Below are 57671 nucleotides of genomic sequence, written 5' to 3'. Positions count from 1 at the left end.
CATATTTTCAGGATAAATGCGTGCCTCCTCAGGTTCGCTTCCCAGTAAAAATAGTGGATGATCTACAACGTACTGATCCAGTGCTGTCGATTGTGCTACATAAATAATGAGTGCTTCGTCTTGACGACGCCCAGCACGTCCCGCTTGCTGCCATGCACTCGCAATATTTCCCGGGTAACCCGTCATAATGCATGCCTGTAATTGACCAATATCTACGCCAAGCTCGAGCGCATTCGTACTCACTACAGTTTGAATTGTTCCATTTCGAAGCCCACGTTCAATAACACGTCGCTCTGAGGGTAAATACCCCCCTCGATAGCCACGCACAGATTCGTCTTGTAATTTATTGCGAGTCAGTTCCTTTAAATAGGTAACTATCATCTCAACACGCACTCGGCTTTTTGCAAAAATAATCGTTTGAATTCCTGCTGTATAAAGCCTTTTTGCCAAATCACTTACCTCTAAAACTGCACTTCGACGTACACCAAAAGTTTTATGGATAATCGGTGGATTATAAAAAAGGAATGTTTTTTTGCCAACCGGTGCACCTGAATCTGCAATTAACGTTTGCCTCTCGTTCGTTAAATTTTCCGCTAGTTCTTTTGGATTTTTAATGGTTGCAGACGTACAAATAAAAACTGGTTTACTGCCATAAAATTCACAAATGCGTTTCAGTCTTCGAATAACATGCGCTACATGTGAACCAAATACACCCTTATATGTATGCAATTCATCAATAACGATATACTGCAAATTTTCAAAGAGCGACACCCATTTTGTATGATGTGGCAAAATACCTGAGTGCAGCATATCTGGATTCGTCATGACGATATGGCCAGCTTTTCGAACCTTTTGGCGTATACCTGGAGCTGTATCACCATCATAAGTATAGCTTAAAATGTCCTCGCCACTCTGTTCAATCAGTTCATTTAAATCATTTTTCTGATCCTGCGCTAACGCTTTTGTCGGAAAAAGATAAATTGCACGTGCATTTCGATCTTCTAAAATCTTTTGTAATACAGGTAAATGATAGCAATATGATTTACCTGAGGCGGTCGGTGTAACTGCAGTAAATGATTTGCGGCTAGTCGCCAAATCAAACGCTTCTCGCTGATGTGTATATAATTGTTCGATGCCACGTGCATGTAATGCTTTGATAAGTGAAGGATGTAGATTTTGTGGAAAAGGAGCAAGTTTGGCATCGCGTCCGTCTAATGTTTGCCAATGAAGTATCCGCTCTTTAAGTTCCTCATCATATCGCCACTCATTTAATAACGCACTAATCGTCCGTTTTTTCGATAGCATCGGTTTGCCCCTCCTTCACTATGCGATAAAAATTATTTAGCGTGTAGGAAGTAGAATGCGTCGCATCTAAAAAACGTTTTTTACTTGTTTCTTTATAAAATGATTGCACAACAAATTGCTCCATCGATTCAACCGCTGAAGCAATTTGTCCTGAATGCATATATTTCGGTTTGTTTTTTTGAATCCAAGCATTTGCTTCTTGTTGCCACTCTTTCAATAGTTGATGAATCGTATCAGCATGTGGCTTGACCTCCGCAAAAAAGTCTGGCGTACGATCCTCCTCACGCATTTGCCAAAAGCGTGCAACACATTTTTCACATTCATCTATTAATATGGAAGTTTGCTGTATTAGTAACAATTTCGCACCTCATCTCGTATCAAATGTACCTTTAGCATAATTGTCGCGAGCACTTTTCGTTTACAACAATTAACATGTATCAGAATTAAAGAAAAGTGCTGACTTTCAGGACTGTGTGCCGATCTCTCTTATATCGCTACATTTTATATCCAACTACCCTGAAAGATACTTTGCATAATTCCTGGACACCCGCTAAAGGCTTTAAATGATTGCATCAAATGAATCATTTTTATTTGTATGAGATTAGTGTACCAAAGTCTATCGTTTTTCACTACTAATAGGCGAACAAGCATTCTTTACTTGCCAGTTCTTTTCTGCTAAGCTTACTTTCTGGCTAACAGATTTGAGCTGCATAAAAAATTGCAGGTTGTGTGCATTGTTTTCCAATGACACTCTCGTTAAAAGTAATTGATTGACTAGATCCAACTGTGCAACTAATTGTCCTAATTTGTTCAATACAACGCCCCCTTTTATCTTTACTTAAGTATTCCTCGCATGTATAAAATAACCTTCATGCGTGACAAAATAAGCGTAAGTTAGCTGAAAGAAGAAGAATTTCGATAAATTTTTAATAGCGACTTCCAATGAGCACTATTAATGAAATGGCTGAAAAAGAATGATTCCCAATGGTTCTAGGAAAAAAGGGGTGTATTCATTTAACAATTTCAATGGCGAATGCAGTTGTTTTATTGGCGAAATTTCTACTTTAAACAGCGAATCATGCAAATCTATCAGCAATTGTAATCTATCTTTAGCGCAACGTACTGCCTGTGGTGAAGTTATACTGAATCATGGTAAACTATTGTGTATAATAGCAGTATTATAGAAGGTGAGCTAAGTGACAATTCGTTATCCAAATGGTAAAGTCTACACCCCTGCTCCAGCTATTCAAAAAGCTGAGAAAAAGGGGAAAACAAAGGATTTTTCCTATAGTAATCGAGGGAAGACGTTAGAGGATGAAATAAATGAAGCAAACGACTTTTATTTAGAAAGGCAACTTGCTATTATTCATAAGAAACCTGTTCCCGTACAAATCGTCAAAGTAGAGTATCCGTCGCGAAGTGCTGCTGTAATTCGTGAAGCTTATTTCCGAACGCCCTCTACAACTGACTACAATGGCGTTTGGAATGGGCATTATATTGATTTTGATGCTAAGGAAACCGCATCCAAGACGAGCTTTCCATTAAAAAATATACATGGACATCAAATGAAACATATGCAGCAAGTGAAGGAACACAATGGCGTGGCATTTATTATCGTTCGTTTTTCAGCTTTTGAACGCTATTTTTTAGTGCCATATGAAGTTTTACAAAAGGCCTGGCATGCAATGGACAATGGTGAACGAAAATCGATTCCCTTTTCAACCATCGAAAAGGAAGCTTATGAAATTCCAACAAGCTATTATCCACGTATCGATTATTTACCCGTTCTTCAGCAGTTCATTGAAGCAACAAGTCATGGCTCTGAAAGTGAGGAGATTAAAAAATGAGTGAACGTCGTCAAACACGCGGAGAGCATCAAAAGGCTCTCGCTCAAAAAAATAAAAAGAAAGCGCCGAAAGCAGCAAAATCCTCGACCAAAATGTGGTTGAAGCGTATTGTCCTAACGATACTTATTATAGGAGTTGTTGGCTTAGTCGGCGGAGCAGGTGTATTTGCTTATTATGCAAGCACTGCACCAGAGCTTAATGAAGATTTACTAAAGGACCCTGTTTCATCTGAGTTTTATGATAAAAACGGAGAAGTTTTCGCCACAATCGGTGCTGAAAACCGAAAATACGTAACATACGATGAAATTCCTGAAGATATGATTAACGCCATTCTAGCAACAGAAGACGTTCGCTTTTTTAAACATCATGGTATGGATTTTTATCGCCTTGGTGGTGCAATACTTGCCAACTTCCGTGATGGTTTCGGGGCACAAGGTGCTTCAACTTTAACACAGCAAGTTGTCAAAAACTCATTTTTACAAAATGAGAAAAAATTAAAACGTAAAGCCCAAGAAGCATGGCTTGCCTTCCAGCTTGAACGTAAATATTCAAAAGAAGAAATATTTGAAATGTACTTTAATAAAATGTTGATGTCAGGCCGTATCTATGGCTTTGGCACAGCCGCTCAATATTTCTATGGCAAAGAGTTAAAAGATTTAACATTGGATGAAGAAGCGCTACTAGCAGGTTTAGTGCAACGTCCGAATGCTTACAATCCTTTAAAAAATCCAGAACTGGCAGAAAAACGACGCAATACAGTTTTAGGTTTAATGTACCAGCATGGAAAAATTACAAAAGCTGAAATGGAAGAAGCGAAGAAAGTTGATGTGCAAGTAGGTCTTGCAGACGACGCTACACGCCAAACATTCGCTGGCTCTAAATACGATGCCTTCCTAGATATCGTTATTAATGAGCTTGAGGAAAATGGCGATGGCACAGCTATGGCAGAGGGTATTAAAGTGTACACTACACTTGATCCGAATGCTCAGCAAATTGTAGAAAACATCATGAACGATGACAGTAATTTCCCAACAGAAAACATTGAATCTGGTATTGCTGTCGTTGATACAAAAACAGGTCAAATCCAAGCAGTTGGCGGTGGACGAAACTATGGAAACCGTGGCTTTAACTATGCGGATGACTTAGTGATGAATCATCCTGGCTCAACAATGAAACCATTACTGGATTACGGTCCTGCAATTGAATATTTAAAATGGTCAACAGGTCAAACACTTGTCGATGATCCAATGAAATATACAGGTACAAATCAAACAATTACAAACTGGGATGGTAAATATTTTGGTGCTATGACAGCGCGTAAAGCTTTATACGCTTCTCGAAACGTGCCAGCCGTTAAAACATTTAAAGAAGTTGGCGCAGATAAAGCAAAAGAGTTTATTGGCCGTTTAGGCATTAAAACAGAAGATGCTTACGAGGCAGATGCCATTGGCGGTGGTGCTATTACCTTATCCCCTATTCAAATGGCAGCATCTTATGCAGCATTTGGGAATAACGGTGTTTACACTGATCCTTATGCCATTACAAAAATTGTTTATCGCGATGGCAAATCATCGAAAGATTATACGCCAAAGTCAAATGTTGCTATGGAAGAATATACAGCTTATATGGTCACAGACATGTTGCGTGATGTTGTCAGCAATAAACCAGATGCATCCGGTACTGCAGCAAATGTTTCAGGATTAGATATTGCTGGTAAAACAGGTACAACAAACTATTCAAACGACGAGTTTAACAAATATAATTTACCAAGTACAAGTGTGCCAGATTCTTGGTTTGCTGGTTACACTACCAATTATTCAATTGCTATTTGGAGTGGTTACGAAAAACGGTCTGATCCAATTACAACTTGGGATGAACGCCGATTACCACAAAATTTATTTAAAGATATTATGAAAGATCTTTCTGCGAACATTGAAACAGAACGTTTCAAAAAACCAAGCTCGGTTGTAGAAGCTACGATTGAAGTAGGCTCTAGCCCGCTTAAATTAGCAAGTGACTATACACCAAGTGAATTACGTCAAACAGAGCTATTTGTTCGTGGTACAGAACCTACAGAAGTTTCAAATGAATACAAAGCTCCTGAACTTTCTACACCTTACAATGTAAGTGCAAGTTTAGATTTGGCTGGGCAATCTATCAACATTAGTTGGGAACATGATGCAATTCTTGACCCAAAAACGGATGAACCAATGCCGACTACCTTTGAAGTATCTGCTACAAGAGAAGGTGGAGAAACGGTTGTACTTGGGACAACTGAAAGTAAAGGTTTAACCGTTAGCAATACATTAGAAGACGGTAATTACACGATTTCTGTCGTAGCGATTGTGGATGATACGCGAAGTGAACCAGGAACGACATCGTTCCAGATAACGAGTATGCCTGATGAAGATCTAGGTACTGAGGATCCAGATGAACCGGACATTGAGCAACCAACACAGCCTGATCAAGGCAATAATGGCAATCATAACGGTAACAATGGTAACAACGGGAATCACAATGGCAATAATAACGGAAATGGAAACAATGGCAATAACGGGAATGGCAGTAACAACGGCAACAATAATGGCAGCCAACCTCCTGTTACACCAACCGATCCTGTAGTGCCAAACGATGATAACGATAATGATGACGGTGAGTAACTATTTAAAAGGTACTCACTAAAATGAAACAGGTGTAGAAAACGTAATGTTTTCTACACCTGTTTTTTCACAACAAAAAGGTTGTCCTCTATATAACTTAAAGGACAACCCATTTTCTATTATTAGTATGTGATTTTTTCCTTTGCATCTTCTACTTGCTTTTTGCTTCCTTAGTTTTTGGTTGCCTGTAGACGCAAGCGTGCTGTTCGTTTTTTTGTTTCTTTAAATAATTCATCTAATTGACGATAACACGCATATTGTCCTGGTTTCGTTTTAATAAAGGCCATACGCTCAACCCCATTAATCGGCATTACCTCTTCACCTGCTTCGATAACTAAACGTTCAAACAACTTGATAGCCTCTTCCATGAGTCCCTTTGCTTCTCCGTTACGAGCATCATGGGCAGCATGTATTTGAGCTTCCAACATTGTCCATTCTGTAAACCATTCATCTATTTTTTCTTTTAATATTGCCTCAATGTTCACGCGTTCTTCACCAGCCCTTTTTTTAAACGCTTTTGCCCTTCTCGGCAATCATCGAGTAACGGACATGTTTGGCAGCCCGGATTTTGTGCCTTACAATGATAGCGTCCAAAGAAAATTAACTGATGATGGGTTTTCGACCATTTGTCCATTGGTGTTTTCTTCATTATGGTTTCTTCCACTTCAAGCACGGAATCCTTCCAGCGACATAAACCTAATCGTTTAGATACGCGTTCTACATGTGTATCAACAGCAAGTGCTGGAATATCAAAAGCTACTGATAAAACAACATTCGCCGTCTTACGACCAACGCCTGGCAATGTCACGAGCTCTTCCCGACTTGTGGGAATTTGCCCATCATATTCAGTTAAAAGTCGCTCACATAGAAGTTGAATATTTTTTGCCTTATTGCGATAAAGACCTATTGAACGAATATCCTGTTGTAGTTCTTCTAAGCTCACTGCCAAATAATCTTCTGGCTTTTTATATTTTTGAAACAACGTTTTCGTTACTTTATTGACAAGTACATCCGTACATTGTGCAGATAATAACGTGGCTATTGTCAGCTCGAACGGGTTGTCATGCACAAGTTCGCAATGCGCATTGGGAAACATGCGGTCCATTTCAGCTAGACAATGCTCCCACTGTTTTTTTGTTAACATTCCCTAAAAGCCCCCTATTCTCTTTCTTCTAACCAGTTATAAAATGGTACTCTGTTTGTCGACTGTGTTTCTTGCTGTAACGCACGTGTAGGCGGTCTATTTAAGCTTTGTTTCTCACGGAACTGTTCGCCTTGTTTATGTGCAGCTTGTGGTGTCGTAATATTTTTCTTTTTCCACTCCAATAATATCCGATCAATATAGCGAATGCTCAATTTACCAGCAAACACAGCTTCCTTTAACGCTTCTTTAATAAGCGCAGCACTGTGCTTATCCTCATCTAGCCAAAAACCGATTTTTTCTAGCTCTAAAGGAGATAAAAGACGCCCCATTTCCTCTTCAAATAAACGGAATACTTCACCCTCTTCTTGACGAAGTGTAGCTGCTGAATTTTTTTGTTCTTTCATTTCAATAATCTGCAATATACGTTCCCAAAGGGGGTACACCGAATATTTTTCATATAGCGTGCCATTTGAATCGACATCACGTGTAATCTCAAGAAAGCCCTTTTGCATTAGACGCTGTAAGCGAGAAGTAATATCATTACTAGGCATCGTAAGACGATTCATCAAATCTGTTGGTGTAGGAAAATCATTTCCTTCCACATGAAAGGCAAGTAAATGCATGACAATAAGCGCCTCATCATCCTCAATATTTAACTCCTTATAAAACTGAAAAAAGAGCTGAGGAATTTGTATCGTTCTCTGCTCGGTCCATGTACGGAGTCGATTATTTTTTGTATTCATATAGACATGACTCCTTTTTCTAGTAAGTAGAAAAGCCGCGTAGAAATTTCACTACGCGACTTTTAAATTGTTTAGTTTATTGCTAACCGATTATGGGTATAAACGGTTTAATAGACGTGGGAATGGAATAGTTTCGCGAATATGTTCTGTTCCAGAAATCCAAGCCACTGTACGTTCTAGCCCTAGACCGAAACCAGAATGTGGTACTGAGCCTTGCTTACGAAGCTCTAAGTACCATGCGTAAGCATCTAATGATAGATTATGTTCTTCAAGACGAGTTTTTAATAAATCATAGTCATGGATACGTTCCGAACCACCGATAATTTCTCCGTAGCCTTCTGGCGCAATTAAATCGGCACATAATACTACATCATCACGATCTGGATGTGGCTGCATGTAGAATGGTTTGATACCTGTAGGGTAGCACGTAATGAATACAGGTTTGTCAAATGAATTCGCAATTGCGGTTTCATGTGGCGCACCGAAGTCATCACCCCATTCAATGTCATCAAAACCTTGTTCATGCAATAGTTTAATGGCATCATCGTATGAAATACGAGGGAATGGCGCTTTAATATTTTTAAGCGTCGATGTATCACGACCAAGTCGCTCTAATTCTAAAGTACAGTTTGCCAGAACAGACTGCACAATATGCTCCACATATTGTTCTTGTACTTCTAAGTTTTCTTCGAATTCTACAAACGCCATTTCTGGCTCAATCATCCAAAACTCGATTAAGTGACGGCGTGTTTTAGATTTTTCAGCACGGAACGTTGGACCGAATGAAAAAACTTTCCCTAACGCCATCGCAGCCGCTTCCATATAAAGCTGACCAGATTGAGAAAGGTAGGCATCTTCTTCAAAATATTTTGTGTGGAATAGCTCAGAAGTACCTTCTGGTGCTGATCCAGTTAAAATTGGTGGGTCCATTTTTGTAAAGCCGTTGTTGTTGAAAAATTCGTAAGTTGCACGAATAATCTCGTTACGAATTTTCATTACCGCATGTTGTTTACGAGAACGTAACCATAAATGGCGGTTATCCATTAAAAATTCAGGGCCATGCTCTTTTGGTGTAATTGGGAAATCTGTTGCTGCGTGTAACACTTCAATTCCTGTTACTGCTAGCTCACAGCCAAAACTTGAACGTTCGTCTGCTTTCACCTCTCCAATAACATACATCGAAGTTTCTTGCGTCATACCCTTTGCAATTGCAAAAATTTCTTCGCCTACTTCTTCTTTCACAACAACGCCCTGTACAAAGCCAGAACCATCACGTAGTTGTAAGAAAGCAATTTTACCACTTGAACGTTTGTTAGCTAACCAAGCACCTAGCTTGACTGTTTCTCCGATATGCTGTGGCATATCTTGAATCATAATTTTTTTCATAGAAATCCTCCAAAGTTGGTTAGAAGGATTAGTCTTGCCATTTTGATTTTACAAATGCATCAATACGACGGACTGCCTCTTCCAATAATTCTAAAGATGTAGCATAAGATAATCGCATAGTAGTTGGTGCACCAAACCCAGAGCCTGGAATCACTGCTACGTTTGCTTCTGTTAAAATATCCGCAGCAAATGCATCGACTGAATCATAACCAGTATGTGCCATTGCTTCTGCTACATCTGGTAATAAATAAAATGCGCCTTGCGGTTTTAATACGTTGAAGCCAGGAATTGCACTAATTTGTGGATAAATTTTCTCAAGACGAGATTCGAATGCTTGGCGCATTTCTTCTACTGTGTCCTGAGGTCCATTATACGCTTCCACTGTTGCATATTGTGCAGTTGTTGTTGCGTTTGAAGTAGAGTGTGAAGCAAGGTCAGTCATTGGTTTAATAATGTCTGCATCACCTGCTGCATATCCGATACGCCAGCCTGTCATAGAGTGAGATTTAGCTACACCATTTACTACGATTGTACGTGCTTTCAATGCATCTGAAAGTTGTGCAATTGAAAAATGCTCTATACCATTGTATACAAGCTTCTCATAAATTTCATCTGACACGATTAAAATATCTTTTTCTTCTGCAACAGCAGCAAGTTCTGCTAGCTCGTCGCGAGAATAAATCATTCCAGATGGGTTGCTTGGTGAGTTAATAATGACTGCTTTTGTTTTATCGGTAACAGCTGCACGTAATTGCTCTGCAGTAATTTTATAGCCTTGTTCACGTGTTCCTTCAACATATACCGGCACACCGCCAGCTAGTTTCACTTGCTCTGGATACGATACCCAATAAGGGATAGGGATAATTACTTCATCGCCCTCATTCAAAATTACTTGGAATAAAGTGTAAAGAATATGCTTTGCCCCAACGCCTACGATAACCTCGTTCGGTTTATATGTAAGATTGTTGTCGCGTTGAAGTTTATCAATAATAGCTTTCTTCAACACTGGCAGACCACCAGCAGGGGTATATTTAGTTAAACCTTTTTCCATAGAATCAATAGCCGCATCTAGAATATTGCGCGGTGTGTTAAAGTCAGGTTCACCAGCACCTAGTCCTATTACGTCAATACCTTGCTCTTTTAATTCTTTTGCTTTTGCAGTAATTGCTAATGTTGAAGATGGTGTTAAAGTTTTCACTCGGTTTGCTAATAATTTTTTCATTCGGGATCTACTCCTCTTATAAATTCTTAATGCGCTTCCACCAGTCGCCGTCCTTAAATAAAATATAGACATAGTTGAGTTTATCGTGATTATTTAGGTAAGAAATTTCCCAAACAGCCCCTACCTCCTCATAGCCTAACTTCATATGAAGAACCTTTTGGACATTTCCTTCATTTTTAAAAACCGATAATGCTTGCTTTTCCGTAATACCATCTTTCAAAAATACTTCCTGAATGGAATCCTCTTCTAGATTCGTTGGAACAAAGACAGCCTTTTTGTCACCGTATTCGTCTACCCCGAACACAGTAACATACGAATGTTTGCCATTATATGTGTATGACTCCGTGACAATTGCTAGGGCTTTGGCATCAAGCGCCAACTGTTCAGCCTGTTCTTCAATTGAACTAAATGGAGCCTCGGCTTTCCAGAGTACTAAAATACTAATGACAAGTGACAAGGAAACCATAAAGACAGAAATGAAAATCAACCAGTTTTTCATATATTCACCTTATGTTTCACACCTAGCTTTTTTTTCGCTAAGAATGCCTGATATTTTTGCGTGTCTATAACTGCGCACACTTTCATTTTGCTTACCATTTTTGTCAACCTGCTTTCTTTCCTCATACCACAACATTATACACCAAAATTCTCTTGTCGTGTTTGCTAATTTCATTTATTGTACGTTGATAAACCAGCGTTTTCAAATGATTCGAGGAGTGATTTTCATTTTTTGCTCTTCCACTAAAAAAGACTGTACTTTATCATCAAAAGTTCCTATTTTTTTCACACTATAGAAAGATGTATATTTGTGAAAAAATCCCTTTTTCACTATACCAAAAAGGATAAAAGTCATACATAAATAGATTCCCACTGCCTTTTGTTAACAGTGGGAACGATGCTATTTCATTTGATAGACTTATTTATAGTGAGCTGATGACATAGTTTGCACGACCATTATTTTTCGCTTTGTATAAGTTGCGGTCTGCCTGCTTAAAAAGCTGAATGTATTCATAATTTTCTTGGTCATTCATACAGGCGCCTAAACTAATCTTTAACGGATAACTATCCAAGTCTTGTTCTACTTTTAAAGTTAAAATATAGGCATGTAGTTCCTTAATAAAGTCATTGATAAACAGCTTATTGTCATGACGAAGACAAACGATAAATTCATCTCCACCATAACGTATAATGACCGCATCTTCATTACGTAAAAAATCCCTTAATCCAGTAGCAAGGAGCTGTAGCACCATGTCACCCAACAAGTGACCATACTTATCATTGTATGCTTTAAAATAGTCGATATCGAGGACAATTACGCAAACATATTGCTGAGAAATTTGTGCTTCCTTCAACCAATCATTTAGCTCACTATCAAGAAAATGGCGATTAAGGACACCTGTTAAAGGATCATAGAGTGCCCTTTTTTCCAGTTTCTCTTTCTGTCTATTAAAATCTAAGTTCATAACTTGTTGAAGCAAATTGTCAGCACTCATTTTTTCTGTAAGCTCTATATAAACTCGTTGCACATCAAAAATCTCATTTCGGTAATCCAATTGATAAAGAACGTTTAACAGCATACGCATGACCCTTTTTGTAATTGGATTATCACCATATGATTGCGCTAAATCTATCGCTTGCTTATAATATTTCACCGCTTCTTCTAGCTTTTGTTGATGTTCATATAAAAAGCCATAGCCAAACAAGGCGGCTACCTTTTCTCGTTTATGATTTTGAATAATATCCGAATTCAATGTATGATCCAATAATGCTTGACCAGTGACAAAATCGCCCTCCAGAATATACACATCAGCCATATTATTATTAATGCGAATTTCTTGTAGCTTCGCCAATTCAGGCTGTGTTTTCGCAAGCTCCTTATTATAATTCCTTGCAATAAATGCAGCATGAAGAGCTTCCCGATAACAGCCATTTTCGACTTCAAGATAACACAGATTGCTATAGCAACGTACAAGCATTTTAATATCTTTTAGCTGTGTAGCAAATTCAATCGATTTTTTGGTCATTTCCACTGTTTTTTCTCTGACACCAACTAAATCGTATATTAAAGACATAACAAGATAGTAATTCATAAAATCCTTTGTCGTTCCGTACTTTTGGCAGCACGCCTCATAGTCATGGATGTGGCTCACCATGCTTAATGTATCGCCTAGAGCATGATGAATTAATATTTTTTGGAAGAATAAATCTAGTCCATGCTTATGATTATCATTTTCTAATGCTACTAAAAGTCCCTGTTCAGCAAGATTTAGAGCTTCTGTTAAACGCCCTTTCGTCCGCATTTCCATGATTGTTTTATTTAATTCTTCTAATGTTAACTCCAAATAATCACCACTTCTCTATGCTCGGAATTTTCCTTATCCTTAATACGTTAATGTAGCAGTTAGCCTATACATCAATTATAAGCGAAGTCCATGTCCTCGTCCGTCATTTCAAGCATATCCCATAAATTACTAAATATATCGAATGATATTTTTTTAGAATAGAGGATGCACACCATGTTCTATAGTCAAAAAAAACTAAGCAAATGTATTTGATCGAGATGACATTTCACCTGTCTTCACGATTACCTATACTCCATCAACTTACTTCCGTTTACGTGTAATTAAAACAGGGCTAGAATAATAGCATATTTACAGGAATTTTTGACATTCATTATTTTTTTATATATATTAGCACAAATAATTCCATTATTGTCCTCGTTTCTCATTGTTTTTACCCATATAATGTAGTTGATTGAGTATTTTTTTGTAAAAACGTGAGGGACGTGATGTTGTGAATAAAAATATTAATCCATCAGATCCAGCAACAATTCCTAAATTTGTAGATGAACTACCGAAGCCTGTTACTGCAAAACCAAAATACAGTAGCGGCCAGCCGAAGAAAGAATATTATGAGTTGCAGATGATGGAAGCGGAACATTGTTTTCATAAAAACTTTCCGAAATCCACTATTTGGGGATATAACGGACTTTACCCAGGACCAACCATTGAGGCCTCAAAAGACAAAACGATTTATGTCAAATACAAAAATCAATTACCTTTAAAGCATTTTTTACCTGTAGATTTTACTCTCCATGCAGCCAATGATTCACAAGAGGTTAGAACGGTAACACATCTTCACGGAGCCAACGTTGATTGGGAAAGTGATGGCCATCCTGAGGCTTGGTATACAAGAGACTTTATGTATACTGGTCCCAAATTCAATAAAGAAATCCATGAATATACGAATCATCAGCCAGGTACAACGTTGTGGTATCATGACCACGCAATGGCATTAACGCGCTTAAATGTTTATGCAGGTCTTGCTGGTTTCTACTTGCTTCGAGATACAATTGAGGAGCGCTCTAACTTACCGTGCGGTGATTATGAATATCCAATATTAATTGCGGATAGATCCTTTAATGAAGACGGTTCTCTCTTCTATCCTAATGAACCACCTTTCCCCGTGCCAGTTCATCCATCGATTACACCAGGCTTTGTGGGAAATACAATTGTTGTGAACGGTAAAGTATGGCCTTATTTAAATGTTGAGCCTCGCAAATATCGTTTCCGTTTTCTAAATGGCTCGAATAGAAGAGGCTATATCATTAGCCTTTCTAATGAGCAGCCTATGATCCAGCTTGGAACAGATGGTGGTTTTTTAACAACCCCTAACGAAATTCACTCTGTGGAATTATTGCCTGCTGAAAGAACGGATGTCATCATTGACTTTTCAAAGTGTGAAGGTCAGGAAATAACATTAATTAATGGGGATACAGATTTTATTAACGAGCATACGAGCGTAATTATGCAATTTAAAGTGAATTGCCCACTGCGCTGTGAAGATACGAGCGAAATTCCTGAAAGACTCGCCGTTTCAATGGATTTACATTCGCATCATGCACATATCGAACGCAACTTACCATTAAGTGCATCGACAGATGATTTTGGAAGACCAATGCTATTATTAAATGACCGTATGTACCATGATCCCGCAACTGAAAAGCCGGCTCTTAATAGTATAGAAGTCTGGAATTTCATTAATGCCACTCCATTTATACACCCTATTCATCTACATTTAATCCAATTTAAAATACTTGAACGACGGCCATTCGATGTGGAGCTCTATCAAAATGAAGGAAGGATGGAATTTACTGGTCCAGCTGAAGAACCACGTGACTTTGAGAGAGGCTGGAAAGATACTGTAAAAGCTGATGCAGGGAAAGTTACAAAGATTATTATGCATTGGAAAGACCATATCGGAAATTACATGTGGCATTGCCATTTTCTTGAGCACGAGGATCATGATATGATGCGACCAATTTTAGTGATGAAAGATGTTCATCCCGTATCGGAGCCACATGTCGAAATAGAGCATACTCCAGCAAACCATAGTGCCACAGTAACAACAATTCCAAATAATAATGAGAACACTGCCCCCTTATTGAATAGTTCACATAGCATTGCACCGACAACTGGGCCAGCACAGCACGCACCAATAGCAGTTGACACGCAAGTATTGTTAGTTAGTAAGGATACATTGCCACATAATGCTACTCATACACAGAATGTCTCACAGTTTGTACCTCGACCAATTTATCCTTCAGAAAGAAGCCAAACTCAACCGAATAGGGCAAGTAGCTGGCGGAGAAGACGCTCGTAGTAATCTGCATCTTGCCTGTATATTGCCAAATAGAAAACCGAGGTATTTGACGTTCACACTCTCGAATACCTCGGTTTGTAAAATACATAGGATTAGCTATCTCACTCCTCATTGCTCACTCCTCTCCAATTGAATGACAGGCAATAATAAATCTAATTGCGTATAATCTTCCCCTCGATACCACTCGAGAATTGATCGGGTTGGCACCCAACTATGTTCGATGGCATATTGTAGTAATTTTTGATACCCCTCTTTTATTTCCGTCAAATGCTCTTTGAATGGTAGTGCTAGACAGATACAAGCAGGCATATGCTCGATAAAATCAACGTCCGTTAATCCATTTATATTAGAATGTTGTGTTACACCAAAACCGATTTGTACTTTTATCAAATCTTGTCCTGATAAATAATTTACATAATAGCTGTTAATTTGAATATTATTTTGCTTTAATTCATTGGCTCTTTTCGCAAAATGCTCTCCAAACTTCCCCATTGTGGATTGCTCAATGAACCAAATTATTTTTTCTTCGTTTTTATCGATTAGATAGATCTCCTCTCGAATGGAATCACTTTCTAAAAACCTTAAGCTAACATCGATGAGCTCCCGTTTTTTCTTTAAAGAACGAATCCAATTATCCATCATTGTTTGACGAGCTACTTCGTCAGGTTCTAGTAAGTAATGTTGTATGTCCTTAATAGGTACGTCTGCTATACGCAAAGTAGTAATCAACTTCACTATTGCAATTTGATGCGTTGCATATACGCGATATCCATTTCCTTTCCGTTCTACTGGCAATAATAAATTTTTCGATTCATAAAAACGCAACGTACTTTTTGAAATTCCTGTTCTATTAGAAAATTCCTGAATGGTCATATAGTTATGCAACAGCGACACACCTTTCAATTTCCATAATAAACCTTCAAGTTACTTGATGGTCAAGTAACTTTTCTATTAATTAGACAAGTATATGGAAAAGACCTTCTAATAAATGAATGTACGATAACGCACAACACTTGTTAGAAGGTGATGGATATTCAGCACTTACTATTAAACTAGTTCATCATGTCTCCATATTTTCTTCGTTGCTACTGTCATTAGCAGCATCGCACAACAAATAAAGAGGATTGGAACATAAACTTTTAAACTAAATGCTTCAAATAATAAACCATACAATATTTGCCCTATTGGTGCCATGCATTGTGAAACAGCCATAATAATCGCCATGACTTTGCCCAAATTTTCATTTGGCGTTTTCTTTTGCACAATGGTGATGACAAAAATTGAAATGATTGTCATCACCATCGCAATCAACACAGCGCTGAAAATAAATAGAATGAAAGATGGATAGTATCCCATATCTAAGACAAAGGGCATAACAGACATAGCCATCGGCACGACCAATAATGCGGTAATGAAAACCCAACGATATAAATTGTGTATCCCCATTTTTTTCGCAAAGATTCCAATAGACAGTGCCCCTAGAATTGTTGCAAAATCAATAAGCCCCATTCCAATACCATACAGTGAATCACTACTTCGCATAGTGACTCGCAAAATAATCGGACTCCCTACAACAAACACAGGCGTCAAAATTAAATTTAGTAATGCGGCTAATATCATACATTTTAAAATAAAAGATTGCTTTACTACATACATAAACCCTACTTTCATATCTTTAACTAATGTAGGAAGTATATGTTCACTTTGCTCCCTTTTTACAAATGGCATGTTAATAAACATTTCTAAAAGAGCCGATAAGAAAAATAAAATTGCGCTTAGCACAACCAGCATTTTTAACCCAATTACCCCGTAAAGTACTCCTCCTAGAACAGGGGCAGCTACGTTTGACAATGCTTGAATACCGTTTACAATGCCATTGGCCTGCTCCAATTTGTTGTCCTCAACAAGTACTGGAATACTCGCCATTACCGTAGGCGCATACATAGCACTAATCGTTGCAAGCAGCACCATTACAATTCCAATTATTAGCACTGATGTATTACCACCAACTAACAATAAAAAAAAGCTAAAAACGATTACGCTACTAATAAAATCAAAAATGACCATTAAATTACGTCGATTAAATCTGTCAGCAATCGCACCACCAAGTGGTGACAACAAAAAAGGGATATTTGATATGGCAAACAAAATAGCAAAAAGATCAGCCCGCCCTGTAATGTCTAATACATAAAGGGATAAAGCAAAACGTAATAGTGCAGAGCCTAAAATCGATATAATTTGCCCCACTACCATTAAGTTAAAGTCTTTCGAAAAACCTTTACGATGAACTTGTGGTTGCATCTGAGAGACACCTTCCTGTCTGTTAATCTACTAATTAGAAAAAGAAATAACATGCACAAATTACAATAACAATAATATCCATATTAATTAAAAAAATCTATATTTTTGTCATATTATCATTAGTGTACACAAACCCATTCTGAGTAAAGCCAAGTAAATAGCTGTTAAATTCATTTTTTATTGCGCCACTTAACGAAAAGTAATACGGTGTGATGAAAGCAGATTTTTATTAGCTTTTCATTTCATATTCAGTTCATAAATGCATGCTATAGTAAAGTCACACAAACAATGATTCTATTGTTTACCGTATTCAAGGAGGATAATTATTAATGAATAATACAACAACTAAAGAAGTACCAATAAAAAATTGGCGGCGCTTTGTGGGGCTTGTAAAACAGGCGCAGCCACCAATGCTTTTATTAATAATCGCTTTATGTATGAGTATAGCGACCACTGGCGTAGGATTTATCGTGCCACTGTTCACAAAAAAATTAGTAGATGGCTTTTCGTTACAATCTCTTAATTATTGGCAAATTATTTTACTAGGAATTGCTTTTATAGTGCAAGCCATCGCGAGCGGACTTTCCATTTATTTTTTAAATCGCGTTGGTCATCAGGTTGTGGCAAAATTGAGAGATCAATTATGGCGCAAATTGCTCCATTTACCAATCCCTTATTATGATGATAACGATACTGGTGAGACGTTAAGTCGTGTAACAAATGACACAGCTGTAGTAAAAGAGCTAATAACTGAACATCTTGCAAATTGTTTAACAGGTGTTATTTCAATTGTCGGTTCTGTAATCATTCTATTATTTTTAGATTGGAAAATGACATTAGTTATGCTCATTGCTGTTCCTCTCGCGATGATTATTTTAATGTTATTAGGAAAGCGTATGTTTGTCATTTCAAAAGGTATGCAAGACGAAACTGCTAAATTTACCGCTATTCTCAATCAAGTTTTACCTGAAACACGTTTAGTAAAAGCTTCAAATGCTGAGAATATCGAATATGAACGTGGCAAAAAAGGCATTACTAATCTATTTAATTTCGGTCTGAAAGAAGCAAAAATCCATGCACTTATTTCACCTTTAATTTCATTCGTACTAATGAGCGTGCTTGTAGCAATCATTGGCTATGGCGGTGTTCGTGTTTCATCTGGTGAACTTACAGCTGGTGATATGGTTGCCTTTATTTTATATTTAATTCAAATCATTATGCCGATGACGCAATTAACGATGTTCTTTACCCAGCTACAAAAAGCTATGGGCGCAACAGAACGTATCAGTGCATTACTTGAGCATGAAGAAGAAAACATTTATGAAGGACGACAATTAGATGCAGTACATGAACCAATCCATGTCCAAAATGTAGATTTTGCTTATGGAGAGGAACCAATTTTATCAAACATCAACTTTACAATTGAGCCAGGTAAAGTCACAGCCATTGTCGGGCCAAGTGGCGGAGGAAAGACGACGACTTTTGCGCTGCTAGAACGCTACTATCAACCAACAAATGGCTTGATTACACTTGGCGATACACCGATTGATACATTTTCTCTTCATTCATGGAGAAATCAAATTGGCTATGTCGCACAAGAAAGTGCCCTTCTATCAGGAACGATTCGTGAAAATATTTGTTATGGCATTGCCAGAGATGTTTCAGACGAGGAACTTGAACGAGTGGCAAAAATGGCCTACGCCGATCAATTTATCAATGAACTGCCAGATAAATTTAACACCGAGGTCGGCGAACGAGGAATAAAGCTTTCAGGTGGACAACGACAACGAATTTCGATTGCCAGAGCCTTGTTACGTAATCCTCAAATTTTAATGCTAGATGAAGCGACTTCTAGCCTTGATAGTAATTCAGAAATTTACGTACAAAAAGCACTGGATAATTTAATGCAAGGACGAACAACACTCGTAATCGCCCACCGTCTTTCTACTGTCGTAGATGCCGACCAAATATTATTTATAGAGAAAGGCCATATTACAGGCTGTGGGACACATGATACATTATTTGAAACACACGATATGTATAGAGAGTTTGCTAAACAACAATTGCGCATTAAAGATTAAAGACGAAAGGATTTGTTAGCATGACAAAACTATTAGTTGTGGATGATGATGACCATATTAGAGAATTAGTAAAAGTATTTTTACAAAATGAAGGTTTTGACGTAATTGAAGCATTGGACGGTGTAGATGCACTGTCCAAATTGGATACAGAAAAAATCGACATGGTGATTATGGACATTATGATGCCTAAAATGGACGGTTGGCAATTATGCAAGGAAATCCGGACATTCAACAGTGATTTACCGATTTTGATGCTAACCGCTAAAGGTGAAACAGCACAGAAGGTAAAAGGATTTAACCTAGGGACAGACGATTATTTAGTCAAACCATTTGAGCCTGTCGAATTAATTGTTCGCGTTAAATCCATTTTAAAACGGTATCGTATTGCGCTCTCTCAAACGATTGAAATCGGAAATGTTAAAATGAATCGCCATACATATGAACTATTGTATGACGGTGAAAGCACTACGTTACGTCTAAAAGAATTCGACCTATTATTTACATTAGCAAGTTATGCGGGAAAGACATTTTCCCGTGAACAGCTTATTGAAGAAATTTGGGGATTTGACTATGAAGGCGATGAACGTACCGTAGATGTGCATATTAAAAGGTTGCGTGAACGATTCCCAGAAGAAAAAAGTGGTTTCTCAATCCGTACGATTCGTGGACTTGGCTATCGTTTGGAATTAGCACTATGAAATATTGGAAATTTTTCTTTAAGCTCCTGATGATTTTTATCATGTTTCTGTTCGCGAATATATTATTTGCCTTTATTTCCTTCCACGTAACTTCCTGGCTATTTCAGCGGGTGGACATACATCTTCAAGGTTTTTGGCGACAATTAACTACAGTTCTTGGTGTATTTGTACTATTTGCTTGCACTGCCGCCTGCATTTTTTTAATTGGTTTAAAAAGACAGCACAATTATTGGGATACGATTGTTGATGCCATTGGACGAATGGCTAAAGGAGATTTCAATGTACAGTTAGATAAAATGTCTGATGATGAAAATGATCATTTCGGCCAACTAATTAGTGGGATTAATCATATGGCTGTTGAATTAGGTGAATTAGAACGTATGCGTCAAGAATTTATTTCAAATGTTTCTCATGAAATTCAATCGCCTCTCACATCAATTAATGGTTTTGCAAAGGCATTACAAAATATGGATTTAACTGAAGAGAAACGTCAGCACTATTTAGCCATTATCGAAATGGAAAGTCATCGTCTATCAAAAATCAGTGATAATTTGTTAAAGCTAACGTCATTAGAATCACAGCACCATCCATTTGAACCGAAGTACTATCGACTAGATAAACAGTTGCGTAATGTTGTTTTAGCTCTTGAGCCTAATTGGTTAGAAAAGCAGATTGATATTGATATTCAATTACAAAACATAACGATTATGGCTGATGAGGACTTAATGAACCAAGTGTGGATGAATGTACTCAGTAACAGCATCAAATTTACTCATAATAATGGCCAAATCCGTATTTTGATGACCGCCCAAAATGACACAGTGATGGTGAGCATTCGTGATAACGGCATCGGCTTAACAGATGAGCAACAAAAGCATATTTTTGAACGTTTTTATAAAGCAGATCAATCAAGAATCGCTGCAAACGGAGGTAGCGGACTAGGATTATCCATTGTAAAAAAAATTATTAATATGCATAAAGGTACTATTACTGTCCAAAGCAAACTTGCTGAACATACAAAATTTTTGATAACACTCCCTATAGATAGTGTTGCTACAGCGAAAGAGCATAGGATGTGAAAGTTGTTCACCCCTATGCTCTTGCGCTTCTTCTAATACGCTACTTGTCTAAAATACTGATAAACTTTTGCTAACTTTTTTTGTTGTCCTCCCTTTTTACTTTCCATATTCCCAAATTCAAAAAACTTCACTTGCTTAATTCCAACAAAATTAAACAATGCTTTTCGCATCAATACTTTGTGAGCATTATTCAACCATAATAGCGGATATTTAGTAGGGCCTTTCATTGTCGAAACACAAACGACTGACTTCCCTTTTAAGAGACCATCAGGAAACAATCCCTTTTTATCTCTATAGGCAAAATTGGATGCAAATAATTGATCAATATAACCTAAAAGCATTGCTGGTGGTCTTCCCCACCAAATTGGATAAACAAAAACAATCTTATCTGCCCAAGTTATTTGTTCTCTATATTTCTCTAGTTTTTGATCACGATACATATCACGACGTCGTCTATGTTCATTAAAGTGTAAAATCGGATCAAATTTTTCTTCATATAAATCAACCACTTGTAATTCATTTATGTACGGATTTTCATTGCAACCTTTAACAACTTCCTGCAAAAAAGAATAATTCAAACTTTGATGATTTGGATACGTATAAATAATTAATGTTTTCATAAAGGCCTCCATTGCTTATCATTTGATAAGTAAATAATACGCAATACTTATTTAGTTGTCAAATGATAGTTGTTTTAAGATAAGTTATTTGTTATCTTGTCAATAAGAGGTGAGATATTTGGACAAGAATGCATTATTCAATCAATTTGTTACATTTACAGCAAGCGTCCATCAAGTAACAAATGATTTAACACAAAACATCATTACAGATGCGATTACGCCTGTTCAATATAAAATTTTAGAATATTTAAAAGTAAGCCAACCTGTTACGATTACCGAAATTAGTGATTGTCACCATATGTCGCTACCCAATACAAGCCGCGAGCTAAAAAAACTACAAGAAAAAAAATTTATTGAAAAAATAAGTGATAAAGACGATCGTCGTAAATATTTTGTACGTCTATCAGAGGACGGCGAACAAATGATGAATGAAGCGTTTGCCTGTATTGAAACACGCTTTCAACAGCTCATTCACGATGTTTCTGATGAAGATTTAGAGGAAATAAAGCACGCTTTAAATATTTTGCAGCAGAAGGTTTTTAAACTAGATGATAGGCTTTAATATGCATGAACTTTCCGTTACTAGTTGGGCTAGAATATAAGTGTGACCTCAAATGCAAACTGATTTGAGGTCACCTTTTTTCAAGATTTTTAATAAGTTTAGCTATGTAGATTAATAAACCAATAATTGTTAGTGGAATCGAAATTGCAACTAATGTAGCAAAAAATGCAAATATATCTCCAACAAGTATTTTTGGCATTATTAAAATTCTCTCCTTTTTTAACTTTTGTATATCAAAGAATAAAGAAGCGATGAACTATTTCTCCGTAAAATAATTTTAATTCCCAGTTAATTACTTTGTGCTCTTTGTGATTATTAAAGTATAACTAATCATACTGAAATCGTTAATAAATCTTAATTTAATTGTAGGAAGGCTTGTAATCCATTGCTGACGATTTTAAAAATGACAACCTATTTAACAGAGGAAAAGCCTTCCTTTTTATTGACGATAAATGTATATACCATCTCTTTCATTAAAAAAAGATTTTAGTATATAAATTTACTTAACATTAATAATACGAATTCCATCCCCAGCCAGTTCTATTATTACCCACGTAGAAAGAGAGACTTCTATTAAAGGAGCCTATTTCAAAAATCATGTTAAACTGTGCTGATAATCGAGCTTCATCGTCCCAAGAAGTATTTACTGGTTTAAGTATTCGAAGTGATGGATTAGCATAACTACCCGTTACTGTCCAAACATTGAAGTTTCCAACCCAAGTAATAGAATCATTTCCAAAACGATTTAGGTAGTAGTTAACATAATAGGACATCCCATAAAAAGGTGTACTATTACTAACCTTTACTGACTTACACTCTGTTCCAACTGTTGTTGTTTGGCACCGCCCTTCGCTAATACTTCCAAATGGAGTTATTCTTCCTAATAGCTTTAATTCAGTAATTTGCATTTGGGCTCTAGAACCATCAGGAAATTCATAAGTTGTTGTAGTAGTGTCACCTTCAACCGTTGTATTTGACCTTACAGCATCCTCTAAATTCATTAAATCTGCATCAGCCAATTCACCTTTTTTATACTTTTCAATCAATTGGTCAGCTGTTTTTTCATCGCTTCCCATTTTTAATTGGTTAGCTTTTATTGTCTTTAGTTCATGCTCCGAAAGGGCTGGTTCTCTCGTTTGATTTGAATCTAATGATGCTGCTTTTGCATTATCAGTAACAAATCCAATCCCTGAAAGACCAAGAATAACTACTGATATTAAAAGAATTGAACGAAACTTCATAGTACAGACCTCCCGTATATTTTTATGTTATCTATTACTTTTATCTTATCAAATCATTAAAATTAACAAAAGTTAAAAATAAATAATAATTAAATAATTCAGAAATTGTTCATATTATTTAAATATAGAAACCAGTTTATTTACAATGTAATTCAACAATTGGTTTACATACTTTAAATTTTAAAAAAGATATCACCAATATTCACCTGCCCATGCACTAAAGTTCATTGTTTCACAACGTCTTATCGTTATGCTGCTTGTACAGGAAAGAGTTTGCTTGGATTTATCACATTTATGTAAATGGCAATATACCGTGCTAAGGCGACTAGTTAGAAATAATCCCTAATAATTCGTCACCGATTAGCCCCTCCTTTAATAGTCTAATGATGTATAAAGGAGGTGACTAATGTGGGAGTAGTATTTGAAAAAAATTGGCTTGATCAACATTTACCATCCCTTCCTTTATGGCAACAGAACGCCTTTAAAGACTTTTCTTTAATGATTGCAGATGAAGCAAATACGTTCCCCTGTATTCCTGCTAGAACAGGTTTTTTATCGAATCAATTACGCTTCAGCTTTATCGGAGATCCCCGAGAGCTACAATCAGCGAAAGCGTTAGCTACTTGCTTAAAGGAATATGGATACTGCGCACGATCTGCTGGAAAATATACTTCTCATGCTATTTTTTTCGAAACGCCAAAGGATATGCTTGAAAATTATGAGGTAGAGGATTATAGAGCCCTATTTTGGACATTGCTAAACAACGTTACTACATTTGATGAAAAAGAATGGCCTAGAGAAATTCCCTCCGACCCTTCTGTTCATACATGGGAATTTTGTTTTGATGGGGAGCCTTATTTTGTATTTTGTGCAACACCTGCCCACCAACTTCGAAAAAGTCGACATTTTTCAACATTGCTTATAGCCTTTCAGCCACGCTGGGTGTTTGAAGACATTAATGATACAACTGAGCTTGGCCAAAAATTAAAAAGGCTAATAAGAAAGCGCATCGATCTGTATGACGCAATTCCAGGACATCCAGACTTAAAATGGTATGGGCAAAAGGACAATTATGAATGGAAACAATATTTTTTAAGCGACGATGAGGAGCATAGTCCCTTAACATGTCCATTTTTAAAGGGAAATCTTCAATTAACCTTTCCAAAAGAGAGAAATAATTAAGCGGAGCTATTATTGCTCCGTTTTTTCATAACAATAAATGTCGCTACAGCAATGATGACGATGAAAAGCAGGCTTATGTAAAAACCGAGTCTGCTTGTTTTGTCACCTAATGTACCCGAAACCGTTACAGCTATTAGTAGCATCCCAACAACATTTTTTACATGTTGCCACTTCGTTAATGTCATTAGCTTTGCATACGTCACTAATATAAAAAGCCAATTATAGATTAACATTAACCCAGCTGCCGTTATTAAATATTCAAAAATCTTTTCTGGAATAAGAAAGCCTATCACAATGGTGACGGTTAAACTAACTGTTAGAAAAAGAAATGCAGGTAACGGCACTTTCATTTTCCCTTTTTTCGCTAATATTGATGGCGCATCATGATCTTCTGCTAAAGCCGTTAAAATCGTTACCACTGCGTACAAAGAAGCAACCATTGTGGAAAATCCAGCAATAATTAAAATGCCTGTTATTATATCTGCTACATATGGTAAGTGAAAATCTGCAAGAGCTGTAATGAACGGGCTTTCATTTATTATGAATGTTTCCCATCCCACTAATGCAAGCGCACATACGAGGGCACTTACGTAAATCGTTGTCAGTATGATAATCATCACTTTTCCAGCTTTCGGTGCTTGCTGTGGATCTTTTAAATCAATGACTAAGAGGCCCATCACTTCTATACCGCCAAAAGCAAAAAATGCATACAGTAGACCAAGCCATATCCCATTTATCCCTTCAGAAAAGAAGCCTTGAAAGTTCGCTATTAAAGCATCTACTTGCTTAGGTTCACTATTTATCCCTTTTATTAGTAGGATAACAGCCACTACGATAAACATCACGACAGCAGCTGCCTTCATCGCCCCGAATATATTTTGAAACTTTTCAAAGCCTTTCATTCCAGTAAGTATAATGAGCAAACCAAGTACACCGAAACCAGATGCGGTCATCCATAGCGGTAAGGCAGGAAACCAAAACTGGGTAAAAATCCCCAATGCCATTAATTGACTACCCATTATCAATATTTCCGAAATCAAATATACCCATCCATTACTAAAGCCAGCCCAATTGCCAAATGCTTGTTTAGCATAAGTACGGAAAGATCCTTTATCTGGATTGGCAACAGACATTTTCACAAGTGCATCATAGACAAGGTACGTTCCAATGGCTGCTAATAAAAATGGAATTAAAACAGCAGGCCCGCTTTTAGCAATTGCCATGCTTGTACCTAGAAAAAAACCTGTCCCTAATGTACAACCTACACCTAATAGAGACAACTGCCACCAAGACATTTGGCCTTTGCTTGTTTTTGACTCCATTTCGATCACTCCTCTTACAATTTACGCACCAACGGTAACGTCATACAGCGAATACCACCACCGCCTTTTTCAAGTTCGGTCACTTCAATTTCTACTATATTTTTCTTTTGTAATTTTGGATGGTTTTTAAATTGCTGTTTTGTCGCTTTTTTACTCACTAACAATGTCTCAGGATTTAAATTTAAAAAATTGATATCAGGAATCGTATTATATTTTTCTAGCCAGTAGACATCGAAACCATGTCGATTAAAAAATTGTTCCGTCATATCAAAGCGAGTTGTACTTGCAGTCAAAACATATACAGGAAAATATCGCATAAAGCTTTTCGCAATTACAACATCTTCGTTCGCAACATTACAATTCATATCTAAGTGGAGTGTGTCTGAGCTCCTAGGCAAGTCGATAATGCCAATTTCAGAAAATCCTGCTTCAAATATTCTTTGCTTTGCACGTTCCACACCCTGTTTCGTTGTCCGAACGCCAATATTGATCAGCACTGCATCCTTATTCAGCACCATCACATCCCCAAATTCTAATACATCGCCAGTTTCCTTCGATGCCTGAAAGTTTTTAGGAAACCACTTTTCAAGTAATGCATGAGCATGTCCATATTCAGGGCGTCTAATAGAACTACCTGCTTCACCTGGCAGCATTTGATTGCCAAATACACATGCAAGATCTCGCACAAAATAACGATTAAGAAGTTGTTCGCTTAGCTGCTGTGCTTCTGCTAATAGTTCCGTTGAGTAATCTATTACTTGCACGCCTGCATGCTGTAAAGTGCCCTTCAGCTCCATAAAATTCTCCATTGCGCGTGCATGTAAAACAGGTGCGCTCCATTGCACATTTTCTGCTGTTTTTAAATTCGGCACATCTAAAATAGAAGGTGCACAAAGCATTACAGCCGTAAGCTCTCCATGTTCTGACCAACAACTTGGTTGAAATGAATACATGGTGTTATCTCCCCCTTTTCTTTACTATCACTGTTAGCGTTACCATCAACATTAAGATTATACGAAGCAACATTAACTTAAAAAACACACCATAAACAATGGTGTGTCGAGATTAGACAAACTCATAGAAATAAACTACTGCTGCAGTTGATCTCCGCTACGTGCGGACCCTTTCCGTGGGCATCCCGTTAGCCGCCCTCCGCTCCAATCAACTAATAACGCCTACTAATTAGAATAATTGTGCACCTAGCCATTCTCTAGCGGGATAAGCGATTGAGCGAGCAGTGACGATGAGCCTGAAGCCAAGCCTGCAGAACACGGGCACTCTGATCGATAATCACCGTTTATTGATAAGCCTTAATCTAATCTCTATCTTCAGTCTCAGCACATCATATTCGGTTTGTCTTTACGTAAAATATTCTAATTTAGCATTAGGGAAAAATTTCTTCATGTAACCGTAAAGATGTTCTTTAATGTCTTCCTCTTCCTCTTTTTGATAAATATATTTGCCAATCCCATATTTGCCCCACTTGTACCTTCTAGCTGTTTCATCCAATTCTAATTTCGTCATTGGATAATTTTTTTCAATGACTCTTTTCGCTGGCTTTGTAAAGCGGTGCTGAATAAATTCAAAGGTAATATCATCCCGTACATCTTGTGGTAATTCAGCATCAAGACGCTCAAACATATGATAATAGCCTTCCTCCCAACCTTCATGAAGATAAATCGGTGCGACAATAAAGCCAAGTGGATATCCCGCCCTTGCTACTTTTCCAGCCGCTTCAATGCGCAAGTCTAAAGGAGATGTACCGGGTTCAAAGTTCTTTATGACATAATCCGCATTAACACTAAAACGAAACCTCGTCCTACCATTATGCTTGGCATCTAATAAATGATCGACATAATGGAATTTTGTTACGAATCGCAACAACCCATGTTCACTTTGTCCAAAATGCTCAATGGCTTTCTTTAACGTATGTGTTAAATGATCAATTCCTACAATATCTGAAGTACAAGATGCTTCAAATCGGGTTATTTCAGGAGCTCTTTCTGCCATATAGTGATCTGCAGCCTCAAGAATTTCATCGACATTCACATATGTGCGAATATACGGCTTGCTGCCCATCGTTGTTTGCAAATAACAATAATGACAATGCCCCATACATCCAGTGGCAAACGGAATGGCATATTCTGCTGACGGTTTAGATGTATCAAATTTCAGTGTTTTTCGTATACCAACGACGAGCGTTGACTTGGCTATACGATACTTTTGCAAATCGTTATCACCTGGCAGATTCCGCACCTGATTATGAGATGTCGTATAACGGATTTCCACACCCAGCTTCTCAAATTTCTCTTTCAACTCTTGCCCTAGTGGATAATCGAGCGCATTAGGCTCAAAATAGACCAACTGAGGTGTAAATGGTTTTCTCATCCTCTACCTCCTAATGAAAATACTGATTATACGCTTGCTCAGCATCCATTTCACTACTAAAAATAACAAAGTCATTTGTTAACGGATAGTACGTTTCAAATAGAAAGAGCGCTAATTCATTTGGATTTTCTGGATTATTCACGACTGCCGCCTCCTGTATATTCGCTACATCTTGAATATGCGGATTGCGATAAAAAATATAAACAATATCCCCTGCATTATAAGTTTGCATGTACGTTACCCTCCTAAAGCATTTCAATTAGTTTGGCTTAAGAGGGCGGAAATTATGTTAGAGTTTTGTTAGATTGTGTTCTAATCTCACCACAAAACGAAAAGAATTTTTATCTAATTTGTTTAACAATCCTTCTATAATAGCTAATAGATGAAGCTTAATAAATTCAAGAATTAGTAAATTAAGTATCCATTGTTTATACGGAATCCATATTGTTAAGAGAATACTAGTGGATGATATGACAAAGAGTAATGATCTCAGTTGATAGCCTTTCTATTTCCACTGCAGCAAAGCTGCAAGTCCTGTTAATAGTGCATATGTCTCAATTAATACATACGTAATAATAATCATTGGATCACCCCATTCTTTTTGTCCTTTCACTTTAAAAGATGGAGTTTACTCCATGTCAACAATTATTATTTGAATTTTCATAAAAACTGACCACTATTTTTTTTGCAAAATTGATACTTTTAAATAGGCCAAGCCTTTGCTAAGGTTATCCTAGCATGCAACATTGATTTACAAAGTAAGGTTTTGCGCAACTATACTTTGATATCTATAAAGCAAAATAAGGAAGGTTTTCAACTATGCAAAAAACAATAAGCTATTCACATTCACGAACTTTTGATCTTATTCTATCGGCAATGTTAATTGCACTTGTCTTCGTGGCAACACTCACTTTAAATATTAAACTACCGATTAAAGCCAATGGTGGATTAGTACATCTTGGAACAGGCATGCTTTTTACAGCATCTATTCTTTTTGGTTCTAAAAAAGGAGCCATTGCTGGTGCAATTGGCATGGGTTTATTCGACGTCGTTTCCGGTTGGATGTTGTGGGCACCTATTACATTTGTTGCTCGTGGCTTACAAGGCTATATCGTAGGAAAAATCGCTTGGTCGAACGGACGTAAAGGAAACAGCATTCCCTTCAATCTTTTTGCAATGATTATTTCAGTTCCATTCATGATCGCTGTTTATTACGTTGGTGAAGCTATTTTATATGCTAACTGGATTGCACCATTAACATCTATCCCTGGAGATTTAGTTCAAAATATTCTCGGGATGATTGTAGCCATACCAGTTTGTGTTTTATTGAAAAAAACACCGATTTTTAAATAAATCGTTACCGTAGTTACCGGCTATTCGCTCTGTTCTATCGGCGGTTTCTTCAGTCTTATCGGCTATTCGCGGGCTCCTATCGGCAGTTTCTACTATCCTATCGGCGATTACTATCGCATCACGAAAAAAACACAGTCGCTTTCGCGACTGTGTTTTTTTATTTTGATAGATCTATTTTTTTATTTAATAAGTGAATCGTCACTCCGCCGACAGTCATTGATAATAACTCTCCGACCCCAACCGTAAACCAAGTCGCCCAAAACGGCAAATCATATAGAATGGTTAACTGACCTGCAACGGTAAACATCGATAGTGCAAAAATCAATGCTGTGATGACCATTTTCCGACTATCACTCTTAATATTTTTCGTTACTGATCGACAAAGAATTAATACTAGAAATGTTGCTATACCACCGATAGGTACATCGAGAATCCAAGTCGGTGACATAAAATTCGCTAATATTACGCCTAGTGTTACTGCTACTACATACCTTTTATTGTACAGTGCCAAATAGTTGAACATCTCTGATAGACGTAATTGGACAGCTCCAAAACTAATAACTGACAATACTACAGTGACAGCCACATACAAGGCTGCGACCAGTGCTACCTTTGTAAGTTCCCTTACAGAAGTTCGCGATGAATCTTTAACAATAGATGTATTCAATTTACATTCTCCTTTGTAAAATAGCAATCTGCTATTTTAGTACTAACTACGACCAAAGGAAGAGAGCATGATGCCCTAACTGAAGTGCCGTAGTGTAAGCTATTTTTTGCTTACTTGCGTATTATAGCAGAAGAATGATACATTGAACAACTCTATTTCGCTATCCATCCACCATCAATCGGGATAACAGCTCCGTGCATATAATCAGCTGAATGACTTGCCAAAAAAAGCGTTAAATTCGCAACTTCACTTGGTTGTGCCCAACGACCTGCAGGTGTTTCATCGGCAACCCATTTTGCCATTGCACCATCGCCTTCAAAATCAGCTTTGGTCATCGGAGTTTGAATAGCACCTGGCGCAATGGCATTGGCACGTATTCCCTCACGGCAATAGTCTAAATCTAATTGTTTCGTATAGCCAACAATTGCATGTTTAGATGCTGTATATGCCGCACCACCGCCACCTGCAATTAGCCCTGCAATAGACGCCATATTAACAATGATACCAGCTTTGCGTTTTAACATATGAGGTAATATCGTATTCGTTACAAAAAAAGTTCCTTTTACATTCGTATTCATAATTTTGTCCCAAAGTGCCTCATCAGTATCAAGCGTTTTTGCAAAACCATCTAAAACGCCAGCAGTATTTAGTAAAATATCCACTTCTTTAAACATCGCCAGTACTTTTTCAAATGCTTGCTCTACATCACTTTTCCGATCTACACCACCTACCATAAAAGCAAAGCGTTCTGGGTATTGCTTTTGTAAATTCAATAACCCCTGCTCATCTATATCGAAACCGAAAACATTGGCCCCATTTTCTAAAAATGCAACGGCTTGCGCTTGCCCAATACCTGAGGCAGCACCCGTTATAAAAACTGTCTTGCCAATATATTCTTCAAACTTCATAACATCTCTCCTCTATAAAAAAGCAATCTACTAATAGTAAAAAATCCTGTTACTATGCTTATCCTTTGTTCTATTAGAAGGTTACTTTGACATCAAAAAAATAGCATACTAAGTAACACCTAGCATACTATTTTCATCTTAAACAACGGTCATTTAGTTTACGATTTTCCAATCTTCCGCTAATAAGTCACAGACAGTTGGTGTGAACATCGTATAGCCCTCACCGCGTACATTGATTAAAAAATAGGGATTTAAATTTACTCCGTCATGCTCGCTTTGTCCAACAAGCTTCACATATAATTCAGCACCGCCCCATCCTTCACGGATTACTTTCTCGCCTGCTTTTAAACGCGGTAATACTTCTTCAAATGTCATATATACTCATCCTTTTTCACAATCTTTTCAAACTTTCCTTCCAAAAAAGTATACTGGATAATTATTTTGTTTACAACTATAGCTAGTTCATTTATACTTTTCATTCTAACTACTTTTTTTGCCTTTAATGTGAGTCTCTTGCTATATAAAATAAAATTGTCACAAAAACCAAGGGTGCTAACCCCATTTTAATTCACAATGCTAGATCTTTCTAACGAAAAAAGAACCTTCAATCCAAAATGGATCAAAGGTTCATATTTTTTAATGACTAGTTTTCGTTTAGACGAAGTGCCTGCGCTGTTGAAGCATGGACTTCTTCAAGAAGCTCAGGGTTTTGTAGTAATGAGATACCGTAAGAAGGGATCATTTCTTTTAATTTCGGCTCCCACTCGTTTGCTTGTTGTGGGAAGCATTTTTTGATAACTTCCAGCATAACGTGAACGGCAGTAGACGCACCTGGTGATGCACCTAATAATGCAGCGATTGAACCGTCAGCAGCACTTACTACCTCAGTACCAAATTGCAGTGTTCCTTTACCGCCTGCTTCAGTATCTTTAATAACTTGTACACGTTGACCAGCAACTACAATATCCCAATCCTCACTCTTAGCAGTTGGGATAAACTCACGTAACTCTTCCATACGTTGATCTTTTGATAATAGAAGTTGTTGGATTAGGTATTTTGTTAATGACATTTCTTTAACTCCTGCCGCTAATAAAGTAGTAATATTATGCGGTTTTACAGAAGCAATTAAATCCATGTTTGAACCTGTTTTCAAGAACTTTGGTGAGAAACCAGCGAATGGTCCAAATAATAATGATTTTTTGTTATCGATAAAGCGAGTGTCTAAATGTGGAACAGACATTGGTGGCGCACCAACCGCAGCTTTACCGTATACTTTAGCATGATGTTGTTCAACAATTTCTTGATTTTTACATACCATAAATAATCCACTGATAGGGAATCCACCAATGTGTTTTCCTTCAGGAATGCCTGTTTTTTGTAGTAACTCTAAGCTTCCTCCGCCAGCACCAAGGAAGACGAATTTTGCTGTATGGTACTCCATTTTACAACCATCTTTGTCATGCACTTTTAATTCCCATAAACCGTCTTTCGTACGTTTAATACTTTCGACACTATGGTTGTAGTTGATATCTACATCTTTTTGTTTTAGGTGGTCAAATAAAATACGTGTTAGAGCACCGAAGTTTACGTCTGTACCAGTATCAATTTTTGTTGCAGCAATGGCCTCATTTGCTGGACGGTCTTGCATAATAAGAGGAATCCATTCCATTAGTTTTTCTGGGTCATCAGAAAATTCCATACCTTTGAAAAGAGGATTATTTGACATTGTTTCATAACGTTTTTTCAAATACTCAACATTTTTTTCGCCTCTTACCATACTCATATGTGGTAAAGGCATAATAAAGTCTTGCGGATTTTGGATAAGCTTGTTTTTTACAAGATAAGACCAAAACTGCATCGAAACCTGGAACTGTTCATTAACATTAATTGCTTTGCTAATATCGATAGTACCGTCTGGTTTTTCAGAAGTGTAGTTAAGCTCGCACAGTGCTGCGTGCCCTGTTCCTGCATTATTCCATTCATTAGAGCTTTCCTCACCGGCGTTTGAAAGTTTTTCAAACACAGTAATATTCCAGTCCGGTGCTAATTCTTTGAGCATCGTCCCCAAAGTCGCACTCATAATTCCGGCACCAATTAAGATGACGTCTGATTTAGTTACTCTGTTACTCATTTTTACCATCCTTATATTTTAAGATTTGCAGAAATGATGTAGGTGTCAACTAGTCACACACCTTTTCTGTATCAACTATAAACTTACAATAGTCTATCACAACTAATTAAAGAATAAAATATCTACTACAATATTATAGTAATAAACTAATCAAAAAGTAGTAAAAAATGCGAAGTCAGTCCATAAAGTCATTTGTATATACTAAAACCAAGGCTTTGCCCCCATTGCCAGGGTATTGCTGTGGTTTGCCATTACATATACCAACTCTGCTAAGAGCATTGCGTTTAAAATAAACTCAACTGAATAAATTTTAGTATGCTACTACTAAAATAATTTATCCATCGCTTATTTAAAAAGCCCTAGAACTTTTAGTCTAATAGCCCGTAATCGACTCTATTTTACATGATTCACTAACATTCACAAGGTACCTTTAAACTAATTTTCACTTTTTCGGCAGAATGTTTCATACGGTAAAGTATGTATAGTACGCAAAGGCACATAATTTTTAACCAAAACAATTCCGTTTAATTAATTCTTACAGATCAAAAGGTTTTCAGTCACCTTCCTCCTTAGCTACTGTATACGCTTTCATCAAATCTATCAAGAGTTAAAGCTTCGATTTAATATTTTCCCTCCTTTTTTATAAGCGATTTTTTGTACATTAAAACTATTTGATTTATCTTCATGTTGTTATATAACACCATCTGTACCAAATAAATTTTAACATACAACAATTGAAATTATTAGAATATTTTATTTTTCAGAAAATAAGAGCAGTTTCTTTCTTAGACGTATATTCCCTAAAAAATTCTACTTAAATCAACCTATCATCTTTTTTGTTACCAGATGTGCTTATAATTACGAAAAGGTAGCTCACCAAGATATTAGGTGAACTACCCTTTTAATTTCAGAAATAATGTTTTGAAGCGAATTTTTCAGGCCAATATAATTTAGTTAACACAATGTAATACAGATACAAAACTTATAGCAAAAAGGCAACAGTTTGTTTTACTAATTTTATTTCATTAGTCTGATAGGATTTCAACATTTTCTGCAACTTGCTTTTGATCAGTAGAATGTGGCTGCTCAATTAAATCAAAGGACACTTTTTGACCTTGTTTAAGAAATCTATAGCCATCTGGAAATTTTTCATTATTCGGTAAAATGGAGCTAAAATGGACAAAAACGTAATTCCCATCCTCACCGTTTAGCATAATACGACCATAGCCCTTTTCTTCTTTATACCATTTAACAATTCCCTCTCGTTTCATATTATCAACCACCTATTTATAAATTTTCTATTCTACAATAAATAATGAGCTAGTAAAACATTTTTTCAAAAATCGGAAAGCTCATTAGAGGGATGGAAATAAGAGCTTTGAATACACATAAATTTCACCACCTATTTATAAAGAGAATTCCCTAAAGTCGCTAAATCGGTTAATGGTAGCTGTTTTACAATTTCATAACCGTTACCTTCACCTTTAGGCTTCACAATGACCGTTCCCATATTAGGAATTTTGCCTAAACCTATCCCATTTGGAAAACTATGCGCTATAATCACTTGATTTGTCCCAAAAGGCGGTGTCTTTTCTAATTGAGATTGGACATTTTTTAGAATTTGCTGTTGTTCTCTAGCTGATATGTCCCCTCCTAGTTTATTAATTTCAAACCAAAAAGGGTCGATTTGAATATACATTGTTGGAAATGCTAACTGCGCTGTCTCAATTGTTCTACACAATGGGCTTGCAATAATAGGTGAATTAATCGGGATTTGCCAATAACGAAGCATTTGTCCATAGTAAACAGCTTCTCTCCGACCGTAGTCAGACAAATTACGTTGGGTATAGCAATATTGAAAATTAAAATATGGCTGATCTTCACCGACTATTGCTTCCCCATGTCTAACATATAAAATGAAGCCACCAGCTCGCAGTAAATCAAGAATTGACTGTTCCATATCTTTCTTTGCCCCCTTATCCTACCTTAAAGATTTACTGTTAATGTATGACTTACATTGTGCATAAAATGATGATGCGCATAACACGTGAACTTACTCCAAAACCAAAAGCCCCCTACATTATATAGGGAGCTGTCTGCTTATTTTTATAAAAACCTTATCACGATTTTAAATCCTGTAAACACAAATCGAGTTGCTTAAACGAACAATTACACTAAGACTCTGATGTTCATGGTGCTTTCTTATTGCAGTGCATACATGCACTTATCGCCCCGCACTATTTCACTTTAGAGGAATGATTACAGTCGCTGTCGTTTCTAGTTCGGCTGTCGTTTGAATAGAGATGTTTCCATTATATTTTTTGACAACCTCTTTTACGATAAATAATCCTTGCCCTCTTATTTTATCGAATTCAGGTTTTTTTGTTGTAAACCCTTGTTTAAATATTTGATCTGGCTCAGATATTGTCGGTCCTGTATTAATAATTTCAAAGACATATTTCGTTTCATCCGCATGACAACAAATTGACATTTTACGTTCACTCTCTGGCAATTCAGTTGTGGCATCAATAGCGTTATCAATTAAATTTGATAATAACTTAATTAAATCTGTTGTTTTAATATTAATAAAAGCATCCTGTGAGACAGATATATCCATCTCAATATTATGATTTTGAGCTGCAAGTTTTTTCGTTTGCAACAAGATTGAAAGCCCAGGATGATTTATATTTAATTTTAGTGATTTAATTGCCTGCACATCTTTAGATAATGATAATAAATATTGTTGTGCTTGTTCTTGCTCCCCTAGTTGCAGTAGCCCATGTAACACTTGTATATGGTTGGTAAAATCATGTCTTAATGAAGATACAGAGGTAATTAACGCTTTAATTTCAGCTTGATATGTATCTTCAGTTACCCCCACTTCTTTTGTCACTTCTTTTTGATACCATCTCTGTAAAAAGAAGAAAGAAGCAATAACGATTAAAATAAATAGTCCATTATAAATAAACATGAGTAAATTATTTTCTAGAACTTTTCCTTTAATGCCATTAACTTTGTCAGCACCAATATCAATACCAAGGTAGCCAATAATTTGTCCATTTTCATTCTTAATAGGTGCTCCCACAGAAAGATAATCACCATGGTCAGGATCCTCAATTACATTCGTAACATAAGTTAACCCTCGATAAGCTAGTTTGATTTGCTTCTCAGGCACAGTACAAATTTGTCCTATTTCAAACCCTTCTGTGTAGCTATCAGGTACACCAGCAATCAACGCTTTTGATATTTGAGGATTATCAATTTCTAATGTATACACAAATAAGGCGCCCAGTTTTTCTCTTGCATCATTTAAATAGGTTCTTAATTCCCAATAATCTTCACTTTCCACAGGATTATTTAAAAATTGCTGATACTGTTTGACATCAAGTGATGATGCAATGGATATAGCCGCTTCCAGACTTTGGTTAGCGATTGACTCTTCTACAGTTTTTTTCATCTTCACATAAGAAGTGACAACATTTAAACTTGTGAACAATGACAATAATACTGTCGCTAATACTAATATTAGTTTAATTTTACGTTTTTTCATACAAACTGGTACTTCCTCATCTATTGTATTAAATATTTAAAATATGTCTATTTACTATTGTAACAATTAATTTTTATGATAACCGCAATAATATTATACTATAGTAATTTTCATTTTTTCATGTTTGTTTTAAAAAAAACCCTTTGAAATATAACTTATATCCAAAGTTTATTTTGTATAACAATTTTAAATTGTTATATAAAATAAAATAATTTCATTTTCTTTCGAAAAGCGAAATAGCAACAAAAGGAAAGGAGAACAGCCCAACAAAAGTTATGCCATTCTCCCTATTATCTATTAAATTATAAACCAAGCATGACGAATTAGATAGCCTGAAGTATTTTTCCTTTTATAGTTGTCGGAAGAATAAGCTCACCTCTTATAAATTGATGCATGGAAAACGTAAGTGGCTCACTATTCTCCCCTATACCCACAATGACTTCTAATTGATTTGGTGAGTATACCACAGTGTGTAATGTGCCAAAGTATTCTTTATATTGTTTAAAAAATAGTGGTGAATCTCCATCATTAAAATACTGAAAAGCAGACATAGCAGTCGTACATGCGTTTGCAACAAAATGATTTATATAACGCTTGCGTTGTATTGAATTATCAATAGATGCTTTATTTTTCTCTTTCAATTCTTGTGATTCAAAATGATTAGTACACATAAATGAATGTTTTTCAAAAACAATTTGCTCCGTTGGTGTAGCCTCTACCACAACTACTTTTCCACTTTGATCAATCATCGAGTAGTTGTAGCAATAACGATGTGGGATTTTTTTTAATTGTAAAACGGCTTCTTCAATATTTTTACACCGCTCCAGTAATATTCGGACAATCGTTGACGCAAGAAAGCCATCTCCTTCCCATTCATTATTAACGAAATGAAGTCCTACAACTAATCCTTTTTCATTCATTCCATCTAGCCTGCCAATTATTTGCTGGCTAAAGCCAATACTTGCATACCCTTCTGATGGATTAGAAAAAACGAGTCTTGCATCATATAAAGCAGGGCTAAAATCATAATTTCTCACATAATGCCCATCATGCACAAACGACGTACATCCCATATCTGGAAATGTCATATTATAACCACTATACATTTTTATAACGGATTCATATGACTGTTCTAAACCAGAAGCTAACCCTTTTATCTCTTGTAAAAGATTCGGCGAAACATACTGTAATGCTTCTTGAGCCTCTTGAGCATTACAAGTAGCTGATAAGGCAAGGAGCAGTTCATCTTGTACTAAATGAGCAGATGATTGTATTTCCTTACTTTGTTGAAAACCCACGTCATAAGCATCTCCCATTAATGAAACAACGCTCACTACTAAATCTTCGTATTTTTTCATTTCCATTCCTCCTATACTCCAATCGAATGTTACTATTATCGTAATCCTTCAAGTAACTGGAAGGTCAAGGAGCATCTCTACAAAAAAAAATGCTAAAAAAAGAAGTCATCTTCCATATAGGAAGACGACTTTCAAAGTGACCAAATCATTAATTATAAGGTAAAGATAAATTATTTAAATATTGACCTTAATTCTCTATTTGCAATTATTTAAACAACCTATACCTTTCATCTAAAGTTTTTCTTTTTCTTTAGATTTGAATGTTTTACAACACGTATCTGATGATTGACTTGCCGCCTCTTTAGACATATGCATTTCAAAATCAGAAGCAAACTCTGCATCATGTTTCTTATCGATACGTTTATCCATATCGATTGCTATCTTTTCAGCACCACAAAAATTACCTTTGGCATGGAAAACACAATTTGATACAGCACAGCTTACTTGAACATTCGGCATAACTATCCACCCCTTGTGATTGGTCTAGAAAAATATAGATAAGCAATCTAATCCATACTCTTCATTAAGTATTTTGTCCAATACAAGCGTTTTTACAAGCAAAGCATGAAAATAACTTTATTATTTATTTAAAATAGCTATCGTTAATTTTTACTTGAAGACCGAGTTTTATCTTGAGGCTTTAAAAATTTTGGGCGTTTATTATATCCACTTGGAGCTGCACGTATTAAAGATTTTTTGATATCAGTCCAATTCAAATCTGCGCCAAGACTTAAGTACGGTACACCTAACACACGTATATTCGCAACATAAATAAGTATAAAGAATAGGGACAAGAAGAAACCAAATAAGCCAAAAAAAGCAGCCATTAAGACGACAAATAAACGGAAAACACTCATGGCCGTTACAAATGATTGATTTACAAGTGTATATGCAGCAATACTTGAAATAGCAATTACTACTATCATTGAAGGACTCGTTATGCCCGCCTTGATCGCCGCATCGCCGACAATTAACCCCCCAACAACACTTATGGTTCCGCTCAAAAGAGATGGTAAGCGGAGACTTGCCTCGCGAAATAATTCAAACATAAATAACATCAGCAATATTTCCAGTAAGGTAGGAAAAGGCAAGCCCGTTCTTGATTGTACAACTGTTGCTAAAAGTAGTATTGGCATTTGTTCTTGATGATAGGTCGATAAGGCAAGCCAAAAACCTGGTGCGAGCATACTTATTAATATTCCTACGATTCGTAGCAGTCGTTCTATAGAACCTACAATAGCTGGATAATCATTATCTTCACCTGATTTAAATAGTAAAAAGATATTCGGTGGTGTAATGATTACATAGGACACTCCATCGACTAAAATAAGAATGCGTCCTCTACTTAACGTTTGTACCGCAAAATCTGGGCGACCTGTATAATCGTGTAGGGGAAGAATTTTAGAGGTTTTGCCCATCGTATCCATCAATATATCGCCATTAATCACGACATCTGTATCAACTTTACGTAATTGCGTTTTAACTTCATCCACCATCGTTTTATTGGCTATATCCTCCATATAAAGAACGGCTACTGTCGTTTTAGAACGCCTACCAACTTCCACCGTTTCTACACTCAGTGAATTAGTTGGTAGTCGCTTGCGAATTAAAGCAATATTAATAAAAACATCTTCTATAAAATCATCTCTCGGTCCTTTAATTACCAATTCATTTTTTGTTTCTTCAGGATTTCGATTCGGCTTATTAGAAATTTTACTTGAGAATAAAATTTTCTCCTTTTCAAAGTAAAGTAAAGCATATCCTGTATAGACACGCGTAATAGCATCTTCTAAATCCGTTATTTTTTGAAGATTTGGAATGTGTAATTCATTTGTTATTTGCTCTGCTAATAATGTTGTTGAAGCATCTTCACACAAAGATTGGACTCGATTTATAATGACCTTATTCAATAAAAACTGATCAAACATTGATTCACATGTAATAAAATGAACACTATGTTGTTGAAAGGTATAAGATTGAAATATCACGTCAGCAGAGCGTTGAAATAGTTCTTTCAACGTTTTCAATTCGATATTTAGATTCATTGATTGAATATTCCTCATCTCCTACTGAACTCGATTCAAACAAAGTATTGTAAAATACACATACAATATTTTTCCCAATGTCCAACAAATTATGCAGTTATTCTTGTAACCATTATGTTATTTAAATTTAGCCAATCATTTTCTGTAAATTCGCCATTTCAATAGCTGATATTGCTGCGTCATAGCCTTTATTACCAGATTTTGTCCCAGCGCGTTCAATTGCCTGCTCAATATTTTCAGTTGTGACAACACCAAAAATAACTGGTATGTTTGTAGCAAGAGCAACGTTAGCTATGCCTTTTGCTGATTCGTTGCAAACATAATCATAATGTGTTGTAGAGCCACGAATAACTGTGCCAAGACCAATAATGGCATCATATTTTTTTGTTTCCGCTAGGTTTTTAGCAATAAATGGAATTTCAAATACACCTGGTACCCACGCAACATCAATTAAATCCTCGTCTACACCATGCCGTTTTAGCCCATCCAATGCACCGCTTAATAATTTACTAGTAATAAATTCATTAAATCGACCAACTACTACCGCTATTTTTAGATCATTGCCAATTAATTGTGCTTCAAATGTTTTTCCCATAAATTGATTCTCCTCTTTTACACTGTAAGTGAATTTTTTCCTTGTATTTGTTGACGACGATAGGCTGCTAATGCATCAATCGAAATCATTTTTAATTTGTGTTTTTTCGCATATTTGACTAAATCATCAAAGCGTAGCATTTCACCATCATCCCCCATAATTTCACAAATAACACCAGCTTGTATGCTTTGGCAAAGCTTTGCTAAATCGATAGTAGCCTCCGTATGCCCTCTACGTTCTAAAACACCATTTTCCTTTGCTATAAGTGGAAATACATGCCCAGGTCTACGAAAATCAGTTGCTTGCGCTTGTGACTCTAGCATTTTTCGAATTGTCAACGCACGTTCAAAGGCGCTAATGCCTGTTTTTGTATCTTTGTAATCAATACTTACGGTAAATGCCGTTTGGTGATGGTCCGTATTATTTACGACCATTGGATGCAACGCTAATTGTTGTGCAAGCTGCTGTGAAATCGGCGTACAAACAAGCCCTCTTCCATATGTAGCCATAAAGTTTATCGTTTCTGGTGACATGAACTCTGCAAGGGCAAGTAAATCCCCTTCATTTTCACGGTCTTCATCATCCACGACAACAATCATTTTGCCTTGTTTTAAATCTACAATTGCTTCTTCAATTGAATATAGCAAAATTGCCACCTCCTAATAAACTTTAATTTTTACTGTACTTCTATACTTTCAAAGACAGATTAAAACCCATGCTTCGCTAAGTAATCTTTTGTAATGGTTGGTGATTGCTGACCACGCTGTAGCTGGTGCATAATGTATTTACCAACTAAATCGGTTTCAATATTGACTGGTGATCCTACATTTTTTGTTCCTAATACAGTTTCCTTGTATGTGTGCGGAATAAGCGATACGGTGACGCTGTTTTTTGCCACATGGAAGAGCGTTAAACTCGTTCCATCAATTGTGATTGAACCTTTAGGAATACAATAGCTAGTTAACTCCTCTGAAAGTTCTATATCAATGTATACAGCATTGGCCATTGGACGTTTGCGTAATATTTTCCCCACTCCATCAACATGCCCTGAAACAAAATGACCACCAAAACGTCCATTCGCAGGCATTGCACGCTCTAAATTCACTGCATTACCAACCGTGAGTTGCTGCAAATTTGTCGCTTTCACTGTTTCAGGCATCACGTCCATTGTCAGTTCCTGCTCATTATAATGTGTTACTGTCAAACACACGCCATTGACAGCTATACTATCGCCTAGCTTCACGTCCGATACTATCTTTGGCGTAATAACAGTTATTTTCATACTTAGTCTATCGTTTTGCAAGGTTTTTACTGTGCCAACATCCTCAATAATACCTGTAAACATTTTTCCACCTACTTTCTACTTTTTAAATTTTGACCTGTAATTGCTTAAACGAGACAAACAAAAAACCCCATATAAAAATGGGGTTTGGGAGTTCTAATTCATAAGACGTCACTAAATAAACCTAATGGAAATAAATTTTCCACAGGCTACCATCTCATCGTTCTTCTCCCATCCAGACTATAACTGTCGGTTTTGGATTTGCACCAAATCAGCTTGCGCTCACGGACTTTGAATTGCTTCATCACCGCCGATTGGGAATTTCACCCTACCCCGAAGAACAGAAACCTATTAAATTTTTAACTAAATAAAAAAACTCCCCAACTAAGGCGATGGGAAGTAGTTTTGTATATACGCGTAATCAAATAGACCTTTTAAAGTCATACTAATTTAAAAAGCTTATACATCTACCCTTCTCCCATCCAGACTGTAACTGTCGGTTTTGGATTTGCACCAAATCAGCTTGCGCTCACGGACTTTGAATTACTTCATCACCGCCGATTGGGAATTTCACCCTACCCTGAAGGATATGTTTATTTAGTTACTTCATACGATAACATTATTTTAATACATTATCCACTTAAAATTTTCAAGTGAATTTTGATACAGGAAATTTCCTTAACTTAAAAGTGCTATAAATAGTAAAACTCCTTAGCTTATTGAAGGTAATTCAGTAACCTTCAAGCTAAGGAGCATTTGCTTTATTATTCTTACATATAAATGGTTATAATTTAAGAATATGAAATCAATTCCTTTTTAGATGATTTACTTTCCTTAAACTTCTTGTTCGTCTTTGTTATCCGGTATAACTACACGAGAATTCCCCATCATGAATACGAAAATTGCTGCAATAACAATTGGAATAAGCGCAAGTAGGAATACATGTGTAACGGAGCTAGACATTGCATTCACAATGATATCAAGAATGTTAGCTGGAATTTTCTCACGTACACTCGGTTCAAAAATTTCTCTCATATCCCCAGCATCAAACATTGCGGAATTGGAGCCTTGCCCCAAACTTTTGAATCCTTCAGTTAGTTTACTAGTAAAGACATTGTTTTGAATCGTTCCAAAAATCGTAATCCCCATCGTCATCCCAAGTGTTCGAAGAAACGAATTGGTTGAATTTGCAGTACCACGATAGCGAGCATCTAGATTATGCTGCGAAGCTGTCGGTAGTAATGAGAACGAGAAGCCCATACCAAAGCCTACGAGAATCATATACAGTGTAAGAAGTATTCGAGCCGTATCTGGCGTAAGTGTGCTTAGTAAAAACATACCTGCAAAATAAGATATTACTGAAATAACCATTAAGTTTCGATAGCTTATTTTCGTTAAGAAAATACCACCAAAAGCACTTCCTGCAACGGACCCCAACATCATTGGCATCAAAATTAGCCCTGCATTTGTTGCGGATGCACCATATACAGCTTGCACATAAATCGGTATATATACTGTTAAAATAATAAAAGTACCACCATATAAGAACGCTAACATTTGCGAAGAGGCAAATAAGCGACGTTTAAATAAGAAGAAAGGAAGTATTGGTTCTTCTGCTTTCAGCTCTACAAAAAAGAACACGATAAAGAACACAGCAAAACTGATAAATAATGAAATTATCGGCGCTGAATTCCAATCGAACTGTTTACCACCTAGCTCCAATGCAAACATTAGACTGATAACAGCTAAAACAAGTGTAGCAGCTCCCCACCAATCTATCTTCTGCTTTGTAAGAACAGGCGATTCTTTATAATTTTTAATTATAAGAAATAATGACACGATACCAATTGGAAGGTTAATGTAAAATACCCACTCCCATCCGAAATTATCTGTAATATAAGCGCCTAGAAGTGGACCTACAACACTTGCGATACCGAATACTGCGCCAAGTAACCCTACCATTTTCCCACGTCTTTCTGGTGGGAAAATATCAAATACAATTGTAAAAGCGATTGGCATTAACGCACCTGCACCAATCCCTTGAATCGCGCGAAAAATACTGAGTTGCTCAATCGTATGAGCGAAACCGCAAAGGGCCGAACCAAGTAAAAACACGCCTAAACCAAAAATAAAAAATCGCTTTCTTCCATACATATCGGATAACTTACCGAAAATAGGCATACCCGCCATTGTTGTTACCATATAAGCAGAAGTAACCCAAACAAATTTGTCCATGCCGCCAAGTTGCGAAACGATTGTTCCCATTGCAGTCGCAACAATTGTATTGTCAATTGCTGACATAAAAATGGCAAGAAGTAAACCTGCCACTACGAACTTTGTATTACTATTACTTTTCGATGCTTCCATTTAGAAACCCCTTTGCAAATTATTAATACCCTCGCGAAAATTCACATGTAAACAATCACATATCAGTAAAACATTTCATAAACTCTTCAAGCAAGATGTTAACAGTCTAAAAGGAGGTATATTCTTTGTCAAGCACCCGATACAATATAGCCTTCTAAGGAACCTCTTCCATTTATACCTCATCGCCTATCCATCACACTCCTCTATACCCAGTTTCAGGTAATAAATAAAAAAACCTTTAACTGAATGTTTTTACTTATTCAGCGGAAAGACTATTTATGAAAGATGAGAGAAACCTTAATCTAAAAAGAGCGTTACTTCATACGTGACTACTTTTGTTCAGCTTGACATAGAAAAATAGGAATGTTAATGTGAGTCATTGTTCAACGCAGCTTCAGTACAACGGACACTTCACTTGCTACGAACATAGTCAAATTCCCCTCATTGGAGGTTTTTTATTGTTTACTACTATTTCTAATAAAAAACGGATTTTATTCTATATCCTATTAGCACTGTGCTTTGTGGCTTCCCTTTTATTTGTTTTTCACAATGAATCCTTTTATGAGCGGCCAATTGCAGAAGTTGTAAAAACAGAGTTGGAAGATTCAACACCTATATCGGATATGTATAGTAATGACGATCAATTATTTACGCAGCAAATAACTGCATTCGTGAAAAATGGCGAAGCTAAAGGACAACTTATTTATTTAACAAATGAGTATTCTTCCTCTGGCGCTTTTGATCACGAATACAAGGTCGGAAACAAACTTTTTGTTTCCATAAAGGCGGATAAAACTAAAAAAGGGCAATTAACAGGCTCGATTTTAGACGTAAAGCGCGATCAATACGTGTTAATAGTTGCGTGGATTTTTATTTTCGCCCTATTAATTGTTGGCAAAAGACAGGGGCTATTTTCAATAATCAGTTTAATTGTTAATGCACTTATATTATCATTTGCATTGGATTTATATGTAAAGCACCCAAACGTCAGCTTGTTATTCGTTAGCGGTGTATGTGTTCTGCTATTTACTGGTGTTTCGTTGATACTCATAAATGGATTAAATGAAAAAACCTATGCGGCAATGCTGGCAACACTTTTAGGAACTTTCATTTCATTACTTATTAGCTTTTTCGTATTGTGGATTACAAATGAAAACGGTCTTCGTTATGAGGAAATGCAATTTCTAACACGACCTTATCGCATGGTTTTTATGGCTGGTTTATTTATAGGGGCGCTAGGAGCTGTAATGGATGTTTCGATTACTATGGCTTCTTCCATGTTTGCTCTATATGAACAAAATCCAACGATTTCTGACAAAGCGTTAAAAGTTTCAGGACTTGATATCGGGAAAGATATTATGGGCACAATTACAAGTATTTTATTTTTTGTTTATATATGTGGTTCCATTCCAATGCTTATTTTATATTTAAAAAATTCCTCTACACTAGGGCTAACACTTTCCATGAATCTTTCACTAGAATTAGCTCGCGCTCTAGCAGGTGGTATCGGTGTTGTTTTAACAATTCCCATCAGTCTTTACACTTCTATTTTTTTCATTAAACGAAAGAGGGTAAATTGATGAATGTACTAGTATGGCTAACGGCCATTTTATTTATATTGATGATTGTTATTGGTGGAAAAAAAGGGGTACGCTCTTTTCTTTCTTTATTTTTAAACTTCGGGGTACTCTTTATCACAATCTTTTTAATGACCAATCCAAAAAATAGCCCCATTATGTTAACGTTCATTGCTTGCACAATCATCAGTTGGATTAGCCTTTTTTATATTAATGAAAAGAACAGCAAAACAATGACCGCATTTATTTCGACAATGATTACCATTGTGATCTTGCTATTTTTTATTGTGATTGTCACAGAGAAGTCTATGATCCAAGGTTTTGGAGAGGAATCCACAGAAGAAATTAGCATATTTTCACTTTATATTGGTGTGAACTTTGTTCAAATTGGTGCTTCAGTTATTATCATGAGTACAATTGGCGCCATTTTAGACGTCGCCATTTCCATTGCCTCGTCCATGCATGAAATCTTTCACCACAACCCGCTCATTAGTAGAAAAAAACTATTCACATCCGGGTTAAGCATTGGGAAAGATATTTTAGGTACAGATACAAATACACTATTTTTCGCTTTCTTTGGCGGGTATTTAGGTCTGTTAATATGGTTTAAAGATTTAAACTACTCGATTGGCGAAATCATCAATTCTAAAATTTTTAGCACGGAGCTCATCACAATATTTTGCGCGGGCATAGGCATTGCAGCCATTATTCCCATCGCGTCATCTGTCAATGCCTATTATTTAATCAAAACTCGAGAAAAAGTACGTGCACAAGAAAGTGCCAGTCACTCAAAGTGACTGGCACTATTTGTTCGAAATTTCCCACTTCGCATATTAATCTTTATGATATTTCTTTTCAGAAATCCAATAGTGCGAAATCATTACAGTTAAAGAAATCCAAATGATAGAAATGAGGATATTTCCGTAGACATGCGAATCGACTGAACCCGTTATTAATACCATCATTGCATGTTGACTCATTCCTGCGGGATTTAATAAATCAATTATTGGATGTAAGCCACTAATCATTTTAAAAATAAGCAAGCAAACGATACTAATTAAAGCGATAACGCCTTGTCCATTAAAAATAGTACTCACCATCGAAGTAAATGAAATCATAAAAAGAACCCATAATTGATAAAAAACAATGGCTAGTATCATATCTAGAAATGAAATATTATTAAACAAAAAATTTACATAAGCGTAAGATACAACATATCCAAATGTCACACTAATAGCTACAAATGAGAAATTAGAAAAGAGCTTTCCACCGATGTATGATCCTACTTTTACAGGTCTTGTTAGAATAAAATCAAGCATCCCATTTGCTTTATCTGACTGAATGATGCCCATCATAGAAATGACAACAATCATAATGCCCAACTGATCGAATTGCGAACCAAGAGTTGCGGCCATTACCTGCGCTCCATCCTGCTGAATTATTGAAGGGTCAATCATAATGCCTTGATTTCCACCAAGCGAGGCTAAAATTGATGGTAAATAATATGTAACAACCGGTTGCGTTGCGCCTAAAAACATAAAAGCAAGGGGTAACCAAATAACTTTAAAGTCACGAAACATTTGTACATATTCTTTTTTAGTTAAAATATAAAAAGGCGTCATACACTCACCACCATTTTTAAAAAGATTTCTTCTAACGTCTCACTACTTCCAACTTCAAATCGAACAATATCTATTTTGTGTTCCAAAGTATCACGAATTAACCTATCTTTATTTTCAAGAACATTATCGAGAGTAATCTTCATTTTTTTTCCGATTACTTCTACATTTTTTACATACGAAAGTTTTTCAATGATTTGTACCCAAAGTATATTTTCCGATGCAATTTCAAGATGCACAACCGATTCACTGTTGTGAGTTAATAATTTTTCTATTGTCGTATCCTCGATTTTCATGCCTTGTTTCATGATGACAAATCGTTCACAGATTTCTTCTGCATCACCTAAAATGTGAGTTGATAATAAAATAGTCGTTTCATGTTTAATTTCTTGAATTAAATTTAAAACCTCTCTCCTACCTATTGGATCTAATGCCGAAACAGGCTCATCCATGACAATAAAAGATGGCTTATGTAAAAGCGTTTGGGCAATGCCCAATCTCTGCTTCATTCCCCCAGAAAATGTTTGGACTTTCTCATCTTGTTCGTTAAATAATCCAACTTTTGTTAATATTGCTGGTACTTCCTCAATAAGTGTTTCTTTTGCTATACCTGATAACTGTCCCATAAAGAAGAGTGTTTCTTTGGCTGTCATCCAATGGAAAAAGTCAGGGTATTGTGGAAGATACCCTATCTCTCTTTTCATATTTGAAATTTTTTTCCCATCTAGAAGTACTTCGCCTTTCTCTGCATATAAAATGCTTGCAATGATTTTAATTAACGTAGACTTTCCCGCACCGTTTGGCCCTATGAGTCCCACACACTGACCAGTTTCAACTTCCATAGTAAAGTTATTGACTGCTGTCTTGGATTTAAAGTTTTTTGTGACATCTTTAATTTCTAACTTCATAAGCTTTTTCTCCTTTTCGTCCAATAGTGAAATATAAAATGGGTCCAATTGTATTGAAAAATAAGATAACTATTGTCCATAAAAGAACATTTGTCCTTGTCTTACGATGCCGATACAAATCAAACAGTGCAATAAGAATAAGAATGAGTCCAACAACCATAAACGGTAATGCAATCTGTAGTACTGCTAACCAATCGATATCCTTCAATTCATTTAACCCATAGTGAAGTTTCATTAAAAATTCTCCTTTTCAAATACATTATCATTACTGATAATGATAACAATAACACACATTTTTTGGAATTGCACCTTTTTATTGCTTTCATTTTATGTTACCATTCATTATTATCTATTATGATAATATTATCAAAATGGAGAATACATTTACTTTCAACACACAGTTAACTACTTTTCTTCATCGAATCTAAACGAAGTCCAAACATGTTATTATTTCAAGTGGTTCTTCTCATAGGGGGTTACTATGTTACAAATAAAGATAGATACGAGCAGCCAATTGCAAATTTATAAACAAGTCGTAAATCAAATTATTGAACTTATTGCAAAAGGCCAAATTCAATACAATGATAGTCTTCCATCTGTTCGAAATATGGCGAAAGATATAGGAATAAACATACATACAGTTTCTAAAAGCTATCATGAACTTGAGAAAAAAGGCATAATAAAGATGGAGAATCGAGTAAAAGCAAAAGTTATCGCTAGCTCAAATCATGTAGTAGAAGATTTACAATTACACAATCTTGAACTTTCTGTAAAAACCATTATTATGGAGGCTTATGTAATGGGATTTAATAAGAAGAAAATTAGTCAATCTATCAAAAAAATTTTAGATGAATTGGATTAAATATAAAGAGAGAAAACTTGTATGATATATTGCAAATTTTTTAGTGTTTGCATTTCTCTCTTACAGGTTTTTTATTTGCAAATATCCATTTTCCACCGCATCTTGTATCCACAAGGTCCTCTACACTAAAAACTCGTTATCTGTTTCTTTTTTTCTGCATTCATGTCATTATGAACGAATGATTCTATGTATTTAAAACATACATCTAGATAATAATGATAATTCCAATCACAACCTAAAGGAGAAAAAATACAATGAAACATATAATATTTGATTTTGATGGTACACTTGCAGATTCTACAGCGGTGCTCGCCTCTGTATGGAACATAATCGCGAAAAAATATGAATTTAAGGAAGTGCAGTTAGAGGATATTGATTCACTAAAAAAAATATCAATTGCTGAACGAAGTAAATTATTTAACTTCCCCCTACACAAGCTTCCTATTATACTTCCTCAATTTTACCGATTATATCAACAGTCATTAAAAGAAGTTCATCTATTTCATGGTATGAAAGATGTTTTAAAGGAAATTGAAAGCAAAGGTTATACTATCGCGATTATCTCCTCTAATTCAAAAGACAATATTGTGGAATTTTTAAACACGAACGGCATCGACTATGTCTCTGAAGTACTGTGCTCTAGCCGTATTTTTGGAAAGGATAAAGTAATAAAAAAATATTTAAAAGAATCGAACATCAAAAGATCAGACGTGATATATGTTGGTGATGAGCAACGTGATATCATCGCATGCAAAAAAGTTGGTATTCCAATTATTTGGGTTGATTGGGGATATGACGCAATCGAGGTTATTCAATCAGAAGAGCCCGATTACAAAGTATTTTCTCCAGCCGAAATATTAAATATCATTTAAAGCAAGTAACAAATTTCAGATTTCCTTGCGCTCGCAAAAGAGACACTTCTTCAAAAGTGTCTACATACTTTTATCATTTAATTGTGTTTATTTCCGCCATGGGCTAGCGCTTTCCGCTCGGCATACGGTACGATGCAACTTGATTGCGCAAAGTTGCGTAAAGGAGTCGCCGCCCTCTACTCCTATAACTATAAAACAGGCAGCAAGATTAAATTTCTTGCTGCCTGTTGTCGTCAAAGCTAACCACGTGATTAGCTTTCTATTGAGTTGTAAGCTTTTTTAAAACCGCTTGGTATTTTTCTGATGTTCGCACTTCTACTGTTAAAAAATCTTTTCCATAGGTCGCCTTTATCAAAAATGGTACATCACTCGTGTTTTGAAACCTAAAATCTAACCCACCGTAGGACACCGTTGCATCTCTACCCTTTGGGACGTAGCCAACATCTAATGAATGATGGTGTCGCTCGACGAATTTTATAGGTAATTGATCGACTGCATTAAACAACGTTGAGGAAGTTTGGCATATCCCCCCACCGATGCCCATTACGAGTTCTTTATTAATAATTTCGGGTGCAGGCTGATAGCCGTTTTCTTCATCTCTAGGTCCAACGACAGTATTAAAAGAAAAAGTATCCCCGCTCCCTACAATAACATTATTAATGGCCTTTGCTGAAAGTTCAATATTTTTGTTTCTTCCTGCATCTGATGAATTGAAGTATGTTGAATAAGAAGCCACAACAACATCCTCTAAATACGGAATGTCTTCAAGATAATAGCCACTTTCTGTAATATACAATGGCATTTCTACCTTGCCCCCCGTTGCAGATGCAGCTAGCACCCTTTCAACCAACTCACTTTCTTTTAAAATCATCAAAGGGCTGCCTTTAATAATCCCACCTTTATCATCCAATTTGTCGAGTACCATTCGCTTATCTAAACCAACTACTGTACCTGTTCCTCTTGCTAACTGCTGTGCAAATTGTTCAATTTTCTTTTTATACGATTCAGAGTCTGTTTCATAACCTAGTTCCTGTGGTGATATGATGTGTATGATTTCCAAAGATTGCGGATCAACAATTTCAACCACTACAGGTCCAGCTTCCTGCTCCTTGTCCTCAGTGTACGTCACTGGCTGCTTGTCATCGTCAATTTCAATTTGTTCGTTCTCTAATTTTTCTTGACAACCAGCCAAAGCAATAGTACATCCTAAACAAAGTACAGCCATCCATCTCTTCAAGTTCAAACACCTACCTCTAACTTACTTACAGCAACATCTTATTCGACTAGTAAGGATAGTGTGTTTCTTTTCATGCATTTTTATTGGTATTTGCTTAAATAATTGTATATAAACTATGGAGAACTAGGATACTAACCAATCAATAGTGGTATAATTTTTATTCATTTTACATAATTTAACCAATTATAAAACTCTTCATAAAAAATTTAGTAGATGCTCACTTTTGTGGAGTGGTGAATTGTTCAAAATTAAGTGTTCGTCATATACTGTGTTTACAAACACCATCTACAGCAATTTCCTCTAATTAAAATCTTCCTCTCTTTCTTTGACCTTTTGCCTTTCGACAATTCATTTTTAAACTTAAAACCACTTATATAAAACTATGAACTTGCATAAAGTCCCATGTTTCTACTATATATATAGAAAAAGTCAACGAACAAAGTTATGGCTAGGACTATTAACATTCGAAAAAATGCTGAAGCTTGTAGTAAAATAAATTACATCATTATCCTAAATTTTGAAAAGGAGGTAGAAAAGATGCCTACTACACTATTATCTTCTAAATTAACGATTCCTCTCAATGCACCTGATTTAATTGAGCGAAAACAATTATTTGATCTTTTACGACTTCATACTTATAAAAAAGTAACGATTTTACGTGCTCCAGCAGGCTATGGGAAAACAACTGTCCTAAGCAGCTGGTTTGAAAATAGTAAGGAAGCTGTGGCTTGGGTTTCACTTGATGCTGCTGAAAATGATCCGATTCGTTATTGGACTTACGCTGTGCATGCCGTTGCCAAAGCTTATCAGTGCAATATAGACCAAATACTTGCTCCACTATTACATGCTCAAGACCTAGCAACACTTGAATTTTTTATCAATTCATTTTTGGAAGAACTCAATGCTTTAGCAAAACCAATACATATTGTATTAGATGATTATCATGTAATTGATAATCCCGCAATTCATCAACTTATGACTCAATTTATAGAGTACTTACCTTGTGAGGTACATATATATATTGCGACTCGGACAGCCCTTGCACTTCCTACCGCTAAGTGGCGTGTTAAACAATGGCTACAAGAATTCAATGCGGATCATTTACGCTTTACGTTGCAAGAAACTAAGCAATTTTTTTCCTGCAAACATGCGACTCCACTAAATCAACAACATTTACAAAATGTTTTAGACAAAACGGAAGGATGGGTAGCTGGATTATTGTTAACGCGCTTAGCGAATGAACAACAGGTGAACCCAATCGATAATATCGCGCAGCCGTTTATTTCTGAGTTTCTATGGCAAGAAATTATTCAAAACCTTCCGTCAACAACACAAAAGTTTCTCATACAGACATCTCTACTGCACGAACTAGAACCTGCTATATGTGACCAACTCACAAAGCAATCAAATAGCCTTGAATTGTTAGAAAGTTTAGAAGCAAAAGGTCTATTTATCATTCGTCTGCAATCAAAAAAGCCTGTTTTCCGCTACCATCATTTATTTGCTGAGGCTTTACAATTAGAACTAAACAAACAATATTCAGTTCAGCAAGTACGATTGATTGTCCAAGAAGTTGCTCATTCTATTTACAAACAGGGAAATTATAATTCTGCCATTGAGCTAGCGCTTAAATATGAACAATATGAACAAGCAACTTCATGGATAACAGAACATCTTGTACAGCTCTACGCTTCTGGGCAAACTACAACATTTATGCGCTGGCTACAACAACTTCGGGGTGCTCACTATGTCGTTCCATATGAGATGCTTGTTATCGGCTTCCTAACTTCTATTACAACAATGGACACCAAAATAGCTACTTCCGTTATGGAGGAGCTTGAAATGCGACAACATGTAGAACATTGGATGGAGCAAGAAGAGCATGCTGCGATGGCATATATTTATGAAAGTGCTAAGGCATATGCTATCGTCGCTTCTGGTGGAAATTTACAGTTAGTTGAAGAAATTATGCGCAATCTGCTTGCTAAAGGGCCTGCGCCCTCACGCTGGGATAACGTTCCGATTCCTTATAATATTTTCGAATACAAGCTTTCTCGCACTAGTATCGGCTCAAAAGGGAAACTTCAAATAATGGAAGATGGCGAAGCAGTTGGCAAACTTTTTCGAGAGACATCGTTACAAACTGCAAATGTTACAGCATTTAGCTATGGGGTCGCTGCTGAATCTTTATACGAACGAAGTTTAATAGAATATGCTCAAAAGGAGCTTGAAATCGCCATTGGTTTAGGTCATCATCATCAAGATGCTGGTTTATTTATTCCTATGTATTTATTAAAAGCGAAAATTTACACACATCAACAACAAGCAACTACAGCTCGTGCGATGCTAGCACAAGTATTAGAAGATGTTTCGGAAAAACATTGGCGAACTTCCATTCAAATTATGCAAGCTTATTGTTTTATAGTTGATGGAGATAGTCAAAATGCAGAGATGCTATTGCAGGCGACAAAAACGAAGCAACCATTTTGGCAGCTCGTTTATGCTCGTTTACTGTTATTAAAGGGCGAGCTAAACGATGCATTATCTTTTGTCATTCAAGTGAAAACGAAGGCTCAGCAAGATGAGCAAATCGCAACGATTATAGAAGCCACCGTGTTAGAGGCTATTTGCCAGCATCGTTTAGGAAACACTTCTATCGCATTAGATATTTTACATGAAGTGTTACAATTAGCAGCAAAATATTATTATGTTCGGACGTTAATAGATGAGAAGGAGCTACTCCCCATTCTAGAGCAATATTTTCAATTAGAATCGTATGCATTAAAATGGAATCCTTACCCAGATTATTATTTCAATTATCTTCAAAGTTGCACAACAAGTGTCGCTCGTAATGAAATATTGACACCACGTGAAATGGAATTGCTCGATCTTTTAGCCAATGGTGTCACCAATCGAGAAATTGCGAAGCTACTTAATTTATCAGATGGAACCGTACGCGTTTATTTATCTACTATTTATCAAAAACTAGGTGTCAAATCCCGCACGCAAGCAATACTCCACTCGAAAAAGTAAATATGAGAATGAGCATCTGACAGCGATTGTTGTTAGTTGCTCTTTTTAGTTTTATTTAAGGATATTTGGCAAAACAATGAATATTCCCTTAAAATTGTTTTATTTTTCTAATAATTTTATAATGTAATTAGAACAATCGTTCAATTTTTAAAAAGGAGATCTTTCTTGAATACAAGACGTTATGACAGCGAAATCGCTAAAAATGAAATTATGAAACATGCGTCCATCTTATTTGCACAAAAGGGTTATAACCAAACATCCGTCGGAGATATTTCCAAGGCTGCAGGTTACAGTAAAGGTCATATTTATTATCATTTTGAAAATAAAGAAAAGCTTTTTGTCCTTTTAGCACAAAACACAATGCAAGATTGGTATAGTAAATGGCAGCAAAAAGAACAAAGCTACTTAACAGCAACAGATAAATTGTACGGCATGGCAATTCATGTTCTTTATAACTATCAGACACCTTTATTAAAATCAGGTCAGGAATTAGCTGCAAATCCAACAATTAGTGCGCAATCTCTACAAAAGCTAGCCGATTTAGCAATCGTCCCTATGGGAGCATATCGTGCCATTTTTCAAGAAGGCGTAGATAAAGGCGAATTTATCGCTGGTAATATAGATGAATGGTCTGTTCTTCTCGGTACATGGTTGGGAGGGTTATGTCAACTTACCGATGCACAAGAATTACAATTACTTGAACCACTTTTTAAACAAGCAATTGCCATCTTTTTAGTATCAATCCGAATTGGAGGAAATTAAAATGAGAGTTGCATTAATTGGTGATAGTTTAACGGAAGGTCGTCCAGGAGTATCTTTCTCGAATCTTTTGCAAGAAAAGTATCCAGACATTACTTTTACCAATCTCGGCAAATCCGGCGAGACGGTGAAAAGTTTGCATTCGCGCTTAATAAAAGAACCATTAGCTACTGATTATGATTTTGCTTTTCTCTGGATTGGGGTCAATGATGTTTATTCTAAATTGCTAAAAGTTCAAGCAAAGCCCGTTGTTAAAGATCACGAGGAATTTCGCACATATTTCACAAAAGTAGTAGAGCTAATACTCTCTTCATCTAAGCAAATTATAATCGTATCACCAGCCATTGTAGGTGAAAACATGTTAAATGAGCCTAATCAAGAATTGAAAGATTTATCAGCTATAATGCAATCTGCTTCGCTCAAATATCAAAATTTTTGTTTCTTAAACTTGCAATCCGTCTTTGAACAACAGTTGTCTAATGTAACTAGCTCAGACTATATCGGCACGAGTATTTTAAGCGTTATGAAGGATGTGCTATTTTATAAAAAGGCTTCTCGCATTAATCAACTTTCTAAAAAGCGAGGACTCCATTTAACACTAGATGGAATTCATTTTAATAGTAAAGGTGCTAAAATTGTAGCAGATGAATATGCAACAAAGATTGACCAACTTTTATTTACTAATAATAGTGAGTTAACTAGTTAATGTACAAAAAAAGAACTGTTCCTATTACGTTGGAACAGTTCTTTTAGCTTGTCGACAAAAGGGATTAAGAATAGAAATCTTAATCCCTTTTGTTATTTTTATTGTAAAAAAGGGGCTCTTACTTTCGTCTTGCCATACTCTTAAGTAGACTGCTAGCAATACATATAAAGTTGATTGGAGTGGAGGGCGGACGACTCATGCGGGAATGCACAATACGAAAGACGCAACAGACCGCGCGTTAGCGAGGGTTGGGGCTGACGATGTGCCCGCGGAAAGCGCCAGCCCGTAGCGGAAATCAACGGCAGTAGTCATCCTCTATATTAATTTTAAACAAAAAAGGACTAAAGACAAATTTGAAAAACTCCGAGTTTGTCTTTAGTCCTAAAGAACTATTCCTATTACGTTAGAACAGTTCTTTTATATTATTTTTGTATAAACATTTGAGACCAGTAATTACCATCTTTCACAAAGCCTACACCGATATGTGTATAGTTTTTGTTTAGAATATTTGCTCGGTGTCCTTCACTATTCATCCAAGCATTTACGACTTCAGTAGCTGATTTTTGACCTTTGGCAATATTTTCTCCAGCTGATTTATACGTAATACCGAAGTTTTTCATCATTGTAAATGGTGTGCCATATGTTGGACTTGTATGATCGAAGTAGTTTTTATCATGCATGTCTTGAGATTTATATTTTGCTACTCTTGAAAGCTCCCAATCTTCTTTTAATGCTGGAAGACCTGCTTTTGCTCGTTCTGCATTGACAAGTTTAACTACTTCTTGCTCTACAGATGCTTGCTCATTTGTTGGAATATTAATTTTTTGTCCAATGTTAATTTGATCAGGATTTGCTAGTTGAGGATTGGCATCAATTAGCTCCTGCACGCCTGTTTGAGTGTTTACGGCAATTTTCCAAAGAGAATCACCTGCTACTACTGTATATGAATCAGCTGCCATTGCGCTGATTGGTACTAATAATGATACGGATAATACGGATGCCATCGCGACTTTTTTTACTTTTTTAAACATGTAATTCATTCCTTCCTGTTTTGCTCTATATTCATGGTAAATAGTTTTGCAACATAATTCATCACTAAATATTTGGAAGGATTTTTACAGTTGTATTACATTTGAAATAATTGACGAATAGATTGCCAGATTAACGGTCTTTTTTCTCAACTTTTTAGTAATAAATTTGAAATATAGTTGTAACAGGAATATATTACTACAAGATTTTTAGTAGAAATGATACCTTTTCATTTATTTAATACCCAATAAATAGAAAATAAATTGTTTTAATGCCTAATTGTTTGAGTGCCTGACACTCTCCTAGGTATGCACCTAGCATCATATCAGCTTGTTAAAGCGTAAAAATCCACTTCGCTTTCCGCGGGCAG

At 36.2% G+C, this 57671-nt stretch carries 53 protein-coding genes, 1 pseudogene and 2 riboswitches (1 of these 56 only partly in view); of the genes and pseudogenes, 16 read left to right on the top strand and 38 right to left on the bottom strand.

Going from position 1 to position 57671, the window contains the following annotated elements:
- The 3 genes from ACQKNX_RS02080 to ACQKNX_RS02070 form a co-directional block, all read right to left on the bottom strand.
- Positions 1-1305, bottom strand: the 5' portion of a protein-coding gene (locus ACQKNX_RS02080) for a DEAD/DEAH box helicase (RefSeq protein WP_427427343.1). Its footprint begins 963 nt before the window's first position; only the first 1305 of its 2268 coding nucleotides appear in the window; the start codon lies at positions 1303-1305; its stop codon lies beyond the left edge, outside the window.
- Positions 1280-1663, bottom strand: a complete 384-nt coding sequence (locus tag ACQKNX_RS02075; RefSeq protein WP_427427342.1) for a YppE family protein — start codon at positions 1661-1663, stop codon at positions 1280-1282. Before ACQKNX_RS02075 ends, ACQKNX_RS02080 begins: the two co-directional genes overlap by 26 nt.
- A 258-nt stretch (positions 1664-1921) precedes the next feature.
- Positions 1922-2119, bottom strand: a complete 198-nt coding sequence (locus ACQKNX_RS02070; RefSeq protein WP_427427341.1) for an endonuclease — start codon at positions 2117-2119, stop codon at positions 1922-1924.
- A gap of 382 nt (positions 2120-2501) precedes the next feature.
- Between ACQKNX_RS02070 and recU the strand changes: the two genes are divergently transcribed.
- Both recU and ACQKNX_RS02060 read left to right on the top strand, forming a co-directional pair.
- Entirely contained in the window at positions 2502-3152 is a 651-nt protein-coding gene (recU, locus tag ACQKNX_RS02065) for a Holliday junction resolvase RecU (RefSeq protein WP_427427340.1), read from the top strand.
- Positions 3149-5812: a PBP1A family penicillin-binding protein gene (locus ACQKNX_RS02060; RefSeq protein ID WP_427427339.1), complete on the top strand. Its 2664-nt coding sequence runs from the start codon at positions 3149-3151 to the stop codon at positions 5810-5812. The genes recU and ACQKNX_RS02060 overlap by 4 nt, the downstream gene beginning before the upstream one ends.
- A gap of 170 nt (positions 5813-5982) precedes the next feature.
- Here ACQKNX_RS02060 and ACQKNX_RS02055 read toward each other — a convergent pair whose 3' ends face one another.
- The 7 genes from ACQKNX_RS02055 to ACQKNX_RS02025 all read right to left on the bottom strand — a co-directional run bounded on the left by ACQKNX_RS02055 (position 5983) and on the right by ACQKNX_RS02025 (position 12649).
- Complete coding sequence (locus ACQKNX_RS02055; protein WP_427427338.1) at positions 5983-6297, bottom strand: YpoC family protein; 315 nt, start codon at positions 6295-6297, stop codon at positions 5983-5985.
- A complete protein-coding gene (gene nth, locus ACQKNX_RS02050) occupies positions 6294-6956 on the bottom strand; it encodes an endonuclease III (RefSeq protein ID WP_427427337.1) in 663 nt (220 codons plus the stop codon). The genes ACQKNX_RS02055 and nth overlap by 4 nt, the downstream gene beginning before the upstream one ends.
- A 14-nt stretch (positions 6957-6970) precedes the next feature.
- Positions 6971-7699: a DnaD domain-containing protein gene (locus tag ACQKNX_RS02045; protein WP_427427336.1), complete on the bottom strand. Its 729-nt coding sequence runs from the start codon at positions 7697-7699 to the stop codon at positions 6971-6973.
- A gap of 90 nt (positions 7700-7789) precedes the next feature.
- A complete protein-coding gene (gene asnS, locus ACQKNX_RS02040) occupies positions 7790-9085 on the bottom strand; it encodes an asparagine--tRNA ligase (protein ID WP_401008115.1) in 1296 nt (431 codons plus the stop codon).
- A gap of 28 nt (positions 9086-9113) precedes the next feature.
- Positions 9114-10307 carry a pyridoxal phosphate-dependent aminotransferase gene (locus tag ACQKNX_RS02035; RefSeq protein WP_427427335.1) on the bottom strand — a complete coding sequence of 398 codons (1194 nt, stop codon included), beginning with the start codon at positions 10305-10307 and terminating at the stop codon, positions 9114-9116.
- A gap of 16 nt (positions 10308-10323) precedes the next feature.
- Positions 10324-10806: a DUF5590 domain-containing protein gene (locus ACQKNX_RS02030; protein WP_340825084.1), complete on the bottom strand. Its 483-nt coding sequence runs from the start codon at positions 10804-10806 to the stop codon at positions 10324-10326.
- 421 nt (positions 10807-11227) lie between these two features.
- Positions 11228-12649 carry a tetratricopeptide repeat-containing diguanylate cyclase gene (locus tag ACQKNX_RS02025; protein WP_427427334.1) on the bottom strand — a complete coding sequence of 474 codons (1422 nt, stop codon included), beginning with the start codon at positions 12647-12649 and terminating at the stop codon, positions 11228-11230.
- Between the two features lie 451 nt (positions 12650-13100).
- Between ACQKNX_RS02025 and ACQKNX_RS02020 the strand changes: the two genes are divergently transcribed.
- A complete protein-coding gene (locus ACQKNX_RS02020) occupies positions 13101-14969 on the top strand; it encodes a multicopper oxidase family protein (RefSeq protein WP_427427333.1) in 1869 nt (622 codons plus the stop codon).
- Between the two features lie 108 nt (positions 14970-15077).
- Here the strand turns inward: ACQKNX_RS02020 and ACQKNX_RS02015 are convergent, their stop codons facing one another.
- Both ACQKNX_RS02015 and ACQKNX_RS02010 read right to left on the bottom strand, forming a co-directional pair.
- Positions 15078-15854 (bottom strand): MerR family transcriptional regulator, encoded by a 777-nt coding sequence (locus tag ACQKNX_RS02015; protein ID WP_427427332.1) that lies wholly within the window; start codon positions 15852-15854, stop codon positions 15078-15080.
- Positions 15855-16016: 162 nt separating this feature from the next.
- Positions 16017-17270, bottom strand: a complete 1254-nt coding sequence (locus ACQKNX_RS02010) for an MFS transporter (RefSeq protein WP_427427331.1) — start codon at positions 17268-17270, stop codon at positions 16017-16019.
- Between the two features lie 329 nt (positions 17271-17599).
- On the opposite strand from ACQKNX_RS02010, the gene ACQKNX_RS02005 reads away from it, so the two are divergent.
- From ACQKNX_RS02005 to ACQKNX_RS01995, 3 genes are read left to right on the top strand one after another with little or no spacing between them, the layout of a single operon-like run.
- Positions 17600-19351, top strand: coding sequence for an ABC transporter ATP-binding protein (locus ACQKNX_RS02005; RefSeq protein WP_427427330.1), 1752 nt, complete (start codon positions 17600-17602; stop codon positions 19349-19351).
- Positions 19352-19371: 20 nt separating this feature from the next.
- Positions 19372-20049 carry a response regulator transcription factor gene (locus ACQKNX_RS02000; protein WP_427427329.1) on the top strand — a complete coding sequence of 226 codons (678 nt, stop codon included), beginning with the start codon at positions 19372-19374 and terminating at the stop codon, positions 20047-20049.
- Complete coding sequence (locus tag ACQKNX_RS01995; RefSeq protein WP_427427328.1) at positions 20046-21128, top strand: HAMP domain-containing sensor histidine kinase; 1083 nt, start codon at positions 20046-20048, stop codon at positions 21126-21128. Before ACQKNX_RS02000 ends, ACQKNX_RS01995 begins: the two co-directional genes overlap by 4 nt.
- A 32-nt stretch (positions 21129-21160) precedes the next feature.
- On the opposite strand, the gene ACQKNX_RS01990 is transcribed toward ACQKNX_RS01995, so the two are convergent.
- Positions 21161-21748: an NAD(P)H-dependent oxidoreductase gene (locus tag ACQKNX_RS01990; protein ID WP_427427327.1), complete on the bottom strand. Its 588-nt coding sequence runs from the start codon at positions 21746-21748 to the stop codon at positions 21161-21163.
- Positions 21749-21866: 118 nt separating this feature from the next.
- Between ACQKNX_RS01990 and ACQKNX_RS01985 the strand changes: the two genes are divergently transcribed.
- Positions 21867-22310 carry a MarR family winged helix-turn-helix transcriptional regulator gene (locus ACQKNX_RS01985; RefSeq protein ID WP_427427326.1) on the top strand — a complete coding sequence of 148 codons (444 nt, stop codon included), beginning with the start codon at positions 21867-21869 and terminating at the stop codon, positions 22308-22310.
- A 70-nt stretch (positions 22311-22380) separates the two neighbouring features.
- Here ACQKNX_RS01985 and ACQKNX_RS01980 read toward each other — a convergent pair whose 3' ends face one another.
- Positions 22381-22509, bottom strand: a complete 129-nt coding sequence (locus ACQKNX_RS01980) for a hypothetical protein (protein WP_427427325.1) — start codon at positions 22507-22509, stop codon at positions 22381-22383.
- A gap of 310 nt (positions 22510-22819) precedes the next feature.
- Positions 22820-23551: a hypothetical protein gene (locus ACQKNX_RS01975; RefSeq protein WP_427427324.1), complete on the bottom strand. Its 732-nt coding sequence runs from the start codon at positions 23549-23551 to the stop codon at positions 22820-22822.
- A 408-nt stretch (positions 23552-23959) separates the two neighbouring features.
- Between ACQKNX_RS01975 and ACQKNX_RS01970 the strand changes: the two genes are divergently transcribed.
- Positions 23960-24733: a YqcI/YcgG family protein gene (locus ACQKNX_RS01970; RefSeq protein WP_427427323.1), complete on the top strand. Its 774-nt coding sequence runs from the start codon at positions 23960-23962 to the stop codon at positions 24731-24733.
- On the opposite strand, the gene ACQKNX_RS01965 is transcribed toward ACQKNX_RS01970, so the two are convergent.
- The 4 genes from ACQKNX_RS01965 to ACQKNX_RS01950 form a co-directional block, all read right to left on the bottom strand.
- Complete coding sequence (locus ACQKNX_RS01965; RefSeq protein WP_427427322.1) at positions 24730-26055, bottom strand: amino acid permease; 1326 nt, start codon at positions 26053-26055, stop codon at positions 24730-24732. The two genes, ACQKNX_RS01970 and ACQKNX_RS01965, sit on opposite strands and share 4 nt — an antisense overlap.
- 14 nt (positions 26056-26069) lie before the next feature.
- The gene (locus ACQKNX_RS01960) at positions 26070-27008 is read right to left on the bottom strand and encodes an arginine deiminase family protein (RefSeq protein ID WP_427427321.1); all 939 of its coding nucleotides are present in this window, start codon (positions 27006-27008) and stop codon (positions 26070-26072) included.
- 406 nt (positions 27009-27414) lie between these two features.
- The gene (splB, locus tag ACQKNX_RS01955; protein ID WP_340825103.1) at positions 27415-28443 is read right to left on the bottom strand and encodes a spore photoproduct lyase; all 1029 of its coding nucleotides are present in this window, start codon (positions 28441-28443) and stop codon (positions 27415-27417) included.
- 10 nt (positions 28444-28453) lie between these two features.
- Positions 28454-28675, bottom strand: coding sequence for a transcriptional regulator SplA domain-containing protein (locus ACQKNX_RS01950; RefSeq protein WP_427427320.1), 222 nt, complete (start codon positions 28673-28675; stop codon positions 28454-28456).
- A 587-nt stretch (positions 28676-29262) separates the two neighbouring features.
- On the opposite strand from ACQKNX_RS01950, the gene ACQKNX_RS01945 reads away from it, so the two are divergent.
- On the top strand, positions 29263-29796 hold the full coding sequence (locus tag ACQKNX_RS01945) for an ECF transporter S component (protein WP_427427319.1): 534 nt from the start codon (positions 29263-29265) through the stop codon (positions 29794-29796).
- Positions 29797-29953: 157 nt separating this feature from the next.
- Here ACQKNX_RS01945 and ACQKNX_RS01940 read toward each other — a convergent pair whose 3' ends face one another.
- The 14 genes and pseudogenes from ACQKNX_RS01940 to ACQKNX_RS01875 form a co-directional block, all read right to left on the bottom strand.
- Entirely contained in the window at positions 29954-30463 is a 510-nt protein-coding gene (locus ACQKNX_RS01940; RefSeq protein WP_427427318.1) for a QueT transporter family protein, read from the bottom strand.
- Between the two features lie 152 nt (positions 30464-30615).
- A complete protein-coding gene (locus tag ACQKNX_RS01935) occupies positions 30616-31371 on the bottom strand; it encodes a 3-oxoacyl-ACP reductase (RefSeq protein WP_427427317.1) in 756 nt (251 codons plus the stop codon).
- Positions 31372-31524: 153 nt separating this feature from the next.
- A complete protein-coding gene (locus ACQKNX_RS01930; RefSeq protein WP_340825109.1) occupies positions 31525-31746 on the bottom strand; it encodes a DUF2829 domain-containing protein in 222 nt (73 codons plus the stop codon).
- Between the two features lie 268 nt (positions 31747-32014).
- Positions 32015-33502 carry a malate:quinone oxidoreductase gene (locus ACQKNX_RS01925; RefSeq protein WP_427427316.1) on the bottom strand — a complete coding sequence of 496 codons (1488 nt, stop codon included), beginning with the start codon at positions 33500-33502 and terminating at the stop codon, positions 32015-32017.
- A gap of 1025 nt (positions 33503-34527) precedes the next feature.
- Positions 34528-34773 (bottom strand): cold-shock protein, encoded by a 246-nt coding sequence (locus tag ACQKNX_RS01920; protein WP_427427315.1) that lies wholly within the window; start codon positions 34771-34773, stop codon positions 34528-34530.
- Positions 34774-34904: 131 nt separating this feature from the next.
- On the bottom strand, positions 34905-35462 hold the full coding sequence (locus tag ACQKNX_RS01915; protein ID WP_427427314.1) for a histidine phosphatase family protein: 558 nt from the start codon (positions 35460-35462) through the stop codon (positions 34905-34907).
- 282 nt (positions 35463-35744) lie between these two features.
- Positions 35745-37052 carry a GHKL domain-containing protein gene (locus ACQKNX_RS01910; RefSeq protein WP_427427313.1) on the bottom strand — a complete coding sequence of 436 codons (1308 nt, stop codon included), beginning with the start codon at positions 37050-37052 and terminating at the stop codon, positions 35745-35747.
- Positions 37053-37375: 323 nt separating this feature from the next.
- On the bottom strand, positions 37376-38410 hold the full coding sequence (locus ACQKNX_RS01905) for a C45 family autoproteolytic acyltransferase/hydolase (RefSeq protein ID WP_427427312.1): 1035 nt from the start codon (positions 38408-38410) through the stop codon (positions 37376-37378).
- 231 nt (positions 38411-38641) lie between these two features.
- Positions 38642-38869, bottom strand: a complete 228-nt coding sequence (locus tag ACQKNX_RS01900; protein ID WP_427427311.1) for a DUF1540 domain-containing protein — start codon at positions 38867-38869, stop codon at positions 38642-38644.
- Between the two features lie 143 nt (positions 38870-39012).
- On the bottom strand, positions 39013-40455 hold the full coding sequence (locus ACQKNX_RS01895; RefSeq protein ID WP_427427310.1) for a spore germination protein: 1443 nt from the start codon (positions 40453-40455) through the stop codon (positions 39013-39015).
- A 127-nt stretch (positions 40456-40582) separates the two neighbouring features.
- A complete protein-coding gene (gene ribH, locus ACQKNX_RS01890) occupies positions 40583-41050 on the bottom strand; it encodes a 6,7-dimethyl-8-ribityllumazine synthase (RefSeq protein ID WP_427427309.1) in 468 nt (155 codons plus the stop codon).
- A 56-nt stretch (positions 41051-41106) separates the two neighbouring features.
- Positions 41107-41697, bottom strand: a pseudogene (gene ribB / locus ACQKNX_RS01885) (3,4-dihydroxy-2-butanone-4-phosphate synthase); the annotation flags it as partial.
- A gap of 59 nt (positions 41698-41756) precedes the next feature.
- Entirely contained in the window at positions 41757-42395 is a 639-nt protein-coding gene (ribE, locus tag ACQKNX_RS01880) for a riboflavin synthase (protein WP_427427308.1), read from the bottom strand.
- Positions 42396-42551: 156 nt separating this feature from the next.
- Positions 42552-42677, bottom strand: a riboswitch (FMN riboswitch).
- A gap of 121 nt (positions 42678-42798) precedes the next feature.
- Positions 42799-42924, bottom strand: a riboswitch (FMN riboswitch).
- A 242-nt stretch (positions 42925-43166) separates the two neighbouring features.
- A complete protein-coding gene (locus tag ACQKNX_RS01875; RefSeq protein WP_427427307.1) occupies positions 43167-44699 on the bottom strand; it encodes an MDR family MFS transporter in 1533 nt (510 codons plus the stop codon).
- Between the two features lie 458 nt (positions 44700-45157).
- Here ACQKNX_RS01875 and ACQKNX_RS01870 point away from each other — a divergent pair, with 458 nt between their 5' ends.
- Both ACQKNX_RS01870 and ACQKNX_RS01865 read left to right on the top strand, forming a co-directional pair.
- On the top strand, positions 45158-46279 hold the full coding sequence (locus tag ACQKNX_RS01870; RefSeq protein WP_427427306.1) for a YibE/F family protein: 1122 nt from the start codon (positions 45158-45160) through the stop codon (positions 46277-46279).
- Entirely contained in the window at positions 46279-47073 is a 795-nt protein-coding gene (locus tag ACQKNX_RS01865) for a YibE/F family protein (RefSeq protein ID WP_427427305.1), read from the top strand. The genes ACQKNX_RS01870 and ACQKNX_RS01865 overlap by 1 nt, the downstream gene beginning before the upstream one ends.
- 36 nt (positions 47074-47109) lie before the next feature.
- Here the strand turns inward: ACQKNX_RS01865 and ACQKNX_RS01860 are convergent, their stop codons facing one another.
- Genes ACQKNX_RS01860 through ACQKNX_RS01850 form a run of 3 tightly spaced genes read right to left on the bottom strand, consistent with a single transcriptional unit; the run spans position 47110 to position 49038 of the window.
- Positions 47110-47898, bottom strand: coding sequence for an ABC transporter permease (locus tag ACQKNX_RS01860; RefSeq protein ID WP_427427304.1), 789 nt, complete (start codon positions 47896-47898; stop codon positions 47110-47112).
- Positions 47895-48803, bottom strand: a complete 909-nt coding sequence (locus ACQKNX_RS01855) for an ABC transporter ATP-binding protein (RefSeq protein WP_427427303.1) — start codon at positions 48801-48803, stop codon at positions 47895-47897. The genes ACQKNX_RS01860 and ACQKNX_RS01855 overlap by 4 nt, the downstream gene beginning before the upstream one ends.
- Positions 48787-49038, bottom strand: a complete 252-nt coding sequence (locus ACQKNX_RS01850) for a PLD nuclease N-terminal domain-containing protein (RefSeq protein ID WP_427427302.1) — start codon at positions 49036-49038, stop codon at positions 48787-48789. The genes ACQKNX_RS01855 and ACQKNX_RS01850 overlap by 17 nt, the downstream gene beginning before the upstream one ends.
- A gap of 246 nt (positions 49039-49284) precedes the next feature.
- Between ACQKNX_RS01850 and ACQKNX_RS01845 the strand changes: the two genes are divergently transcribed.
- Complete coding sequence (locus ACQKNX_RS01845) at positions 49285-49665, top strand: GntR family transcriptional regulator (RefSeq protein ID WP_427427301.1); 381 nt, start codon at positions 49285-49287, stop codon at positions 49663-49665.
- 254 nt (positions 49666-49919) lie between these two features.
- On the top strand, positions 49920-50537 hold the full coding sequence (locus tag ACQKNX_RS01840) for an HAD-IA family hydrolase (protein WP_427427300.1): 618 nt from the start codon (positions 49920-49922) through the stop codon (positions 50535-50537).
- Between the two features lie 259 nt (positions 50538-50796).
- Here the strand turns inward: ACQKNX_RS01840 and ACQKNX_RS01835 are convergent, their stop codons facing one another.
- Positions 50797-51762, bottom strand: a complete 966-nt coding sequence (locus ACQKNX_RS01835; RefSeq protein ID WP_427428251.1) for a VanW family protein — start codon at positions 51760-51762, stop codon at positions 50797-50799.
- 549 nt (positions 51763-52311) lie between these two features.
- Between ACQKNX_RS01835 and ACQKNX_RS01830 the strand changes: the two genes are divergently transcribed.
- The 3 genes from ACQKNX_RS01830 (at position 52312) to ACQKNX_RS01820 (ending at position 56272) form a co-directional block, all read left to right on the top strand.
- The gene (locus ACQKNX_RS01830) at positions 52312-54807 is read left to right on the top strand and encodes a LuxR C-terminal-related transcriptional regulator (protein ID WP_427427299.1); all 2496 of its coding nucleotides are present in this window, start codon (positions 52312-52314) and stop codon (positions 54805-54807) included.
- A gap of 165 nt (positions 54808-54972) precedes the next feature.
- On the top strand, positions 54973-55569 hold the full coding sequence (locus ACQKNX_RS01825; protein ID WP_427427298.1) for a TetR family transcriptional regulator C-terminal domain-containing protein: 597 nt from the start codon (positions 54973-54975) through the stop codon (positions 55567-55569).
- A 1-nt stretch (position 55570) separates the two neighbouring features.
- A complete protein-coding gene (locus ACQKNX_RS01820) occupies positions 55571-56272 on the top strand; it encodes an SGNH/GDSL hydrolase family protein (RefSeq protein WP_427427297.1) in 702 nt (233 codons plus the stop codon).
- A 422-nt stretch (positions 56273-56694) separates the two neighbouring features.
- Here ACQKNX_RS01820 and ACQKNX_RS01815 read toward each other — a convergent pair whose 3' ends face one another.
- Positions 56695-57303 carry a CAP domain-containing protein gene (locus tag ACQKNX_RS01815; RefSeq protein ID WP_403053176.1) on the bottom strand — a complete coding sequence of 203 codons (609 nt, stop codon included), beginning with the start codon at positions 57301-57303 and terminating at the stop codon, positions 56695-56697.
- Positions 57304-57671: the final 368 nt, after the last annotated feature.

It is taken from the genome of Lysinibacillus sp. NPDC093712 (assembly GCF_050280025.1).
GTDB lineage: Bacteria > Bacillota > Bacilli > Bacillales_A > Planococcaceae > Lysinibacillus.
The sequence above is the reverse complement of the archived record's forward strand: the minus strand, read 5'-3'. Positions and strand labels throughout refer to the sequence as shown.

What these genes read in the sequence shown, in the direction of transcription:
- ACQKNX_RS01905 (WP_427427312.1), bottom strand. Translation starts at nt 38,410, where the DNA reads ATGAAAAAATACGAAGATTTAGTAGTGAGCGTTGTTTCATTAATGGGA.
- nth (WP_427427337.1), bottom strand. Translation starts at nt 6,956, where the DNA reads ATGTTAACAAAAAAACAGTGGGAGCATTGTCTAGCTGAAATGGACCGC.
- ACQKNX_RS01900 (WP_427427311.1), bottom strand. Translation starts at nt 38,869, where the DNA reads ATGCCGAATGTTCAAGTAAGCTGTGCTGTATCAAATTGTGTTTTCCAT.
- ACQKNX_RS01965 (WP_427427322.1), bottom strand. Translation starts at nt 26,055, where the DNA reads ATGGAGTCAAAAACAAGCAAAGGCCAAATGTCTTGGTGGCAGTTGTCT.
- splB (WP_340825103.1), bottom strand. Translation starts at nt 28,443, where the DNA reads ATGAGAAAACCATTTACACCTCAGTTGGTCTATTTTGAGCCTAATGCG.
- ACQKNX_RS01840 (WP_427427300.1), top strand. Translation starts at nt 49,920, where the DNA reads ATGAAACATATAATATTTGATTTTGATGGTACACTTGCAGATTCTACA.
- ACQKNX_RS01835 (WP_427428251.1), bottom strand. Translation starts at nt 51,762, where the DNA reads ATGGCTGTACTTTGTTTAGGATGTACTATTGCTTTGGCTGGTTGTCAA.
- ACQKNX_RS01980 (WP_427427325.1), bottom strand. Translation starts at nt 22,509, where the DNA reads ATGCCAAAAATACTTGTTGGAGATATATTTGCATTTTTTGCTACATTA.
- ACQKNX_RS01920 (WP_427427315.1), bottom strand. Translation starts at nt 34,773, where the DNA reads ATGAAACGAGAGGGAATTGTTAAATGGTATAAAGAAGAAAAGGGCTAT.
- ACQKNX_RS02035 (WP_427427335.1), bottom strand. Translation starts at nt 10,307, where the DNA reads ATGAAAAAATTATTAGCAAACCGAGTGAAAACTTTAACACCATCTTCA.
- ACQKNX_RS01875 (WP_427427307.1), bottom strand. Translation starts at nt 44,699, where the DNA reads ATGGAAGCATCGAAAAGTAATAGTAATACAAAGTTCGTAGTGGCAGGT.
- ribE (WP_427427308.1), bottom strand. Translation starts at nt 42,395, where the DNA reads ATGTTTACAGGTATTATTGAGGATGTTGGCACAGTAAAAACCTTGCAA.
- ACQKNX_RS01950 (WP_427427320.1), bottom strand. Translation starts at nt 28,675, where the DNA reads ATGCAAACTTATAATGCAGGGGATATTGTTTATATTTTTTATCGCAAT.
- ACQKNX_RS01860 (WP_427427304.1), bottom strand. Translation starts at nt 47,898, where the DNA reads ATGACGCCTTTTTATATTTTAACTAAAAAAGAATATGTACAAATGTTT.
- ACQKNX_RS02000 (WP_427427329.1), top strand. Translation starts at nt 19,372, where the DNA reads ATGACAAAACTATTAGTTGTGGATGATGATGACCATATTAGAGAATTA.
- ACQKNX_RS01935 (WP_427427317.1), bottom strand. Translation starts at nt 31,371, where the DNA reads ATGAAGTTTGAAGAATATATTGGCAAGACAGTTTTTATAACGGGTGCT.
- ACQKNX_RS01865 (WP_427427305.1), top strand. Translation starts at nt 46,279, where the DNA reads ATGAATGTACTAGTATGGCTAACGGCCATTTTATTTATATTGATGATT.
- ACQKNX_RS01990 (WP_427427327.1), bottom strand. Translation starts at nt 21,748, where the DNA reads ATGAAAACATTAATTATTTATACGTATCCAAATCATCAAAGTTTGAAT.
- ACQKNX_RS01855 (WP_427427303.1), bottom strand. Translation starts at nt 48,803, where the DNA reads ATGAAGTTAGAAATTAAAGATGTCACAAAAAACTTTAAATCCAAGACA.
- ACQKNX_RS01960 (WP_427427321.1), bottom strand. Translation starts at nt 27,008, where the DNA reads ATGTATTCATTTCAACCAAGTTGTTGGTCAGAACATGGAGAGCTTACG.
- ACQKNX_RS01915 (WP_427427314.1), bottom strand. Translation starts at nt 35,462, where the DNA reads ATGGAACAGTCAATTCTTGATTTACTGCGAGCTGGTGGCTTCATTTTA.
- ACQKNX_RS01945 (WP_427427319.1), top strand. Translation starts at nt 29,263, where the DNA reads ATGCAAAAAACAATAAGCTATTCACATTCACGAACTTTTGATCTTATT.
- ACQKNX_RS01925 (WP_427427316.1), bottom strand. Translation starts at nt 33,502, where the DNA reads ATGAGTAACAGAGTAACTAAATCAGACGTCATCTTAATTGGTGCCGGA.
- ribH (WP_427427309.1), bottom strand. Translation starts at nt 41,050, where the DNA reads ATGGGAAAAACATTTGAAGCACAATTAATTGGCAATGATCTAAAAATA.
- ACQKNX_RS01895 (WP_427427310.1), bottom strand. Translation starts at nt 40,455, where the DNA reads ATGAATCTAAATATCGAATTGAAAACGTTGAAAGAACTATTTCAACGC.
- ACQKNX_RS01975 (WP_427427324.1), bottom strand. Translation starts at nt 23,551, where the DNA reads ATGAAGTTTCGTTCAATTCTTTTAATATCAGTAGTTATTCTTGGTCTT.
- ACQKNX_RS01845 (WP_427427301.1), top strand. Translation starts at nt 49,285, where the DNA reads ATGTTACAAATAAAGATAGATACGAGCAGCCAATTGCAAATTTATAAA.
- ACQKNX_RS01850 (WP_427427302.1), bottom strand. Translation starts at nt 49,038, where the DNA reads ATGAAACTTCACTATGGGTTAAATGAATTGAAGGATATCGATTGGTTA.
- ACQKNX_RS01930 (WP_340825109.1), bottom strand. Translation starts at nt 31,746, where the DNA reads ATGACATTTGAAGAAGTATTACCGCGTTTAAAAGCAGGCGAGAAAGTA.
- ACQKNX_RS02030 (WP_340825084.1), bottom strand. Translation starts at nt 10,806, where the DNA reads ATGAAAAACTGGTTGATTTTCATTTCTGTCTTTATGGTTTCCTTGTCA.
- ACQKNX_RS01995 (WP_427427328.1), top strand. Translation starts at nt 20,046, where the DNA reads ATGAAATATTGGAAATTTTTCTTTAAGCTCCTGATGATTTTTATCATG.
- ACQKNX_RS02060 (WP_427427339.1), top strand. Translation starts at nt 3,149, where the DNA reads ATGAGTGAACGTCGTCAAACACGCGGAGAGCATCAAAAGGCTCTCGCT.
- ACQKNX_RS01910 (WP_427427313.1), bottom strand. Translation starts at nt 37,052, where the DNA reads ATGAAAAAACGTAAAATTAAACTAATATTAGTATTAGCGACAGTATTA.
- ACQKNX_RS01830 (WP_427427299.1), top strand. Translation starts at nt 52,312, where the DNA reads ATGCCTACTACACTATTATCTTCTAAATTAACGATTCCTCTCAATGCA.
- ACQKNX_RS02005 (WP_427427330.1), top strand. Translation starts at nt 17,600, where the DNA reads ATGAATAATACAACAACTAAAGAAGTACCAATAAAAAATTGGCGGCGC.
- ACQKNX_RS01820 (WP_427427297.1), top strand. Translation starts at nt 55,571, where the DNA reads ATGAGAGTTGCATTAATTGGTGATAGTTTAACGGAAGGTCGTCCAGGA.
- asnS (WP_401008115.1), bottom strand. Translation starts at nt 9,085, where the DNA reads ATGAAAAAAATTATGATTCAAGATATGCCACAGCATATCGGAGAAACA.
- ACQKNX_RS01815 (WP_403053176.1), bottom strand. Translation starts at nt 57,303, where the DNA reads ATGTTTAAAAAAGTAAAAAAAGTCGCGATGGCATCCGTATTATCCGTA.
- ACQKNX_RS02045 (WP_427427336.1), bottom strand. Translation starts at nt 7,699, where the DNA reads ATGAATACAAAAAATAATCGACTCCGTACATGGACCGAGCAGAGAACG.
- ACQKNX_RS02010 (WP_427427331.1), bottom strand. Translation starts at nt 17,270, where the DNA reads ATGCAACCACAAGTTCATCGTAAAGGTTTTTCGAAAGACTTTAACTTA.